At 71.1% G+C, this 55080-nt stretch carries 57 protein-coding genes, 1 tRNA gene, 3 pseudogenes and 1 riboswitch (2 of these 62 cut by a window edge); of the genes and pseudogenes, 29 read left to right on the forward strand and 32 right to left on the reverse strand.

What is annotated here, in order from left to right; genetic code table 11:
- Window positions 1-435 (forward strand): annotated as a pseudogene (locus AB0J46_RS07685) (transposase family protein) (it extends 147 nt beyond the left edge of the window).
- 37 nt (window positions 436-472) lie between these two features.
- Here AB0J46_RS07685 and AB0J46_RS07690 read toward each other — a convergent pair.
- Window positions 473-1300 (reverse strand): class I SAM-dependent methyltransferase, encoded by an 828-nt coding sequence (locus AB0J46_RS07690; protein ID WP_364327829.1) that lies wholly within the window; start codon window positions 1298-1300, stop codon window positions 473-475.
- Between the two features lie 275 nt (window positions 1301-1575).
- Window positions 1576-2388, reverse strand: a complete 813-nt coding sequence (locus AB0J46_RS07695; RefSeq protein ID WP_364327832.1) for a TetR/AcrR family transcriptional regulator — start codon at window positions 2386-2388, stop codon at window positions 1576-1578.
- Between the two features lie 70 nt (window positions 2389-2458).
- Between AB0J46_RS07695 and AB0J46_RS07700 the strand changes: the two genes are divergently transcribed.
- The 4 genes and pseudogenes from AB0J46_RS07700 to AB0J46_RS07715 form a co-directional block, all read left to right on the forward strand.
- Entirely contained in the window at window positions 2459-3169 is a 711-nt protein-coding gene (locus tag AB0J46_RS07700) for a hypothetical protein (protein ID WP_364327834.1), read from the forward strand.
- A 255-nt stretch (window positions 3170-3424) separates the two neighbouring features.
- Window positions 3425-3784, forward strand: coding sequence for an RNA polymerase sigma factor (locus AB0J46_RS07705; protein WP_364327836.1), 360 nt, complete (start codon window positions 3425-3427; stop codon window positions 3782-3784).
- Window positions 3781-4809, forward strand: a complete 1029-nt coding sequence (locus AB0J46_RS07710; protein ID WP_364327839.1) for a CU044_5270 family protein — start codon at window positions 3781-3783, stop codon at window positions 4807-4809. The genes AB0J46_RS07705 and AB0J46_RS07710 overlap by 4 nt, the downstream gene beginning before the upstream one ends.
- Before the next feature lie 97 nt (window positions 4810-4906).
- A pseudogene (locus tag AB0J46_RS07715) lies at window positions 4907-5518 on the forward strand (DedA family protein); the annotation flags it as partial.
- An 18-nt stretch (window positions 5519-5536) separates the two neighbouring features.
- Here AB0J46_RS07715 and AB0J46_RS07720 read toward each other — a convergent pair.
- From AB0J46_RS07720 to AB0J46_RS07740, 5 genes are all read right to left on the reverse strand, one after another.
- Window positions 5537-7108 carry an FAD-dependent monooxygenase gene (locus AB0J46_RS07720; protein ID WP_364327842.1) on the reverse strand — a complete coding sequence of 524 codons (1572 nt, stop codon included), beginning with the start codon at window positions 7106-7108 and terminating at the stop codon, window positions 5537-5539.
- A 110-nt stretch (window positions 7109-7218) separates the two neighbouring features.
- Window positions 7219-7413: an Rv0909 family putative TA system antitoxin gene (locus AB0J46_RS07725; protein ID WP_364327844.1), complete on the reverse strand. Its 195-nt coding sequence runs from the start codon at window positions 7411-7413 to the stop codon at window positions 7219-7221.
- A gap of 27 nt (window positions 7414-7440) precedes the next feature.
- The gene (locus AB0J46_RS07730) at window positions 7441-7824 is read right to left on the reverse strand and encodes a hypothetical protein (RefSeq protein ID WP_364327847.1); all 384 of its coding nucleotides are present in this window, start codon (window positions 7822-7824) and stop codon (window positions 7441-7443) included.
- Between the two features lie 16 nt (window positions 7825-7840).
- Window positions 7841-8542: a hypothetical protein gene (locus tag AB0J46_RS07735; protein WP_364327850.1), complete on the reverse strand. Its 702-nt coding sequence runs from the start codon at window positions 8540-8542 to the stop codon at window positions 7841-7843.
- Between the two features lie 9 nt (window positions 8543-8551).
- Entirely contained in the window at window positions 8552-9319 is a 768-nt protein-coding gene (locus AB0J46_RS07740) for a hypothetical protein (RefSeq protein ID WP_364327853.1), read from the reverse strand.
- Between the two features lie 428 nt (window positions 9320-9747).
- Here AB0J46_RS07740 and AB0J46_RS07745 point away from each other — a divergent pair, with 428 nt between their 5' ends.
- The gene (locus AB0J46_RS07745) at window positions 9748-10476 is read left to right on the forward strand and encodes a BTAD domain-containing putative transcriptional regulator (protein WP_364327856.1); all 729 of its coding nucleotides are present in this window, start codon (window positions 9748-9750) and stop codon (window positions 10474-10476) included.
- A gap of 352 nt (window positions 10477-10828) precedes the next feature.
- Window positions 10829-12067, forward strand: a pseudogene (locus AB0J46_RS07750) (BTAD domain-containing putative transcriptional regulator); the annotation flags it as partial.
- Window positions 12068-13747: 1680 nt separating this feature from the next.
- Here AB0J46_RS07750 and AB0J46_RS07755 read toward each other — a convergent pair.
- Both AB0J46_RS07755 and AB0J46_RS07760 read right to left on the reverse strand, forming a co-directional pair.
- Window positions 13748-14584 carry an ABC transporter permease gene (locus tag AB0J46_RS07755; protein WP_364327859.1) on the reverse strand — a complete coding sequence of 279 codons (837 nt, stop codon included), beginning with the start codon at window positions 14582-14584 and terminating at the stop codon, window positions 13748-13750.
- Window positions 14581-15606: an ATP-binding cassette domain-containing protein gene (locus tag AB0J46_RS07760; protein WP_364327861.1), complete on the reverse strand. Its 1026-nt coding sequence runs from the start codon at window positions 15604-15606 to the stop codon at window positions 14581-14583. Before AB0J46_RS07760 ends, AB0J46_RS07755 begins: the two co-directional genes overlap by 4 nt.
- A gap of 74 nt (window positions 15607-15680) precedes the next feature.
- Between AB0J46_RS07760 and AB0J46_RS07765 the strand changes: the two genes are divergently transcribed.
- The gene (locus AB0J46_RS07765; RefSeq protein WP_364327864.1) at window positions 15681-16259 is read left to right on the forward strand and encodes a shikimate kinase; all 579 of its coding nucleotides are present in this window, start codon (window positions 15681-15683) and stop codon (window positions 16257-16259) included.
- Here AB0J46_RS07765 and AB0J46_RS07770 read toward each other — a convergent pair.
- Window positions 16256-16693, reverse strand: a complete 438-nt coding sequence (locus AB0J46_RS07770; RefSeq protein WP_364327867.1) for a GNAT family N-acetyltransferase — start codon at window positions 16691-16693, stop codon at window positions 16256-16258. The genes AB0J46_RS07765 and AB0J46_RS07770 overlap by 4 nt on opposite strands.
- A gap of 248 nt (window positions 16694-16941) precedes the next feature.
- Between AB0J46_RS07770 and AB0J46_RS07775 the strand changes: the two genes are divergently transcribed.
- Together AB0J46_RS07775 and AB0J46_RS07780 are read left to right on the forward strand one after the other, a co-directional pair.
- Complete coding sequence (locus tag AB0J46_RS07775; RefSeq protein ID WP_364328033.1) at window positions 16942-17649, forward strand: PAS domain S-box protein; 708 nt, start codon at window positions 16942-16944, stop codon at window positions 17647-17649.
- On the forward strand, window positions 17633-18091 hold the full coding sequence (locus tag AB0J46_RS07780; protein ID WP_364327870.1) for a hypothetical protein: 459 nt from the start codon (window positions 17633-17635) through the stop codon (window positions 18089-18091). Before AB0J46_RS07775 ends, AB0J46_RS07780 begins: the two co-directional genes overlap by 17 nt.
- On the opposite strand, the gene AB0J46_RS07785 is transcribed toward AB0J46_RS07780, so the two are convergent.
- The 3 genes from AB0J46_RS07785 to AB0J46_RS07795 form a co-directional block, all read right to left on the reverse strand.
- Window positions 18088-19083 (reverse strand): LLM class flavin-dependent oxidoreductase, encoded by a 996-nt coding sequence (locus AB0J46_RS07785; protein WP_364327873.1) that lies wholly within the window; start codon window positions 19081-19083, stop codon window positions 18088-18090. The genes AB0J46_RS07780 and AB0J46_RS07785 overlap by 4 nt on opposite strands.
- 130 nt (window positions 19084-19213) lie before the next feature.
- Entirely contained in the window at window positions 19214-20548 is a 1335-nt protein-coding gene (locus AB0J46_RS07790; RefSeq protein WP_364327876.1) for a glycoside hydrolase family 6 protein, read from the reverse strand.
- Between the two features lie 144 nt (window positions 20549-20692).
- Window positions 20693-21253 (reverse strand): TetR family transcriptional regulator, encoded by a 561-nt coding sequence (locus AB0J46_RS07795; protein WP_364327879.1) that lies wholly within the window; start codon window positions 21251-21253, stop codon window positions 20693-20695.
- A 99-nt stretch (window positions 21254-21352) separates the two neighbouring features.
- On the opposite strand from AB0J46_RS07795, the gene AB0J46_RS07800 reads away from it, so the two are divergent.
- From AB0J46_RS07800 to AB0J46_RS07825, 6 genes are read left to right on the forward strand one after another with little or no spacing between them, the layout of a single operon-like run.
- A complete protein-coding gene (locus AB0J46_RS07800) occupies window positions 21353-23152 on the forward strand; it encodes an MDR family MFS transporter (RefSeq protein WP_364327882.1) in 1800 nt (599 codons plus the stop codon).
- On the forward strand, window positions 23149-23574 hold the full coding sequence (locus tag AB0J46_RS07805) for a hypothetical protein (protein ID WP_364327885.1): 426 nt from the start codon (window positions 23149-23151) through the stop codon (window positions 23572-23574). The genes AB0J46_RS07800 and AB0J46_RS07805 overlap by 4 nt, the downstream gene beginning before the upstream one ends.
- Window positions 23571-23807, forward strand: a complete 237-nt coding sequence (locus AB0J46_RS07810; RefSeq protein ID WP_358290947.1) for a hypothetical protein — start codon at window positions 23571-23573, stop codon at window positions 23805-23807. Before AB0J46_RS07805 ends, AB0J46_RS07810 begins: the two co-directional genes overlap by 4 nt.
- 13 nt (window positions 23808-23820) lie before the next feature.
- Window positions 23821-24306: a universal stress protein gene (locus AB0J46_RS07815; RefSeq protein ID WP_364327888.1), complete on the forward strand. Its 486-nt coding sequence runs from the start codon at window positions 23821-23823 to the stop codon at window positions 24304-24306.
- A 29-nt stretch (window positions 24307-24335) separates the two neighbouring features.
- Complete coding sequence (locus AB0J46_RS07820; RefSeq protein ID WP_364327891.1) at window positions 24336-25067, forward strand: M15 family metallopeptidase; 732 nt, start codon at window positions 24336-24338, stop codon at window positions 25065-25067.
- 11 nt (window positions 25068-25078) lie between these two features.
- Complete coding sequence (locus AB0J46_RS07825; protein WP_364327894.1) at window positions 25079-25924, forward strand: NUDIX domain-containing protein; 846 nt, start codon at window positions 25079-25081, stop codon at window positions 25922-25924.
- Window positions 25925-25937: 13 nt separating this feature from the next.
- Here the strand turns inward: AB0J46_RS07825 and AB0J46_RS07830 are convergent, their stop codons facing one another.
- A complete protein-coding gene (locus AB0J46_RS07830; RefSeq protein ID WP_364327897.1) occupies window positions 25938-26273 on the reverse strand; it encodes an STAS domain-containing protein in 336 nt (111 codons plus the stop codon).
- Between the two features lie 36 nt (window positions 26274-26309).
- Between AB0J46_RS07830 and AB0J46_RS07835 the strand changes: the two genes are divergently transcribed.
- Window positions 26310-26396 (forward strand) — tRNA-Ser (locus AB0J46_RS07835).
- A 1-nt stretch (window position 26397) separates the two neighbouring features.
- Here the strand turns inward: AB0J46_RS07835 and AB0J46_RS07840 are convergent.
- The gene (locus AB0J46_RS07840; RefSeq protein WP_364327900.1) at window positions 26398-28587 is read right to left on the reverse strand and encodes a MinD/ParA family protein; all 2190 of its coding nucleotides are present in this window, start codon (window positions 28585-28587) and stop codon (window positions 26398-26400) included.
- 114 nt (window positions 28588-28701) lie between these two features.
- Between AB0J46_RS07840 and AB0J46_RS07845 the strand changes: the two genes are divergently transcribed.
- Both AB0J46_RS07845 and AB0J46_RS07850 read left to right on the forward strand, forming a co-directional pair.
- Window positions 28702-29658 (forward strand): NAD(P)H-quinone oxidoreductase, encoded by a 957-nt coding sequence (locus tag AB0J46_RS07845; protein ID WP_364327903.1) that lies wholly within the window; start codon window positions 28702-28704, stop codon window positions 29656-29658.
- A gap of 5 nt (window positions 29659-29663) precedes the next feature.
- Window positions 29664-30179: a bacterial proteasome activator family protein gene (locus tag AB0J46_RS07850; RefSeq protein WP_125641062.1), complete on the forward strand. Its 516-nt coding sequence runs from the start codon at window positions 29664-29666 to the stop codon at window positions 30177-30179.
- Here the strand turns inward: AB0J46_RS07850 and AB0J46_RS07855 are convergent.
- A complete protein-coding gene (locus AB0J46_RS07855) occupies window positions 30170-30949 on the reverse strand; it encodes an HAD family hydrolase (RefSeq protein WP_364327906.1) in 780 nt (259 codons plus the stop codon). The genes AB0J46_RS07850 and AB0J46_RS07855 overlap by 10 nt on opposite strands.
- 250 nt (window positions 30950-31199) lie before the next feature.
- Here AB0J46_RS07855 and AB0J46_RS07860 point away from each other — a divergent pair, with 250 nt between their 5' ends.
- Both AB0J46_RS07860 and AB0J46_RS07865 read left to right on the forward strand, forming a co-directional pair.
- A complete protein-coding gene (locus AB0J46_RS07860; protein WP_043619750.1) occupies window positions 31200-31403 on the forward strand; it encodes a cold-shock protein in 204 nt (67 codons plus the stop codon).
- A 336-nt stretch (window positions 31404-31739) separates the two neighbouring features.
- Window positions 31740-33107 (forward strand): hypothetical protein, encoded by a 1368-nt coding sequence (locus tag AB0J46_RS07865; RefSeq protein ID WP_364327909.1) that lies wholly within the window; start codon window positions 31740-31742, stop codon window positions 33105-33107.
- Here the strand turns inward: AB0J46_RS07865 and serS are convergent.
- The 4 genes from serS to AB0J46_RS07885 form a co-directional block, all read right to left on the reverse strand.
- Window positions 33071-34333, reverse strand: a complete 1263-nt coding sequence (gene serS / locus AB0J46_RS07870; protein WP_364327912.1) for a serine--tRNA ligase — start codon at window positions 34331-34333, stop codon at window positions 33071-33073. The two genes, AB0J46_RS07865 and serS, sit on opposite strands and share 37 nt — an antisense overlap.
- 170 nt (window positions 34334-34503) lie before the next feature.
- The gene (gene pheA, locus AB0J46_RS07875) at window positions 34504-35424 is read right to left on the reverse strand and encodes a prephenate dehydratase (protein ID WP_364327915.1); all 921 of its coding nucleotides are present in this window, start codon (window positions 35422-35424) and stop codon (window positions 34504-34506) included.
- A 73-nt stretch (window positions 35425-35497) separates the two neighbouring features.
- Complete coding sequence (locus AB0J46_RS07880; protein ID WP_364327918.1) at window positions 35498-35920, reverse strand: DUF4446 family protein; 423 nt, start codon at window positions 35918-35920, stop codon at window positions 35498-35500.
- Window positions 35921-35942: 22 nt separating this feature from the next.
- Window positions 35943-37133 (reverse strand): glycosyltransferase 87 family protein, encoded by a 1191-nt coding sequence (locus AB0J46_RS07885; protein WP_364327921.1) that lies wholly within the window; start codon window positions 37131-37133, stop codon window positions 35943-35945.
- 210 nt (window positions 37134-37343) lie between these two features.
- Here AB0J46_RS07885 and AB0J46_RS07890 point away from each other — a divergent pair, with 210 nt between their 5' ends.
- Complete coding sequence (locus tag AB0J46_RS07890; RefSeq protein WP_364327924.1) at window positions 37344-39695, forward strand: hypothetical protein; 2352 nt, start codon at window positions 37344-37346, stop codon at window positions 39693-39695.
- Here AB0J46_RS07890 and mptB read toward each other — a convergent pair.
- The 3 genes from mptB to AB0J46_RS07905 all read right to left on the reverse strand — a co-directional run bounded on the left by mptB (window position 39580) and on the right by AB0J46_RS07905 (window position 42394).
- Entirely contained in the window at window positions 39580-41106 is a 1527-nt protein-coding gene (mptB, locus tag AB0J46_RS07895) for a polyprenol phosphomannose-dependent alpha 1,6 mannosyltransferase MptB (protein WP_364327927.1), read from the reverse strand. The two genes, AB0J46_RS07890 and mptB, sit on opposite strands and share 116 nt — an antisense overlap.
- 212 nt (window positions 41107-41318) lie before the next feature.
- Window positions 41319-42050 (reverse strand): glycosyltransferase, encoded by a 732-nt coding sequence (locus AB0J46_RS07900; RefSeq protein WP_364327930.1) that lies wholly within the window; start codon window positions 42048-42050, stop codon window positions 41319-41321.
- The gene (locus AB0J46_RS07905; protein WP_352318253.1) at window positions 42047-42394 is read right to left on the reverse strand and encodes an STAS domain-containing protein; all 348 of its coding nucleotides are present in this window, start codon (window positions 42392-42394) and stop codon (window positions 42047-42049) included. Before AB0J46_RS07905 ends, AB0J46_RS07900 begins: the two co-directional genes overlap by 4 nt.
- 160 nt (window positions 42395-42554) lie before the next feature.
- Between AB0J46_RS07905 and AB0J46_RS07910 the strand changes: the two genes are divergently transcribed.
- A complete protein-coding gene (locus AB0J46_RS07910) occupies window positions 42555-42980 on the forward strand; it encodes a hypothetical protein (protein WP_352318255.1) in 426 nt (141 codons plus the stop codon).
- An 83-nt stretch (window positions 42981-43063) separates the two neighbouring features.
- Here AB0J46_RS07910 and AB0J46_RS07915 read toward each other — a convergent pair whose 3' ends face one another.
- Together AB0J46_RS07915 and AB0J46_RS07920 are read right to left on the reverse strand one after the other, a co-directional pair.
- The gene (locus AB0J46_RS07915; RefSeq protein ID WP_364327934.1) at window positions 43064-44188 is read right to left on the reverse strand and encodes a HAMP domain-containing sensor histidine kinase; all 1125 of its coding nucleotides are present in this window, start codon (window positions 44186-44188) and stop codon (window positions 43064-43066) included.
- Complete coding sequence (locus AB0J46_RS07920; protein ID WP_364327937.1) at window positions 44185-44883, reverse strand: response regulator transcription factor; 699 nt, start codon at window positions 44881-44883, stop codon at window positions 44185-44187. Before AB0J46_RS07920 ends, AB0J46_RS07915 begins: the two co-directional genes overlap by 4 nt.
- Window positions 44884-44989: 106 nt before the next feature.
- Between AB0J46_RS07920 and AB0J46_RS07925 the strand changes: the two genes are divergently transcribed.
- The 3 genes from AB0J46_RS07925 (at window position 44990) to AB0J46_RS07935 (ending at window position 46077) form a co-directional block, all read left to right on the forward strand.
- Window positions 44990-45163 (forward strand): hypothetical protein, encoded by a 174-nt coding sequence (locus AB0J46_RS07925; protein WP_352363275.1) that lies wholly within the window; start codon window positions 44990-44992, stop codon window positions 45161-45163.
- Entirely contained in the window at window positions 45160-45360 is a 201-nt protein-coding gene (locus tag AB0J46_RS07930; protein ID WP_352318263.1) for a DUF6412 domain-containing protein, read from the forward strand. The genes AB0J46_RS07925 and AB0J46_RS07930 overlap by 4 nt, the downstream gene beginning before the upstream one ends.
- 75 nt (window positions 45361-45435) lie before the next feature.
- Window positions 45436-46077 carry a YidC/Oxa1 family membrane protein insertase gene (locus tag AB0J46_RS07935; protein WP_364327941.1) on the forward strand — a complete coding sequence of 214 codons (642 nt, stop codon included), beginning with the start codon at window positions 45436-45438 and terminating at the stop codon, window positions 46075-46077.
- Here the strand turns inward: AB0J46_RS07935 and AB0J46_RS07940 are convergent.
- Window positions 46074-46499: an ATP-binding protein gene (locus AB0J46_RS07940; protein ID WP_352363279.1), complete on the reverse strand. Its 426-nt coding sequence runs from the start codon at window positions 46497-46499 to the stop codon at window positions 46074-46076. The two genes, AB0J46_RS07935 and AB0J46_RS07940, sit on opposite strands and share 4 nt — an antisense overlap.
- A gap of 151 nt (window positions 46500-46650) precedes the next feature.
- Entirely contained in the window at window positions 46651-48519 is a 1869-nt protein-coding gene (locus AB0J46_RS07945) for a PAS domain-containing sensor histidine kinase (RefSeq protein ID WP_364327946.1), read from the reverse strand.
- Window positions 48520-48614: 95 nt separating this feature from the next.
- Here AB0J46_RS07945 and AB0J46_RS07950 point away from each other — a divergent pair, with 95 nt between their 5' ends.
- Window positions 48615-49187, forward strand: coding sequence for a methylated-DNA--[protein]-cysteine S-methyltransferase (locus AB0J46_RS07950; RefSeq protein ID WP_364327949.1), 573 nt, complete (start codon window positions 48615-48617; stop codon window positions 49185-49187).
- Here the strand turns inward: AB0J46_RS07950 and AB0J46_RS07955 are convergent.
- From AB0J46_RS07955 to AB0J46_RS07970, 4 genes are all read right to left on the reverse strand, one after another.
- Window positions 49173-50510: a cytosine permease gene (locus tag AB0J46_RS07955; protein WP_364327952.1), complete on the reverse strand. Its 1338-nt coding sequence runs from the start codon at window positions 50508-50510 to the stop codon at window positions 49173-49175. The genes AB0J46_RS07950 and AB0J46_RS07955 overlap by 15 nt on opposite strands.
- Window positions 50501-50614: riboswitch (TPP riboswitch) on the reverse strand. (Overlaps the previous gene by 10 nt.)
- A 51-nt stretch (window positions 50615-50665) precedes the next feature.
- Window positions 50666-50989, reverse strand: coding sequence for a rhodanese-like domain-containing protein (locus AB0J46_RS07960; RefSeq protein ID WP_352318274.1), 324 nt, complete (start codon window positions 50987-50989; stop codon window positions 50666-50668).
- 26 nt (window positions 50990-51015) lie between these two features.
- Complete coding sequence (locus AB0J46_RS07965; protein ID WP_364327956.1) at window positions 51016-51894, reverse strand: DNA-formamidopyrimidine glycosylase family protein; 879 nt, start codon at window positions 51892-51894, stop codon at window positions 51016-51018.
- 37 nt (window positions 51895-51931) lie between these two features.
- Window positions 51932-52537 carry a TenA family protein gene (locus AB0J46_RS07970; RefSeq protein WP_364327959.1) on the reverse strand — a complete coding sequence of 202 codons (606 nt, stop codon included), beginning with the start codon at window positions 52535-52537 and terminating at the stop codon, window positions 51932-51934.
- Window positions 52538-52560: 23 nt separating this feature from the next.
- Between AB0J46_RS07970 and AB0J46_RS07975 the strand changes: the two genes are divergently transcribed.
- Complete coding sequence (locus tag AB0J46_RS07975; protein WP_364327962.1) at window positions 52561-53211, forward strand: GPP34 family phosphoprotein; 651 nt, start codon at window positions 52561-52563, stop codon at window positions 53209-53211.
- A 39-nt stretch (window positions 53212-53250) separates the two neighbouring features.
- Here the strand turns inward: AB0J46_RS07975 and AB0J46_RS07980 are convergent, their stop codons facing one another.
- The gene (locus AB0J46_RS07980; protein WP_364327965.1) at window positions 53251-54513 is read right to left on the reverse strand and encodes an LCP family protein; all 1263 of its coding nucleotides are present in this window, start codon (window positions 54511-54513) and stop codon (window positions 53251-53253) included.
- A 244-nt stretch (window positions 54514-54757) separates the two neighbouring features.
- On the opposite strand from AB0J46_RS07980, the gene AB0J46_RS07985 reads away from it, so the two are divergent.
- Window positions 54758-55080, forward strand: the start of a protein-coding gene (locus AB0J46_RS07985; protein ID WP_358290998.1) for a hemolysin family protein. It continues 1024 nt past the right edge of the window; only the first 323 of its 1347 coding nucleotides appear in the window; it begins with the start codon at window positions 54758-54760; the stop codon falls past the right edge of the window.

Consider the following 55080-nt stretch of genomic DNA (forward strand, 5'->3'; position numbering starts at 1 on the left):
CGCAACGGCGACACCTACGCCCGTTTGGCCGCCGGATTCGCCATCGGCACCACCACAGCCTGGCGCTACGTCCGCGAAAGCGTGGACCTGCCGGCCGCGCCGGCCGACGACGTGCACGCCGCTGCGAGACGCGCTGCGCGGCTGACCTACGCCATCGTGGACGGCACCCTCATCCCGATCGACCGCCTGGCCGACGAACGCCCGTACTACAGCGGCAAACACAGGCGGCATTGTCATCGGCGCCGGCTGTCACATGGCCAGCGGGACGTCAACCGCGCCCACGCCCGTATCCGGGCCATCGGCGAACGCGCCGTTGCGCCCATGAAGAGCTGGAAAGCGCTGACCAAGCTGCGCTGTTGTCCGCGTCGTGCGACCGCGCCCGTGCAAGCAATCCTCGTGCTGCAACTCGTCGAGGAGGGCCGCTACTCAGGATGAAAGAGGCTCACACAGCTGGAACATTCGCAGGTCGCGGTCACCCCTGCCCCCAGACACCCGCGCCTTCCGAGGATGCCGGGCAGTACTGCCAGACGAATTCCAGCCACGGCGGGGCCACCCCCGTGAAGTGCGCCCAACTGCCCGGTTCCGCACCCGGGTCGTCACCTCGGACCTCAGAAAGGAGCCTCAGCATGAAGCCTTCCCGGATCAGGCTGTTGACGATCCGGCTCAGTGTCTGCCTGTACTCCAGGGGTTCGCGAATGTGGCGGCCGGACGGCTTGCGGTCGTAGACCCAGTCCTGGTCGGGATAGCAGGTCGCGGCCTCGTCCGTGTAGGGGTGCTTCAGCGTGTAGCCCTCCCCGTTCCACGAGTGGTGAGTGAGCCCGGAGAAGAACGGGTTGGCGCACATCAGGTAGTAGTAGCCGCCTTCGTCGACGACTCTCGCGACCTCGCGGAAAACGATCCGGGAGTCCGGGACGAAGGTCAGCGAGTACGGATGCCAGACCAGATCGAACGAGGAGTCGTCAAGGGCCGACAGGTCCCGCATGTCTCCCTGGATCGTGCGGATGCCGACGCTGTAGTGCTCAGCGGCCAGGCGGTCCCGCTCCAGCTGCCCGGACGAGATGTCGAGAACCGTCACGTCGGCTCCGAGCAGAGCGAAGGCCGCAGACTGCTGCCCGCCCCCTCCCGCCAGGCAGAGCACCTTCCGGCCCGCCAGGTCGCCGGGGATGCCCAGCCTCTCCAGGCCCAGATAGGCCTGAGCCTTCTCCGCGTCCAGGTCGAGCATAGGACGGGTGAACAACGCCTCCGCCCCCACAAGGGCTTCCCAGCGTTCCTTGTTGTAGTGGTAGACCTCGTCCTGCATGGCGGGCACCCTAGCTGTCGTCCAACGGCCGGGACGAACCATATTCGGTCGGGCCTTGCTCCTCCATCAGTCCACCCGCCAGAACTGCCACTTCAGGATGAAAAGCCTCACTGTCCGTACGTGATAGTGCCGCAGTCGTCCGCAGCGGGGGCGCTGGACCAGACGTCGGAACGCAGGGCTGATAATTCATGCACATATACCGGCCCACCCGAGAGCCTGCCGACGAAGGCGCAATTGCCCGACGGGAATTCGGCGGGCAGGCTGCTGCGGCGTTCCTACTGCTGGACGTATGCCTCGATGCCGTCGAGGATTCTGGCGAGGCCGAATTCGAAGCCGTCGAGCGGAGGTTCGTCGGCGAGGAACATCGGGTCCTGGATCGCGTCCGCGACGGCGTTCAGGTTGCGGGAGCGGAGCTGGCCGTCGAGGAACACGCGGACCGCGCGGACCGCCCGCTGCTGGTCGGGGTTCGCGCGGCGCAACGCGGCCGGTGTCGGAGTGTTGCGTCGCAGGTTGGCGCCGTACCGGGCGTGGCTGTCGAGGAGGTACGCGCAGTTCAGCATCAGCTGCGCCTCCATTCCGGTCGATCCGAGTGCGGTGATCAGGGCGTCCAGCCAGGCCGCGTTGTGCGGGGTCAGGGAGACGGTGGTCGGCACGTCCAGCAACCACGGACGGGAGAGGAAACGCTCGAACAGCCGGCGTGACCACAGCGCGGCCGCCTCTCGCCAGTCGCCGTCGGGCAGCTCGGGCGGGTCGCCCCAGGCGCGATCGGCCAGGAGCACGATGAGCTCTTCCTTGGAGCTGACGTAGCGATACAGCGCGTTGGCGGTCACGCCGATCCGGGCGGCCACCTTGGGCAGGGAGGCGGCGGCGATGCCCTCCTCGTCGGCCAGTTCGGTCGCGACCGCGATGATCTTCTCGACGCTGTGCGCCGGCTTGGGGCCGCGCCGCCCACCGGTGTCGACGACGCCCCAGGCCGCGGCCAGGCCCGGCGGCAGCGCATCGAGGTCTGTGTCGGCGGCGGGCCCGGGATCCGGCGCGGGCTCGCGGTCTCGCGTGAGGTCGCGTCCGGAGCTCTTGCGTGGGGTCATGGCCGGCATCCTCTCGAAGATCCGAAGGAAATAGTAGACGGCTTACACAGTTGTTGCTACTGTGCATGCCATGAACACTTCATTACTTACACAGATTCAGCTCCCGCCCACGGCTCGCCGCTGGATCGGCGTGGCCGGGATCCTCGGCGCCGTCTTCGCGATGGCCGAGCTCCCCCTTTACTTCGTCGTGCCCGCGTGTGACCCTCCGGCCTGCGGTGTCGAGACCGGCGCCCTCATGCCGGACTGGCTGATCCTCACCCGTACGCTCTTCAACTTCTGCGCGCTGACGCTGTTCCTGGTGTTCATGAGCGGCGTCCGGTCGCTCATCACGCGGGCCGACGCCCGCTACGAATGGTTCGGGGCGGTCGCCGGCACCGCCGGCGTGGCGTGGACGATCGTCGACATGGTCGCCAAGGGGATCGAGGGCAGCAGCGCCATCAAGGCCGTCGAGGAGATCGACCCGACCCGCACCGTGCCCACCTACCTGCTCTACGGCTCGATGAGCCACCTGATGCTGGTCGTCTTCGGCGTCGCCTTCGGGTACGCGGTGCTGCGCACCGGCGCCCTTTCCCGGTGGGTCGGCTGGTCGTCGTTCGGCATCGCCGCACTGCACCTGGCCGGGGTGCCGTCGATGTTCTTCGGCTTCAACTCGTCGGAGTTCTACGCCTCGAACGGCTGGGGCGCGGTCGCGATGTTCAACGGCATCGCCGCCATCTGGGTGGCGGCCGTCGGCGTCGCGGCGCTGAGGAAGAGGGTCATCCCGGCGCCGCGGTTCGCCTGACGGCGACCACGCTCGGGCACGTACGCGTGGCGAGTTCGGCGGGCCGGATCACGCTGAAGCTGAAGCGGGTCGGATCACGCTGAAGCAGGTCGAATTCCGCTCCAGCAGGCTGAAGCGGGTCGGATCCCGTTGAACTCCCACGCGCCGAACTCCCCCAAGGAGCGATGGAACCGAAAGGCCGGTGCGGGTGAGTCTGTGGTGAAGGGTGCGAACGCGCCCTGTGGAAGGACTTCCCCCCATGAGAGGACTCACCCGGTGGCGGCCATCCCGGACGCCGCGCCCTGGTTGTACGGCATCGCCGCCAACCTGATCGCCAAACACCGCCGTACCGAGGTGCGCAGGCTGCGCGCCCTGGCCAGGATGCCGGGTCACGACGACAACCCCTTCGAGCAGCGCAGCATCGACCGGATCGACGCCCAGCGGCTCGGTCCCCGCCTGACCGACGCGCTGACCAGGCTCTCTTCGGCGGAACGCGAGCTGCTCTTCCTGGTCACCTGGGCCGAACTGTCCTACGAGCAGGTGGCTCAGGCGTTCGACATCCCGGTGGGCACCGTCCGTTCCCGTCTGTCCCGGATCCGGGCCAAGATTCGCAACGTCCTGGAGGACCCCCGATGAACGAGTTCGACCTGATCAACGAGGTCCGGCCGGAAGTGGCGCCCTACGACCCCGGCACCAAGGCCATGGCCAGGGATCGGCTGCTCAGGGCGGGACGGTCCCGGTCGGCCTGGCGCAGGCCGTACGGCTTCGCCCTCGCCGGAGGGCTGGCGCTGGCCGTCGGCCTGGTGGTGGTGAAGGTGCCGCCGGCCCCCTCCCCGCCGCAGGAGATGAAGCTGCTGTCGGCCGCCGACGTGCTCCACCGCGCGGCGAGGGCCGCCGTCGACGAGATCGAGCCGCGCGACGACCAGTACATCGTGGTGAAGACCCTGCAGATCACCGACCACTCCCTGGTGCCGTTCGACAAGTCCGACGAGCACTACTACCGGCGTTCCAAGACCACTGTCTGGCTGCGGGCGGGCGAGCGACGGCGGGGGCAGTACGCCGACGGCGTGTTCGAGCACTCGCCCATCGAGCCCCTGGCCTACGCCGGCGAACCGATCCCGAAGTCCGCCTACAAGGACATGGGCACCAGAACCGACCCCATCGTCTACTGCAAGGACTTCAGGAGCGACTATCCGACGATCAAGAACCTGCCGACCGACGCGGACGGCATGCGCGCCCACCTCGACGCGATGTGGAAGCCCAAGGCGAAGAGCCTGACACCGTTCCTCGCCTACCTCGCCGCACGTCAGCTGCTGTGGCACACCTACCTCCCGGCCGCGCAACGCAGCGCGTTGTACCAGGCCCTGAGCACGTTCCCCGGCATCACCGTCGACGAGGGGGTGCAGGACGCGGCGGGCCGCACGGGCATCGGCGTGGGCTTCACGAGCCCGGACGGGGTGCGCTGGGATCTGATCTTCGACAGCGACACCTACGCGCTGCTCGGCGACCGGCAGCTGGTGGTGGACGCCGAGGCGGCCAAGTCGCCGGCCGGCACCCTGGTGGCCGCCACGGCGCAACTCGACATCGCGGTCGCCGACTCGGCGCCCGAGGTCGAGGTCGAGGAGCGGTTCAAGAGCGGCAGGTGGTGCACCGGCAGCTAGCGCCGACGACGGCGGCGGGGGGGTGTGGTTTCCCGCACCCCTGAACGGCCACCTGCCTCATGGCAGCCCCACCTTGGTCGTTCCTAGTCTCTGACGCATGACGGAATGGCTGATCGACCTGATGGAACTGCTGGGCGCACCTGGAGCGGGGATCGCGATCGCGCTGGAGAACCTGTTCCCGCCCCTGCCCAGCGAGGTGATCCTGCCGCTGGCCGGTTTCACCGCCTCCCAGGGGGCGATGAACCTGGTCGCCGTGCTGCTGTGGACCACGGCCGGCTCGGTGATCGGGGCATTGGCGCTGTACTGGGTGGGCGCGGTGCTCGGCCGCGAGCGCACGCTGGCCCTGGCCGCCCGGCTCCCGCTGCTGAAGGTCTCCGACATCGCGCGGACCGAGGCGTGGTTCCACAAGCACGGCCGCAAGACGGTGTTCTTCGGCCGGATGATCCCGATCTTCCGCAGTCTGATCTCCGTTCCCGCCGGGGTGGAACGTATGCCGCTGGGCGTCTTCACGCTCCTGACCACGGCCGGGAGCCTGCTCTGGAACACCGCGTTCGTGCTGGCCGGCTGGGCGCTCGGCGAGAACTGGTCGCTGGTGGAGTCCTACGTCGGCATGGGCACCAACGCGGTCATCGCCGTGGTGCTGCTGGCCGTGCTGGTCTTCGTGGGCGTCCGGCTGGGCGAGCGGCGCAAGGGCCGGCATGCGGCACAGGCCGGATGACGGCGGTCGTCACGGAGGCGACGCGCGACGGACGGCTCGGGCGTCCTGCCCGGTCAACGTGGCGAGGGCGTCGAGAAGGATGGAGGCGCCCGGGGGCGGGCCGGACCAGCGGGCGGCGACGTGCCCGTCAGGACGGACGAGTAGCGCTCCCTGCGCGGTGATCCCGCAGAACGCCGCGTGTTCCACGGGAAGGGACTCGACGCGCACCGGCCACGGCGTCGTCGGCCCGGCCCAGACGGCAGGGTCCGGGGTGAGCACGGTGAACCATTCGCCGAACGTGTCCAGGGTCGAGCGGTCGCGGGCGAGCCAGAGGTGCGGCATCCGGCGACCTGGCTCCGCGCTGGGCACGTAGTCCGCGCCCGGCGGCTCCGGCGCGGGTCCCTCGCCCGCGAGGACGGCGCCGGAGCGGTACGTGCCGCCGAGCACCAGGCCGAGCTGCGCGAAGTACCGCTCCGACCAGGGCAGCTCGACGTGGTCCGGCGCTGCCCGGCCGGGCTGGAGCTGGGCGCGACGCCGGTTCTGGACGTCGAGCATGAGTTCGGTGTTGGCCACCGTCTGGCGCAGTGTCCGGCAGGCGACGGGCCGCCGCTCCTCCTCGTACGTCTCCAGCAGGCCGGGAGCGGCCCACCCCCGCAGGACGCCCGCCAGTTTCCAGCACAGGTTGTGCACATCGGCGATGCCGGTGTTCATGCCCAGCCCGCCGACGATGGGCATCGCGTGCGCGGCGTCGCCGGCCAGCAGGATCCGGCCGTGGCGGAAACGTTCGGCGACGAACGCGTCGGTCTCCCAGTGCTGGATCCGTACGACGTCGGCCGGCACGCCGCCGAGGGCGCGCGCGAGGAGGGCGGGCCAGTCGGCGTGCGGGCCGTCGTCCGGGGTGGGGACGAACCAGGCCCAGCCTCCTTCCGGATACAGCGGCGCGAACAGGCCGTGCGCGGTGAAGTAGACCCCGGCGGGCTGGTCGGCGCACCAGCGGCGCAGGTCGGCGTCGAACACGACGGTGGTGAAGCCGCCCATGCTCCCGGGCCCGGCGACGCCGATGCCCAGCAGGCGCCGGACGCTGGAGTTCGCGCCGTCGGCGGCCAGGACGTGACGGGCGCGGAGCCGGGTGCGCTCGCCGCGCCGAGGTCCGCCGAGCAGGACGGCCACGACGCCGTCCGCCTCCTCGGTCAGCTCCGCGAGCTCGACGCCGAAGCGGGCCGGCGACCTCGCCCCGGCGAGCAGGACGGGTTCCAGGCGGTCCTGCGAGGTGACCACGCCGGTCACGGGGCTCTCGGGCACCGGCGCGTCGATGCCGGTCATCGCCGCCGTGGCGAAGTCGCGGCCGCACAGGGTGTCGCGGAAGCGGACGCGGCCGTACTCGGGGGCGAACGCGTGGGCGGTGATCCCGGCGGCGAGCCCGAGCCCGCGGTAGATCTCCATCGAACGCACGTTGACCAGCCGGGCCCGCGGGAAGGGCGACGGCTCGCGGTGCCGTTCGACCAGCAGGGCCCGCACGCCCCAGCGGTCCAGCAGGGCCCGTGCGGTGAGCCCGACCGGCCCGCCGCCGACGATCAGCACCTCCACCTCGCCGTCCGCCATGGGGACGCTCCGCAGCCGATCCACGCCTCATCGTAAGCAGACCAGGTCACGCGAGCTTCCCTGCGGATGAAGGGGCCGGCCACCCGCGGTGGCCGGCCCGTCGTGCAGGTTTATGGCTGGTTCTCCTCGCCCTCGCCGCCGAAGGCCTCCTCGACCGCCTCCAGGCCCTTCTTGATCTGCTGGTCGTACTGGTGGCCGGTGTCGTCCTCGACGAACTCCTCAGCCCGCCGCAGGACCTCCGCCGTCTCGGCGGGGTGCTCCTTGGCCAGGTCCTCGGCCTTCTTCAGCCAGTCGCTGATTCCCATGATCGGGTCCTCCTTGCTCGATGCGGTTCACTGCTGGACGGCCCACGCGCCGGTCCTGTCGACGCGGTAGTTGCCACCTCCCTCGGCCACGACGGCTTGGGCGTTGGGGAAGTTCTGGGCGCAGTAGTCGCGGAATCGCTGGCGGTCGTTCGACGACGCCGACTGGACGGTGAAGAAGCCGATGATCCGCGTGCCGGCGACGTTCGGGACGCCGGCGAACAGCGACGGCAGGTTGATCGCCTGGAATCCGCCGGACCCGTGATAGCCGCGTACGTTCTGGTACGCGCCCGCGACCTGGTTCCAGAGCACGACCACGGACACGCAGTCGCCCATGGGCCCGGTGATCATCACGTTCTGGTTGGCCGGAAGGTCCTCGGCGGGTGCGGGCGTGGATTGCTGGGTGAGAATCACTGCTCTCTCCTTGGTGTCAGGTGTGCAGCGGGACGACGGCTGTCGGGCGCAGCGGCGCGACCTTGGCCGCCAGCGCCCCGCTGAAGGCGGTGGTGAACACCATCCGGTTCATCGCGGCGGAGCCGCTGAACTGGGCCAGCGTGCCCGGCTCGGTCACCGCGGACCACGGGTAGCCCGTGGCGTCCGTGCCGGGCGTGAGCTGGTTGTAGTTGTAGGCGAGCATCGGAACGCCGCCGGTGAGCGTGGCGACGAACAGCAGGCAGCTCGGCGGGCCGGTCCGGCTCGCCGGGGCCCATGCCTGGCGGACCTGCGGGCCGGCCGTCTGCAGGGCGGAGACCCCGGCCACCACCTGGTCGGCGAGATCGCTGGTCAGCTGCCTGGCGAGCGCCTGGCCGATGATGGTCAGAGGCACGCATTCCGGGCTTCCGGAGGTGCCGCCGGTCTTGCCGGCCTTCCAGAACCTCCCGGTCTTGTCGGGCTGGTCGCCGCAGTCCAGCTGGGTGCTGTCGCGGGTGAGGTCCGTGGTGGTCCAGCCGATGTTGCCGAGCGCCTGACGCAGCTCGGCGGCGTACCCCGTCGCGTCGGGCGCGGCGGCCTGCGCGGCCACGTGCCCGGCCAGCAGGACCGAGTTGACGACGTCCTCGCCCTGCTGGGCCGTGAACCCGCCGTCCAGCAGCAGGAAGGCGCCTTCGACGAGCATCGCGGTTGTGGCGTCCATCGAGCCCTCCTACAGCGACGGCAGGTTGTCGATGTAGTTGCTCGCATGGCTGGACATCTTCTGCGCCACGGTCGCCCTGACCGCGCCGTAGACGGAGTCGTTGAGAACCATGGTCGTCTGGCCCTGCTTGATGTCCACGGACGTCGCCGAGTAGGACATCCACAGGAACTTGGTCGCGGTCTCGGTGCCGGCGAAGTGGAAGGCGGACAACTTGACGGCGACGTTGTTGTTCGTCTCGGTGGCCAGGCCGATCGAGAAGCTTCCGTTGGTGTCCGACGTGGACTGGCTGTTGTAGATCTGCCACGGCGCCCCGTTGCTGTCGGCGGACGACTTCAGCGCCGTCACTGCCGCCTTGACGATCTCCAGCTCAGGCTCGGTGACCAGGGTCGCCATGATCTCCAGCACCACCTTGTCGATCTCGACGGTGGCGGTCTTGGTCTCGTAGCCGGCGAAGTTGACCGACTGCCCGGTGTAGCCGATGTTCGTCAGCACCTCGATGACCTTGTGGTAATAGCCGAGCGGGTCAGTCTCGGGGCTGATGCCCTGGGCGACGGTCGAGAGCTGCGCCAGCCCGAAGGAGTTGAGCAGGTCGTCCTTGTGCTGCGCGGACACGTTGGCGGTGAAGGCCACCATCGAGTTCCCGACGACCGAGGCGCTCTCGCCCTCGCTCTGCTGCGGCGGTTCTGCCGCCGCCATCGCGGCCTGTGGCCTGGGCGGCGTGGGTGGCATCTTCAGCGAGCCGGCGAACGCGGCGGCGGGTGCTGATGGGGTGCTCACGGTTCCTCCTGGTGGTCGGAGCGGACTGATGACCAACAGTGAACAATTGGGGCCATTTCCGTGACAGCACCGGAATCTGACATCCGCGCGGTCCGCCGCGCATGCGGACGTGGCGATCCCGTGGCCCCCGAGAGACGCCGGGCACAACGCCCCGGCACGGCCGCGCAACACCGCCGTGTTCCTCCACCGGAAGGCACACCGTCCGAGCCCCGAAAGCCGCCGTTCTCCCGCGATCGGCGTGACCGGCGCGTCTCACCCCGGGCACCGACGCGACCCCGCCCGCGGGACGCCGGCCGTACGCGGGCACCGCGCGAGCGCCACCGCCGGGAGTCGTCCGCGGCACGTGGACGCGGCCGTGACTTTGAGCCCGGCGTTCCGTATATGCCTGGCTACGCTCTGACAGTCGGAGGCGTGGGAAGGATGAATGAGTGGCCAAGTCAGACCTGGAACTGCGACTTCTGGGACCGTTCCGGCTGCGTCGCGGCGGCTCCACGCTGGCCCTGCCCTACGGGGTGGCCAGACTGATCGCGTCGTTGGCGATCATGGGGCCGATGTCCCGCTCGCAGACGGCCGGACTGCTCTGGCCGGACGGGACCGAGCAGCAGGCCCTGGCCAACCTCCGTACCACCCTGTCCAGGCTCGCGCGCAGAACCCGCGAGCTCGTCGAGACCGACGGCGACATCCTGAACCTGTTCGAGACCACGAGAGTGGACGTCGACGCGCTGACCCGCTGGATCAACGACACCATCTACGGCGGCGGCCCGGCCGGGGAGCTGACCGGCCCGCCCGCCGACGTCGAGCGCCCGCTGCTGGCCGGCTGGCCCGACGACTGGGTCGTCGACCGCCGTGACTGGCTGCGCACCCTCACCGCGCAGGCCCTGCAGAGCGCCGCCGCCCGGCTGCTGGCCCTCGGCCGGCCCGCCGAGGCGCTGCCGTACGGGCTGGCCGCAGTGCAGACCGAGCCGTGGTCGGAGAGCGCGAACCGCATCCTGCTGGAGATCCACGCGCGCCGCGGCGATCCCAGCAGCGCGCTGCGCCAGTACGAGAAGTTCAGCGGGATCCTGCTGCGGGAGCTGGGGGTGCCCCCGGCGCCGGACATCGTCGCGGTGATCCAGCAGCTCTACCCTTTCGGCACCGGCCGGGTGAAGGCGGTCTGAGCGCCCCCGGCCGAGGCGTTCCGGCCCGGGCGGTCCGGCCGGGGAAGGCCGACCGGCCGGGTCGTCGCGGCGGGGCGGGCGCGGGAGGCGGCGCGGGCCGGTGAATCGTCCGTAAGCTGAGGATGTGTCTCCCGCACTGGTCCTCCTTGACGGCGTCCGCTGGCACGGCGCGCGCGTCGTGGGCGACCGCGCGCACACCCTGCTGGCCGTGCTCGCCCTGCACGGGCGCGCGGGCGTCGGCGACGAGCGGCTGGTCGAGGAGCTGTGGCCCGACGGCGCGCCGGCCAACCCGACCAAGGCGCTGCAGGTGGTCGTCTCCCGGACCAGGGCGGCGACCGGCCCCGACGTCGTCGTGCGCGTCCCGCGCGGTTACCGGCTCGGGCTGTCCGCGGGCCAGGTCGACGTCCTGCTGCTGGGGACGCTGGTGGAGCAGGCGCGGGCCGCGCTGGGCCAGGACGACGCGGCGCTCGCGCGCCGCCGTGCCGAGGAGGCCCTGGACCTGATCGTGGCCGGCGGCCCCGACGGCGCCACGGGCGCGCTGGCCGACCTGCGCGCCTTCGCGGCGCGGCAGGCGGCCGAGGCCCGGCGGATGGCGGCGATCGCGGCCGCCCGCGGCGGCGCGCACGAGGCCGCGCTGCCGCTGCTGGAGGAGGCCGCGGCCGAACGGCCGCAGGACGAGGAGCTGCTGGCCTGCCTGCTGCGCAGCGAGGCCGCCGTCCGCGGCGCCGCCGCCGCGCTGGAGCGCTACGAACGCCACCGCTCGGGCCTGATCGCCCGGCTCGGCACCGAACCCGGCCCCGAGCTGGCCCGCGTGTACGCCGAACTCCTCGCCGCGGACCGGCCGGTGCGCGTCGGTCTCCAGTTCGACGGCTCCTCGCTGCTCGGCCGCGAGGACGACATCCGCGCCGTCCACGCCCTGTTGCAGACCAACCGGGTGGTCTCCGTCGTCGGCCCCGGCGGCCTGGGCAAGACGCGGCTGGCCCATGTGGCGGGCCGGAACGCCGCGCAGCCCGTCGTGCACTTCATCGAGCTGGTCGGCGTCTCCTCGCCGGAGGGCGTGGTGGGCGAGGTGGGGTCGGCGCTCGGGGTCCGCGACTCGGTCAGCGGGCGCCGGATCCTGACCGCCGGGCAGCGCGCCGACGTGCGCGCCCGCATCGCCCAGCATCTCGACCAGGCTCCGGCGCTGCTCGTCCTGGACAACTGCGAGCACGTGATCGAGGCCGTCGCCGACCTGGTCGCGTTCCTGACCGTGACGACCCGCGACCTGCGGGTGCTGACCACCTCGCGCGCCCCGCTGTCGATCCCCGCCGAGCGCGTCTATCTGCTCGGCGAGCTGCTCGCCGAGGACGCGGCGGAGCTGTTCCGGCAGCGCGCCACGGCCGCCCGCCCCGGGGTGCGGATCGGCGAGGACGCGCTCGCCGAGGTCGTCGCCCGCCTCGACGGGCTGCCGCTCGCGATCGAGCTGGCCGCGGCCAAGGTACGGGCGATGTCGGTGGAGGAGATCGCGCGGCGGCTGGCGGACCGGTTCGCCCTGCTGCGCGGCGGCAACCGGACGGCCCCCGACCGCCACCAGACGCTGCTCGCGGTGATCGACTGGTCGTGGAACCTGCTGGACGAGCCCGAACGGCGGGCCTGGCGCTGGTTGTCGCTGTTCGGCGACGGGTTCACGCTGACCGCCGCCGAGCACGTACTCGGCCCGGACGCCCTGTCCGTCGTGGACGCGCTCACCGAGCAGTCCATCCTCGGCGTCCGCGAGACGGCGTACGGCCTGCGCTACCGGATGCTGGAGACCGTCAGGGAGTTCGGGCGGCTGCGGCTGAAGGAGGCCGGCGAGGAGGCGGCGGCACGCGCGGCGCAGCGGAAGTGGGCCACGGCGTACGCCCTCGCACACGCCTACACGCTGTTCGGCCCGGGGCAGTACGAGTCGGTCGACGCGCTGCGCGCGGAGGAGGGCAACCTCGCCGACCTGCTCCGGCAGGCGCTCGGCGAGCCCGACCCGGCCGCGACGGTCCAGTTGCTGGCCGGTGTGGGCTCGCTGTGGTCGATCCGCGGCGACCACACCCGGATCTTCGTCCACCGGGAGGCGATCGGCCAGGCGCTCAAGGGCTGGACGCCGCCACCGCCGCTCGTCGAGGTGACCAGGGCCGCCCTGCTGATCACGCTGATGAACACCATCGCCGTCACCGACCGCGCCCACGATCCCCTGCGCCTGCTCCTCGAGGAGCTGCCGGAGACCGGCGAGACCGATGCCCGCCTGGGGGCCATGACCACGGTGGCGCTCGCATGGGACCGGGACGACGCCCACCGCCAGCTCCTGGAGCTGCGCCGCAGCCCCGACCGCGACGTGGCGCTGGCCGCGGCGCAGGCGAGCATCCACGTCCTGGAGAACGTCGGGGAGGTGCACCAGGCGATCGAGGCCGCCGAGCAGGCCCTGTCGCTGCTCCGCGACAGTGAGGGCCCGTGGATCGGCGCGGTCGCGCACGCCGTGCTGGCCCAGCTGTTCATGCAGCTCGGCGACCGCGGGCGGGCGGTCGGTCACGCCCGGACCGCCCTGCCGGTCCTGCGCCGGCTCGGCGCCGTCGACGACGAGGCCCAGCTCCGCTCGGTCCTGCTGATCTCGGCGCTGGCCGACGGCGATCTCGACGCCGCCGAGGCCGAGCTGGCCGGCATCAACGGGATCAGCGAGGGGGACACCGTGCTCGGCGGCGCGGCGATCGACTCGCTGTGCGCGGCCGAGATCGCCCTCGCCCGCGGGGAGACGTCCGCGGCGCTGGTGCACTACCGCAGGGCGGTCGAGCGGGCGCGCGACCTGCGTCCGCCGGGGGTGCCGTACGAGGGGGCCACGTCCTGGTCGGTCGTCGCGGAGTCGATCGCGCTGACGGCGTACGCCCACCACGCCGGGCCGCGGGAGGTCCGGTACGGCGCGGAGCTGTTCGCCGCCGCGCAGGGCTACGACCTGCTGATCGTGACGAACCCGGTCCTCGACTTCCCGGTGTGCGGCTCGATGTTGTTCGCGCTCGGGACGTGGGGGCTGCTGCGGCAGGCCGTGGCGGCGCGCGACGCGATCAGGCTGCTGGTGCTGGCCGAACGGTTCTCCTACAACAGCACGATGCCGAGCATGCACTTCGCGCTGGTCGAGCCGCACGCGGAACGGGCCGCGCCGGGCACGCTCGCGGCCGTCCGGGCCGAGTACGGCCACCGGCGCGGCCCTGACCTGCTCGACGAGGCCCGGCGGCACGTCGATCAGGTCTTCGGCCATGACCGGCGGCGCTCACATGTGCCGCTTGTAGCTGCGCACCGACAGGGGCGCGAAGATCGCCATGACGACCGCGCACGCCAGCAGGGTCCAGGCCACCTCGCCGCTGACGAGGGCGTTGTTGGCGAGGTCCCGGGTGGCCGTGACCAGGTGTGACACCGGATTGACCCGGACGAACGCGGCCAGCCACCCCGGCAGGGTCTCCACGGGGACGAACGCGTTGGACAGGAACGTCAGCGGGAACAGGATCATCATCGAGATGCCCTGCACGGCCTGGGCGCTGCGGGCGATCGTGCCGACCCAGGTGAAGATCCACGCCAGCGACCAGCCCGTGAAGATCGCCAGCAGGATCGCGGCCAGCACGCCGCCCACGCCGCCGCCCGGCCGGTAGCCCATCACCATGCCCATGCCGAAGGTCAGCGTGGCCGCGATCGTGTAACGCAGCAGGTCGGCCACCATCGGGCCGGCGAGCGGCGCGATCCGGGCGATCGGCAACGACTTGAACCGGTCGAAGACCCCCTTCTCCATGTCCTCGCGCAGCTGCGTGCCCGTCGCCATGCACGTCGTCAGCACCGTCTGGGCGAGGATGCCGGGGATCATCAGCGGGAGGTAGCTCTGCACGTCGCCGGCGATGGCGCCGCCGAAGATGAAGGCGAACATCGCGGTGAACAGCAGGGGTTGCAGCGCCACGTCGAAGAACTGCTCCGGGTTGCGGCGCATCTTCTTCAGCGCCCGCCAGGCCATCGACAGGGTCTGGCCGACGGTCTCCGCCAGGGTCACGCGCCGCCGGGCAGCCTCCACGCGGTCGGCGGCCCGTACCGTCTCGCGGGTGGGGGCGATCATGGTGCTCATCGGTTCTCCTCCGTGCCGGTCTCGGCGTCGCCGTCCGTCCCGTGGCCGGTCAGGACGAGGAACACCTCGTCCAGGCTGGGCTTGGCCACGCTCACCGACGAGATCGACACCCCGGCGGTGCGCAGGGCGATCAGCACCTCGGCGGCCAGGTCCGCCTGGTCGAGCGCGACGTTGAGGCGGCCCTGCTCCGGACTGAGCACCGGGTCGGAGCCGAGCACGCGCCGCACGACCTCCACGGCGGCGGGCACCTCGTCCGGATCGGCGAGCAGCAACTGCAGGGTCGAGTTGCCGACCGCGCTCTTCAGCTGGTCGGGCGTGCCCTCGGCGACCTTGCGGCCGTGGTCGATGACGGCGATGCGGTCGGCGAGCTGGTCGGCCTCGTCCAGGTACTGGGTGGTCAGCAGCACGGTGCAGCCGTCGGAGACCAGGTCGCGGATGGCGTCCCACATCTGGCCGCGGGTGCGGGGGTCGAGGCCGGTGGTGGGCTCGTCCAGGAAGATCAGCGGCGGCCTGGTGATCAGGCTGACCGCCAGGTCCAGGCGCCTGCGCATGCCGCCGGAGAACTGCGAGATCGGCTTGTCGGCCGCGTCCTCCAGGCCGAACTGGCCCAGCAGCTCGGTGGCGATGCGCCGGGCGCGCGGCTTGGCGATGCCCTGGAGGCGGCTGAACAGCCAGAGGTTCTCGCGGGCGGTCAGGTTCTCGTCGACCGAGGCGTACTGGCCGGTGACGCCGACGAGCTGGCGGATCACGTGCGGGTTGGCGGCCACGTCGACCCCGAAGATCTCGGCGCGGCCGGCGTCGATCTTCAGGAGGGTGGCCAGCATGCGGAGGGTGGTGGTCTTGCCGGCGCCGTTGGGGCCGAGGACGCCGAAGATCTCGCCGGTGCGTACGTCCAGGTCGACCCCGTCCACGGCCCGGTGTGCGCCGAACGTCTTCACCAGCCCTTCGGCGCGTACGGCCTGCTCGGTGGCTGCTCTGGGGGGCGGGCCGACCCCGGTGTGCCCGAGTTCTGTGATGCTCATGGCCCCAGTGTCGGGGACGCCGGTTTCATCGCGCCCTCGACAAGGTTTCACCGGTTGCCGAGGAGAATGTACGGATGCGTGAATCGCCGTGGATGATCCTCATCGGCCCCGCCGCGGCGGGCAAGAGCACCCTGGGTGAGGGCATGGCCGCGGCGACGGGCCGGCGCTTCGTCGACATCGACGCGATCGGCGCCGGCTACTACGCCGAGGTCGGCTGGGACATGGACCGGCTGCGCTCCCGGATCCGGGCTGTGGGCCGGGTCGCGGCCGAACGGGAGTGGGAGCCGGCCCGCGCCCATGCCGTGGAACGCGCGGTGGCCGACCATCCGGACGCGGTCGTCGCCCTCGGGGCCGGCCACAGCCACTACACGCAGCCGGAGCTGTTCCGGCGCGTCCGGGCCGCTCTCGCCGCCGTCGCGCACGTGGTGCTGGTGCTGCCCTGTCCGGACGAGGAACGATCCGTCCAGGTCCTGCGGCGGCGCAGCCTGGCCACGAAGCAGACCGACTGGATCAGCGCCGACGGCCACGACTTCCTCGCGGAGTGGGTGCGCGACCCGGGCAACCGCACCCTGGCCACAACCGTCCTGCACACCGACGGGCAGACCCCCGACGAAACCCTCGCCCGCCTCCTGACCACGTGCGGAACCAGCTAGCGCTCGGACCCGAAGCGGTAGACGGTCGAGTTCCTGGCCCGGAACCCGAGGCGCTCATACAGGCGGTTGGCGGCCTCGCGGTCAGGGCGGGAGGTGAGGTCGACGGTACGGGCGCCCGCCTGTTCCGCCAGGCGCAGGGCGTGCCGGGTCAGCTCGGCGGCGACCCCGCGCCCTCGCGCCGAGGCGTCGACCACCACGTCCTCGACGCGGGCGCGCATGCCGGTCGCCACCGGGAACAGGACCAGCGTCAACGTGCCGACGATCCGCCCGTCCAGGCGGGCGGTCAGCACGGTGTTCGCCTCACTGCGCACGACGCGTTCGAGCGCCGCCCGGTCCGGCGGCTCGGCGGACGCGGAGAGCTGCGGCAGCAGCACCCCGAACGCGTCCACGAGCTCCTGGTCCACCTCGCGGACGGCGTCCACCTCGACCTCCATGCGCCCGACCCTACCCACACGGACCGGCGGCGGCGGGACAGGACCAGGAAGGGCATGCAGCCGGTCACGGTGTTTCCCGTACGGCCGCCACGCCGGGCGAACCAGCACGGTAATCTCATCGGACGATAACTAAATGCATTAATCTGACGACTGTGAGTAATGGACACGTTGTCGGTACGCCGCCGCTTCGCCGTACCCTCACCCGCGTCCTCCGCCGCGTCGGGAGGCGGGGCGCCTCCTTGACGTTCGTGGGCCTGCTGAGCCTGGCCATCGCGGCCTCGCTGGCGTTCGTGCCGGGCAACCAGCGCGGCACGCCCGGCTACGCGTCGCTGGCCGTCATCGCGCCGTTGCCCGCCTGGGCGGCGGTCTGGTGCGCGCTCGGCATGCTCTGTCTGGCGCAGGCGTTCATGCGGTCCGACCGGGTGGCCTTCGCCGCCGCGACCGCGCTGCTCCTCACGTACGGGCTGATCTATCTGATCTCGACCTTCACCGGCGACAACCCGCGCGGCTGGGTCGGCGGGGCGGTCTGGCTGGCCTTCGGCGGCTGGATCGCGCTGATCGCCACCTGGCCCGAGGCGGTCGTGCTGGGCCGCCTGCCGGGCGGCCGCGCGGCGTCCTCGACGGCCGTCATCGTGGCCGACGCCTCGGGCACGATCCAGTCGTGGAACCCGCAGGCCGAGGCCCTGTTCGGCTGGGACACCGGCGAGGCGGTCGGCAGGTCGCTGACGATCCTGATGCCGCCGCGCTTCCGCGACCCGCACACCGACGGGCTCGCCAGGGTGCTCTCCGACGGCCACTCCGACCTGGCCGGCCGGATCATCCCGCTGGTCGGCCTCCACCGCGACGGCAGCGAGTTCCCGATCGCGCTGACGGTCAACGCCTGGCACAGCGACGAGGGCGTCACCTACACAGGGGTGATCCGTCCATTGGGGGGCCGCCATGTCCGCTCTGAGTGACATCCTGGTCCAGCTCGGCGTCGGCGTCGTGCCGCTCGGCGTGGCCTACCTCGCCTTCCGCTCGGCGACGGACGCCAGCAAGAAGTCCCAGCAGAGCGCGTTGCTCCAGGTCGAGCACCAGGCCGAGATCGAACGCTCGAAGGTCGACGCCGAGGCCTTCATCCGCGCCAAGACGATCTACGAGGACGCCCTGGCGCAGATGGAGAAGCAGATGACCCGGATGCAGGGCCAGGCCAGCCAGCTCGGCGCGGAGCTGGTCAACGAGCAGAGCAGCTCGGTGGCGATGCGCGACCAGATCCGCCGGTTGCAGGCCCAGATCCGGGCACTGGAACGCACAATCCTCGCGTTGCGCTCCCAGCTCGTGGACGCGGGGTTGTCACCGGCGCCGCCGTCCGACCTGACCGGGCCGCATCTGCTGCGGCCGCAGCGCTCGGCCGACTAGGAGGCGTCGCGGGCCAGGCCGTGGGCGGCGGCCAGCAGCTCGACGGAGCGCAGCCACGCCTTCCTGTCGGGCGCCGAGGAGACGACGATCAGCTCGTCGGCCTGCGCGTGCGCGGCGAAGCGGGTGAGGTAGTCCTCGACCTCGCCGGGCGTGCCGACGGCCGAGTACTGCATCATCCGCAGGATCTGCTGCCCGCCCGGCGATTCGAGCACCATGTCGGCCTCCTCCGGCGTGAACGTGCGCCCGCGCCCGAGGAACCGGCTCACCCGGTACCGCTTGGCCGTCAGCAGCTGCTCCTGCGCCTCCTCGCGGGTGTCGGCGGCGATCACGTTCACCCCGGCGATCACGTACGGCTCGGCGAGCTGCTCGGACGGCTTGAACTCGCGCCGGTAGAGCGCCACGGCCTCCTCCAGCGCGTCGGGCGCGAAGTGCGAGGCGAACGCGTACGGCAGCCCGAGCGCGGCGGCCAGCTGGGCGCCGAACAACGACGAGCCGAGGATGTACAGCGGCACGTTCGTGCCCTTGCCGGGCGTGGCGTCCACACCGGGGATGCGTGACTCGCCGGTGAGGAATCCCTGCAGTTCGAGGACGTCCTGGGGGAAGGTGTCGGCGGCGCCGGGGGTGCGCCTCAGGGCGCGCATGGTGGGCTGGTCGCTGCCGGGGGCGCGGCCGAGGCCGAGGTCGATGCGTCCGGGGTGGAGGGTCTCCAGGGTGCCGAACTGCTCGGCGATGGTCAGCGGGGAGTGGTTGGGCAGCATGATGCCGCCCGCTCCGAGGCGGATCGTCCTGGTGTGAGCGGCTACGTGGGCGATGAGCACGCTGGTGGCCGAGGAGGCGATGCTCGGCATGTTGTGGTGCTCGGCGTACCAGATGCGGTGGTATCCCAGTTCTTCGGCCCGCTGGGCCAGGCCCACGCTCGCGGCCAGACTCTCGCTCGCCGTCTCTCCGTCGCCGATGTGCGCCAGATCAAGGATGGAGAGTGGAACAGTCATGGGGAACGAGCCCTTTCGCCTGGACGGTGGCCATCGGGCAGTGCAACCGTAATGGCTCTCCGCTTATTTCCCGGGCTGGTTTCTCGGGCTGGTTTCTCGGGCGCCCCCGCGCGGGGGCGCCCGGGAGGCGTCAGGACGCGGTGCAGGTGAGGGCGGGCGGGGTGCTGGTCGCGGCGTCGCCGTTGGCGAGGAAGCCGAACGTGGTCGTCGCGCCGCCGGCCAGGGCGCCGTTCCAGCTCAGGTTCGTCACGGTGGCGTTGCCGGACAGGGTGCCGTTCCAGAGCTGGCTGATCGTCTGGCCGCCGGGGAACGTCCACTGGACCTTCCAGCCGGTGGTCGGCGCCGAGCCGGTGTTCTTCACGGTGACCTCGCCCTGGAAGCCGCCCTGCCACTGGCTGGTCACCTTGTAGGCGGCCGAGCAGCCGGCCGGGCCGGTGGTCGGGGTGACGGTGGGCGTGACCGTCGGGGTCACGGTCGGGGTCACGGTCGGGCTCGCGGTGGGTGAGGGCGCGGCCATGGCCAGGTCGTACGCCCGCTGCGGCACGAACTGCCCGGCCCCCGCGATGCAGCCGTCGGCCTCGCCCGGCGGCTTGACCCACAGGTAGGCGTCAATCGCCGCGTCACCCGTGTTCGTGGTGCTCCAGATGCCCGTGGCCCGGCCGGCCGGGTCGCACCACTCGCTGCCCGCCGGGCCGTTGCCGTTGCGGCTGGTGTCGATGACCGCCTTCAACCTGGACACGCCGGTCGCCGCGATGACGCTCTTGGCGTACGACACCAGTCCCGGCGTCGCGCGGTAGTTGGAGGTGTTGAGCGCGATGCCGTCGGCGCTGCCCCCGACGTCGGCGCCGTTGAGCCTGGACGCGGCCTCCGACGCCGGCAACCAGGCGTCGTGACCGATGTCGAAGTACACCTTGACCTGCGACGACGTCGCCTTGAACTTCTTGCCCGCGTACGCCATGGACGCCTTCACCTCGGCCTGCTGCGCGGCGTTCATGCAGTTCGTCATGATGGCCAGCGCGTCCGGTTCGAGGACGACGGTCGCCGCCCGCCCGCCCAGACCGGCCGCGATCTGGTCGATCCACGCCCGGTAGGACGCGTGGTCGGGCGCGCCGCCCGCGCTCGCGCCGCCGCAGTCGCGGTTGGGCATGTCGTACACGACGACGATCGGGATCTTGCCCGCCGCGGCGGCGGCCCCCACGTAGGAGTCCACCTGGCCGCGCACGGTCGCGGGGTTGTAGCTGGCGAACCACCGGCCCTGCGGCACGGCGGCGATCCGGTCCCTGATGACCGGCGTACGGCTGTCGCCCGGATTGGCGGCGACCCATTTGGCGGCGTTCGTCTGGGGATCGACGTAGAAAGCGGAGTCGGCGGCCTGGGCGGTGGACGAGGCGAGGACGACCGCCCCCGCCGCGGCCACGGCGGTGGCGGCGATGAGCGCCGCGAGCACGGGCCTTCTGCGAGACATGAGGTTACTCCGTCCGTAGAGTGGGAGTGGGAGCGCTCCCACGGCTCTCTCCGGATCGTAGGGAGCCTGCCCGGCCGCAGAAAGACATCCGACCGTTGCGGACCGGCTTTCCCCAGGCCAGGGCCGGTCAGGGCGATGAAAGTTTCACTCCGCCAGGCACGCCTCGAACACCGCGGTCAGCCGGTCGACGTCGGCCGCCGTGGGCTGCTCCGGGCCCAGCCGGCGGCGCATCGCGCCGATGCCCAGGAAGACCGCCGTCGCCATCCTGGCCCGCGCCTGGACGTCGGGCCCGTCGAGCTGCGCGGCCAGCGGATCGAGGATGGACGTGCGCAGGCGCTCGCGCACGACGTCCTGGATCTCCGGATGGGCGGCCGAACGTTCGAGGGTGCGCAACACCGGGCTCTCTGGGTCGTGGTGCATGCGCTCGGCCGCGTATTCGGCCAGGCGCCGCGGCAGGCTCCCGTGATCGCCGGCCAGCAGGGCGACGAACGTGGGCTCGCCTTCGAGCACCGCGCCGAAGAGCCCGGCCTTGGAGCCGAAATAGCGGCCGACCAGGGCGATGTTGGCCTCCGCGGCCGCGGAGATCATGCGGACGGTGACCTGCTCGTATCCGTGCTCGCCGAACAGCACACGGGCCGCGTCAAGGATGCGCTGCCGGGTGGCCTCGCGTCCGCGGGGCCGGGCGTCCGTCGTCGGGGCGTCCATGTTCCGAACTCTACTCAGGAATAGAGTCACTTGCCGCGCGGCTAGTAAACATGCGTATACTCAACATTGGACAAGTGCGCACGAAGGGGATGTGGTGTCTTGGTAGCCCAGGCACAGGCCGCGCCCCCCGCCCGAAGGCAGTACACCCACCGCGAGATCCTCGAAGTCATGTCCGGGCTCATGCTCGCCATGCTGACGTCGATGATCTCCACTTCCGTGGTGGGCACCGCGTTGCCGACGATCGTGGGGGAACTCGGCGGTCAGGACCAGTACTCATGGGTGGCCAGCGCCACCATGCTGACGATGACGGTCTCGACACCGTTGTGGGGCAAGCTGTCCGACCTGTTCGGACGGAAACTGCTCTTCCAGACCGCTCTCGGTCTGTTCGTGGCGGCTTCACTGGTGGCCGGTCTGTCGCAGAACATGGGACAGCTGATCGCGGCACGTGCCGTGCAGGGCCTGGGCGTGGGTGGTTTGTCGGCACTTGCGCAGGTGATCCTGGGAGACATCGTCTCGCCGCGCGAGCGCGGCCGGTACTCCGGTTACATGGGGGCCGTCTTCGGGATCTCCACCGTCGCCGGGCCGCTGCTCGGCGGGTTCATCGTGGACACCGACTGGCTCGGCTGGCGCTGGTGCTTCTACGTCGTGGTGCCGTTCGCCATCGTCGCGTTCGCGGTGGTGCAGAAGGTGCTGCGGCTGCCCAAGGTCAAGCGGAACACCTCGATCGACATCTGGGGCGCGACCACCATCACGGCCAGCGCGGCCTCGTTGATGCTGCTGCTGACGCTGGGCGGCAACGAGTTCGAGTGGAACTCGTTCTGGACCTACTTCCTGGCCGCGTTCGCCCTGCTCATGCTGGCCCTGGCGGTGCTGGCCGAGCGTACGGCCCGCAACCCGATCCTGCCCCCGCGGCTGTTCAGGAACCGCACGTTCGTGCTCACCAGCGCGGCCTCGCTGTTCGTCGGCATGGCCATGTTCGGCGCGATGATCTACCTGCCGCAGTACCTGCAGATCGTCAAGGGCCTGAGCCCGACGAACTCGGGCCTGATGACGCTGCCCATGGTGGTGGCGCTGTTCCTGGCAGGCGTGATCTCCGGCAAGATCGTCACGAACACCGGCAAGTGGAAGATCTTCCCGGTCGCCGGTCTGGTGATCGTGGCCGTCGGCCTGTTCCTGCTCTCCCGGCTGCACGTCGACTCCAGCGAATGGCTCATCGGCTTCGACGTGGGCGTCCTGGGCATCGGCCTCGGCCTGTCCATGCAGATGCTCATCCTGGCCGCCCAGAACGGCTCCGAGCTGCGTGACATGGCCTCGACCACGGCCGGCGTCTCGTTCTTCCGCTCGCTCGGCGGCGCGATGGGCGTCGCGGGCTTCGGCGCGATCCTGACCAACCGGCAGGCCAGCGAGTTCGCCGACCTCGTGGCCCAGGCCCGCCTCCACCTGCCCAGCACCGGGCAGAAGCTGGGCAGCCCCGCCGCCATCCAGCACCTGCCCGAGCCGATCAAGGGCATCATCCTGGAGTCCTTCACCCGGGCCCTGGAGACAGTGTTCATGGTCGGCGTGCCGATCGCCCTGCTCGGGTTCGTCGCGGCGCTGTTCCTGAAAGAGCTGCCGCTGCGCGGCACCACGATGCCGGCCGGCCCCAAGCCCCTCGGCAAGGACGACCTCGTCCTGGCCGGGCTGCTCCTGGAGCTCATCGCCCAGCGCGTCGAGCGGTCGAACGGCCAGCCGTCCGCGCTGCTCTCCGCGGTCGCCAGGATGGCGCCGCCCGACGGCCGCCCCGAGCGCGAACGCGCCTGGGCAGTCGCACAGAACGTGCTCCGGCCCACCTCGCGCGCCCTCATCGCGCAGGCCACGCCGGCGCAGCAAGACCTCGTATCCGGAGGAGTCTCACAATGATTCGCAAGTTCGTGGGCGCCGTAGCGGCGGCCCTGGCGGTCATGGCCGGCCTGTGGCTGATGATCGCCCCCTTCGCCCTCGGCACGCAGCCCGAGAACGCCGACTGGACCGACCCCACCACGACCGAGTTCTTCTCGGGCCTGGGCGTGACCGTCTTCGGTCTCGTGGGCGTCATCGGCTTCGTCCTGGCCATCTACGAAGAGCTCGTGATCCGCGGGCTGGTGACCGTCAAGCAGCGCGTGAAGCCGGAGCCGGAGCCCGAGCCCGTGCCCGCCGCGCCGCAGGCGTCCTCGGCCGAGCTGGCGAGCCTGCTCGCCCCGCTCGTGGAGGCGCTGCGCGAGGACATGCACAACCCGAGCCGCGGCGGTGAGCACCGTCAGAACGGCAAGACCACCCTGGTGGGTCTGGAGGAGTCCCGATGAAGGCCAAGCTGGGCATTGCCGCCCTCGTCCTGCTGTTCCTGACCGGGCTGTGGCTGGTCGCCGCGCCGTTCGCGGTCGGCTACCAGCCCCGGGGCGCCGTGTACGCGGACGCGACCGTCAACGACCTGTGGGTCGGCGGCGGGCTCGCCGCGGTCTCGTTCGTCGCCCTGGTGATCTACGCCGCCGACTCTCTGCGCGAGCTGGCCCGCCGCGGCAAGCACGCGGACGCCTGACGCGAGTCGTGCCGTGTTCGGCGGTAGCAAAGACCCCGGCTGGGAGCCACTGGAGGGCCGGCTCCCGGCTGGGCAGTTCGAGATCGGCAAGGACGGCGCCGGGCTGCTGGTCGTCGGCTTCGACGGGTCGGACCCCAGCCGCAACGCGCTCGCGTACGCGGCCGGCCTGGCCCGGCGGGACGCCGCCGCGCTGCTCGTCGTCTTCGTGGAGCCGATCAACAGCACCACGTTGTGGTTCTTCGCCGGCTCCCCGGTCATCCCGGACAGCGCGGCCGACCTCACCGACGACCTCCGGGAGGAGCTGAGGGGCGCCGGCGTGCCCTGGCAGTTCGTCAGCGTCCGCGGGGACACCGCCCGGGAGCTGGAGGCGCTCGCCGGCTCCTACCGGGCCGACGCCATCGTGGTCGGCAGGTCGCGCTCCTCCTGGCACGCACTGGGCGGCTCGGTGGCCGTCGGCCTGGCGAAACGGGCTCGCCGTACCGTGCTGATAGTCCCCTGACCTGGCATGACGTCGCATATGGTGGCCAGATGAAACGTACCGCCGCCATCGCGTTCGTGGTGCTCACGTCCGTTTCGTGCGCAGGGCAGGAGCCCGTCGCCTCGTCCGGCGCCACGCCCCCGCCCTCCGCGCCCGCATCCGGGACGACGTCGCCCACGACGTCGCCCACGAGCGAGCCGAGCCCGACGGCTCCGCCGCCGTTCACCTCGAAGGTCACGAAGGTGTCGCGCGAGCGGCTGCCGTACTCGTGGCGGCCCGGTTGCCCGGTGTCCTACCAGGACCTGCGGCTGGTCACCATGTCGTTCTGGGGCTTCGACGACAAGCCGCACACCGGCGAACTCGTCGTCCGCAAGACGGTCACCGACGACATCGAGACCGTCTTCCGCAAGCTGTACGACTGGCGCTGGCCCATCCGGCAGATGAAGCTGGTCGACGTCTACAAAGGCGACGACTTCGCCTCCATCGAGGCCGACAACACCTCGGCATTCAACTGCCGTCGCGCGACCGGCTCCAGCAATTGGTCGAACCACGCGTACGGCCAAGCCATTGACATCAATCCACGCGAGAACCCATATGTCACTGCAAGCGGTGGCACAGCGCACCACAATGCCAAGAGGTACACCGAGCGCCCAATGAAGGGTAAAGGTGTGGTAAACCCTGGAGACAAGGTCGTAAGGGCCTTCGCCGACGTCGGATGGGAGTGGGGCGGCTACTGGACGGGCGCCAAGGACCTGCAGCATTTCAGTAAGGGCGGAGGCTGAGACAATCCCTCATGGCGGCTAAGGACGGCGACGGCTGGGCCGAATGCGGGCTCGGACACAGACATTGGGGCATCCACGGAGCGTCGGGCCTGCTGCTCGTCCACCATGACCCGCTCGGCGTGCCCCACGTGCTCATGCAGGAACGCTCCTTGTGGAGCCACCACGGCGGCACCTGGGGGCTGCTCGGCGGCGCCCGCGACAGCCACGAGGACGCCGTCACCAGCGCGCTGCGCGAGGCCCACGAGGAGGCCGCCCTCGGCGGCGACGGGTTCCGCGTCCAGGGCGTCTACCTCGACGACCACGGCGGCTGGACCTTCGAGACGGTGATCGCCGAGTCCGTGGAGCTGGTGCCGGCCAAGCCCGCCAACAGCGAGAGCACCGACCTGCGCTGGCTGCCGCTGCCCGAGGTGGCCGGCCGCAAGCTGCATCCCGGCTTCGCCGCGACCTGGGACCGCGTCCAGGCCGCCATCCGTCCCGAGACGATCGTGCTCGACGTCGCCAACATCATCGGCGCGCGGGCCGAGCGCGGCTGGTGGAACGACCGGCTGGGCGCGGCCACCCGCCTGCTCACCGACGTGGCGGAGCTCAGGCTGTTCCACCCGGTGTTGTCGCAGTGGTTCCCGCGGGTGGTCGCGGTGGTGGAGGGCGCGGCCAGGAGCACCCCCGAGATCTCCGGGCTGCAGGTCGTCGCGGCCACGGGCAGCGGCGACGACGCGATCGTCGACGTCGTGGCCCGGGCCAAGCCGTGGGAGCGGGTGCTCGTCGTCACGGCCGACCGCGGGCTGCGGGAACGGGTCGCCGAACTGGGCGCCGAGACCGAGGGCCCCCGCTGGCTCCTGTCACAACTGGGCCGCTGAACGAGCGGCACTGCTAAACAGGAAGCACCTCGTCGAAGACGGCCGTCAGCCCGGTCACGTCGAGCACCCGTCGCAGCACACCGTGCACGCCGAACAGGCGTAACGAGCCGCCGTGCCCGGCGACCGCGCGCTGGTGCTCCACCAGCGTCCACAGGCCGCTGGAGTCGCAGAAGTCGAGGTGGTGGGCGTCGATCGCGAGGTGCACGAGCCCTTCGGCGGTCAGCTCGGCCAGCCGCTGCCTCAGCAGGGGCGCCGTGACCTTGTCGAGGTCTCCGGACAGGCGCACCGTCGTGTCGCCAGGACCACGCTCCACCTCGACGCCGAGATCCGCCACCTCCTGAACGTACACCCCTGCCACCACAGCCGCTATCGTGGTGTCCGCACAGGAGGGTTCGCATAGTGGACGAGTGCAGCCGCCTTGAAAGCGGCCAGGTCAGCGATGGCCTCGTGGGTTCGAATCCCACACCCTCCGCTCACTCGCGCACACCCGCGAACCCGTCGCCCACGCTGGCGGCGAGCTGCAGGTAGGCCTCCCTGGTCGCCTCCTGGAGCCGGTCGAGGTCGATCTCCGCGCCCTCCTCCAGGTGCGGGTCGTACGGCACCCTGATCACCGCGCGGCACCTGGCCGCGAAATGGGCCTCCAGCTTTCTGATGTCCACCGCCGACTTCGACCGCGGCCGGACGCTGCACAGCACCACGGTCGCGTTCTTCACCAGGTCGGCGTAGTGGTGGGCCTCCAGCCAGTCGAGGGTGGCCGAGGCGGCCCTGGCGCCGTCCACGGAGGGGCTGCTGACCAGCACGATCTGGTCGGCGAGCCCGAGCACGCCGCCCATGGCGGAGTGAAGCAGGCCGGTGCCGCAGTCGGTGATGCAGATGGAGTAGAAGTTCTCCAGCACCTGGGAGACGGCCTGGTAGTCGGCGCCGCTGAACGCCTCCGACACCGACGGGTCGCGGTCGGAGGCCAGCACCTCCAGCCGCGAGGGCGCCTGCGAGGTGAACGCCCTGATGTCGACGTACCGCTTGACCTGGTCGCGCTCGTTGAGCAGGTCGCGCACGGTGGCGGAGGTCTCCAGCACCAGCTTGTCGGACAGCGTGCCCCGGTCGGGGTTGGCGTCCACGGCGATGACGCGGTCGCCGCGCATCTGCGCGAGCGTCGCGCCGAGCCCGACCGTGGTCGTGGTCTTGCCCACGCCGCCCTTCAGGCTCAGTACGGCCACCCGGTGGTGGCCGGTGGTCACGGGGGTGCGCGCCCTGGTCACCAGCTCGCGGCGGCGGCGCACCTCCGGCGCCTCGCCCGGCTTGATCCAGCCGCCGGACGCCTTGTAGACCAGACGCCGCCAGCCCTTCGAGGGCGCGTTGCGCCTGCCGCGCAGCAACGACTCCGGGTCGAGGCTGTCGGCGGTCGGCCTGCCGGTGAGCGGCGGGCGCTGCGGCGCGGTGAACACGGGAATGGGCGCCGGACGCCGCCGGCGCTCGTGCGGCGGCGGGATCTCCCGCTCGGCCGGCCGCCATTCCTGACGGTCGCTCCACTGCGGGCGCTCGTCCCGCGCGGCCTCCTGGGGGGCGGGCGCCTCGCCGTGCGCGAGGTCGGGCCGCTGCGGGCGGCCCTCGCGGAAGGAGGTGTCGGACCACTGCGGCCGCTCGTCCCAGCGGGGCCGCTCATCGGCCGCCGCCTCCTCAACCGCCTCCCTGCGTACGGGCTCCCTGCGTACGGACTCCTCCGCGCGGACCGGCTCCTCCGCGCGGATGGGCTCCTCTCCGCGGACGGGCTCCTCGAACCCCCGCGGCGGCTCGACGCGGGCGGACTCGGCGGCCTCGATCCGCGCGGGCTCGTCGAACGCCCCGGCCGACTCGGTACGGGACGGCACGTCGAACGCCCCGGCCGACTCGGTACGGGACGGCACGTCGAACGCCTCGGGCAGCTCGGTGCGGGACGGCAGGTCGAACGCCTCGGGCAGCTCGGTGATCAGCGGCTGCGTCTCGTTCGACTGCTCGGCGGGCCGCGACCAGTCGCCGAGCGACGGCCAGCCCGGCTCCTCGCTCTCGCGCGCCTGCTCCTCGCCCTGCTGCCGGCCCTGCTGCCGCCCTTGCTCCCGGACCGGCTCCTCGCCCTGCTCCTGGCTCGGCCTCTCGCCCTGCTCCCGGCCCTGCTCGGTGTCCTTCTCCCCGCTTCCCGCCCGCTCGGGCGGCGTGAACGTCAAGGAGTAGCTGTCGGTGTCGTCAGGACGCGGCAACGGCTTGAGCGGCGCCAGGAAAGGGTCCTCCGACCGGCCGAGGCTCACCGGCGGCGCGGCCGGCTCGCCCGCCGCGCTCTCCTGCCCCCTGCCGCCTTCTTGGCCCCTGCCGCTCTCCTGCGCCCTGCCGCTCTCCTGCGTGGCGGCCCTGTCCAGCCACTCCCCGGCCTCGCTCTCGGCCTCGGGCAGATCCTCGGCCGCCGCGTGGCCGTAAACGGAGTCGACGGCGGCGCGGAACAGCGGCGGCGTCGGCGTTTCGTGCGGCGTGGGCACGAGCAGCCACGGGTCCTTGGGGTACGGCGAAGCGACCGGCTCGTCCGCCGACGCGGACGAGGCTCCGACGGAGACGGGCGTCTCCTCCGTCTCCTTGATCGCGTCCAGCCAGGCCAGCTGTTCCTCGAGAGATTCTTCTCGATCGTGTCTTGCCACCGTGTTCCCCCTCGGGTGGGTCTAAAGGGGCAGCAAATACTTTGCAGGTTAACGCCACGCGTTCCCGCGCAGCCCGGCAACCCACAACTTCTTTGCCCGGCTACCGTGGATCGCATGCGAGCCATTGAGATCACCGAGCCGGGCGGACCAGAGGTCCTGGAATGGCGTGAGGTGCCCGATCCGGCCGTCGGACGCGGCGACGTGCTCATCGACGTGGTGGCCTCGGCGGTGAACCGCGCCGACGTCCACCAGCGGAAGGGCTTCTACGACCCGCCGCCCGGCGCGCCCCTGTACCCCGGGCTGGAGGTGTCGGGCGTGGTGGCCGCGGTGGGGGCGGACGTCGAGCAGTTCAAGGCCGGCGACGAGGTGTGCGCGCTGCTGGCGGGGGGTGGTTACGCCGAGCGCGTGGCGGTGCCCTGGCAGCAGGTCATGCCGGCGCCGCAGGGCGTGCCGCTGGCGGAGGCGGCGGGGCTGCCCGAGGTGGCGTGCACGGTGTGGTCGAACGTGTTCATGGTCGGCCGGCTGCGGCGCGGCGAGACCCTGCTGGTGCACGGCGGGGCCAGCGGCATCGGCACGTTCGCGGTGCAGCTCGCCAAGGCGCTCGGCTCGCGGGTGGCGGCCACGGTCGGGTCCAAGGCGAAGGCCGAGCAGGTCAGGAAGCTGGGCGCGGACGAGGTCGTCAACTACCGCGAGGAGGACTTCGCCGACCGGGTGCAGGCCGACGTCATCCTCGACATCATGGGCGCCAAGTACCTGGCGGCCAACGTCCGGGCGCTGCGCACCGGCGGACGGCTGGTGATCATCGGCCTCCAGGGCGGCGGAAGGGCCGAGCTCGACCTGGGCGCGCTGCTGACCAAGCGGGCCTCCGTCCACGGCACCACGTTGCGCGCCCGTCCGGTCGACGAGAAGGGCGTCATCGTCCGCAGCGTCGTGGACAACGTCTGGCCGCTGGTGGAGGCGGGGGCCGTACGTCCTGTGGTCTACGCGAGCGTGCCCATGGCAGAGGCAGCCGATGCACACCGAATGTTGGATTCGGGAGAGCACGTCGGCAAGATCCTGCTAGTACGGTGAGTGTTATGAATGCTGAGGACAACAACACCCCTCACATCGTGGTGGTGGGCCCCGACTTCCAAGGTCAGGGCGATAGCGGTGATGAAGAGCGCTCGGTCACCAACCTGGTCGAGCAGCCCGCCAAGGTGATGCGCATCGGCAGCATGATCAGGCAGCTCCTGGAGGAGGTGCGCGCCGCTCCCCTCGACGAGGCCAGCCGCAAGCGGTTGAAGGAGATCCACGAGTCCTCCATCAAGGAGCTTGAGGACGGTTTGGCGCCGGAGCTGGTCGACGAGCTGGAACGGCTGTCGCTCCCGTTCACCGACGACAACGGCACGCCCCCCAGCGAGGCCGAGCTGCGCATCGCGCACGCCCAGCTCGTGGGCTGGTTGGAGGGTTTGTTCCACGGTATCCAGACCACCCTGTTCGCCCAGCAGATGGCGGCCAGGGCCCAGTTGGAGCAGATGCGCAGGGCACTGCCCGGCGTGCCGCAGGGTGACGAGGGCCACCGGCCGCCGAGCGGGTCGGGCCCCTACCTGTAGAGCCGCTCCAGCACCTGAGCGACGCCGTCCTCGTCGTTGGACGCGGTCACGTGATCGACCGCCGCCAGCACGTCGGGGTGGGCGTTCGCGACGGCGTACGACGTACCTGCCCAGCTCAGCATGGGCAGGTCGTTCGGCATGTCACCGAAGGCGACCACCTCGGCCGGCTTGATCTCGTGCCGCCCGGCGAGCGTGGCCAGCGCCGTGGCCTTCGTCACGCCCTGGGCGCTCATCTCGACCAGGCCGCCGTGGCTGGAGTGGGTCGCGGTCACCAGGTGGCCCACCAGGTCGTGCACGGTCGCGTGCAGCTCGTCGGCGCCCATGTCGGGATGGAGGGCGAGCAACTTGGCGCAGGGCCGGTCGGTCAGCGCATCGCGGTCAATCCGGACAACTCCGACACCCTTGCGATCCAGACCACCGAGCCGGAAATCGGACTCGTGCGCAAAACCACCTTCATACTCGACCGAAAATACGAGACCGGACACGTTCGCTCGTAGCTGAGCGACGACTTCCCCGAGTACGTGGGCGTCGATGAGGTGAGATTCCACTATCCGTTCGGTATGGAGATCGTAGATCAGTGCGCCGTTGGCGCATATGGCCAGGCCACGGTGCCGTACGGCGCCCGCGACCTCCCTCATCCACCTGGGCGGCCGTCCGGTCACGAAGACGAGCGCGGCCCCGGATTCCTCGACTTTCGCGAAGGCCGCAGCCGTCCGGGGAGACACGGTTCCGTCGGCGCGCAGGGCGGTGCCGTCGAGGTCGGTGGCCACTAGGCGCGGCGGTGCAAGGCTTCGCATAACAGGTTCCAGTTTGCCCGGTGATGCCGCCTGACAGAAATCTTCGTAGGGACGGGAACACCAACGCGCCAGAATGGTGTTAGATGTGATGGCGTTGTATTAGCTGATCCCGTAGTGAAAACCAGCATGACTTTGTCTGAGCCACCCCGGGTGCCTGCTGTACGACACACCGGGATCCACGAGGTGTGGGTCCCATAGATTCACATCCTGAGGGAGAGCTTTTATGGCTCAGGGAACCGTCAAGTGGTTCAACGCTGAGAAGGGCTTCGGCTTCATCGCCCCGGACGGCGGTGCGCCGGACGTGTTCGTGCACTTCTCCGAGATCGTCGGCAACGGCTACCGCAGCCTTGAAGACGGCCAGCGGGTCGAGTTCGAGATCACGCAGGGACAGAAGGGGCCGCAGGCCTCCCAGGTCCGTGCTATCTGACCTGTAGTTCGTAGTTCGCAAGTAAGGCCGGGGTCCGCATTCCAGCGGACTCCGGCCTTTTTGCTTCTCGGACCCAACGCCTCCATCACCTCTCGCCAAAGCCTGAGGACGCCGTGGCGGCCCCGAGAGGCGTCGTGCGGCCCCTCCCCATGTCCGGACATGTACTCGCGCGTCAGCGGCCGTCTGAAGCGCCTGCCGAACTTCTGTCCACAGGTGGATGTCGCCCTGTGGACAAAGGGGAGTTTCACAAATCAGTCACGGCCTCGGGCACGGCCCAACTTCCCGCCGTCTCCCGCCATCCACCCGTATATGAGGTACGCGTGGTTATGTCACCCCGTGACCATCACCGGGGTCATCCTGCTCCTGCTCAACGACCACCTCTTCAAGCCGCTCTGGCCCGGCCTCCTCACCGGCAAGCTCAGTGACCTGGCCGGACTCGTGGTCGCCCCCGCCGTGCTGGCACTGCTCCTCGGACGCCGCGCCGACCTGGCGGCCACCGTCCTGACCGGTCTGCTGTTCACGTTCATGAAGACCACCGAGACGGGCGCCGATCTCGCCTCCCATGCCTGGAGCCTCCTGGCCGGGCCATCGCGCGTCCTGGCCGACCCCACGGACCTGATCGCCCTGCCGGCCCTCGCCCTGGCGTGGTGGGTACGGCAGCGCAGCGCCGGCACCGACTCCCCGCGCTGGCGGATCATGGTCACCGTGCCGCTGGCCGTCCTGGCCGTGACCGCGACGGCCGGGCCCGTCCCGGCATCGGCGGCCCTGTCCGTCGACGTGACCGGGTCGGGCAAGATCGTCGTTGGGACGACCGGCACGGAACACAGCCCCCGCCTCTCCGACGACGGCGGCACGACCTGGACCGACGGAACCGCCCCCGCCTCGTCCCGGACGTCGATCAGCGCCCAGTGCGTGCCCGGCCAGGCGACCCGCTGCTACCGCGTCCGCCAGAACCACCTCGGCGTGGACCAGTCGGACGACGGCGGCCGGACCTGGCGGCCCTCCTGGGAACCGTCCCCCGACGCCCGCCTCCGGCTGACCAGGAAGTACGGCGCGGACGAGAGCATGCTCATGTCCTACGACCTGGCGGTCCAGGCCAGGCCCGGAGGACACGTCGTGGTCGTCGCCAACGGCGTGGACGGCATCCTGGTCAGGGACGTCTCAGGCGCCTGGCGTCGCCTCGGCTGGTCCTACACGCTCGACGACGTGCAGGCCGACGAGGTGGACCTCAGCCCCGAGCGGAACGTCGCGCTCTTCCTGGCGGTGTGCATGCTGCTGGGCGGCGTCGGCGCCAGGATGCGCAGGTATCAGGGCGCGTTCGCGGCATCAGGGGCGATCGGGGCGCTGGCCATGTTCGTCGCGCTGGACAGCGGGAGCGGCGAGGCGGTGTTCGTCAACCCGACCGCCGTGTTCAGCTCGGCAGTGGCGCTGGCGGCCGGGCTGGCGTGCCTCGTGCTGGCCTGGGACGGCAAGCCGCAGCCGGTGAGCGCGCTGACCGGCGTGGTGGCCGCGCCGCTGGTCTACGCGGCCGTCTACCTGCCCTTCCACGGCTGGGCAGGCGGCACGCCCGAGACCCACGGGACCGCCGTCACGCTCGCGGCCCTGCTGACCGGCCTGATCGTGGTCGCGGGCGTCGCCGTCATCGCGATCGACGCCCGCCGCCACTCCTACTTGGACGGCTCCAGCACGTCGAGCCCCACGTAGGGACGCAGCGCCTTGGGAACCACCACCGAGCCGTCGGCCTGCTGGTGGTTCTCCAGGATCGCCACGATCCACCGGGTGGTGGCCAGCGTGCCGTTGAGCGTGGCCAGATGCTGCGGCTTGCCGTCTTTGTCCCGATAACGGACGGCGAGCCTGCGCGACTGGAACTCGGTGCAGTTGGAGGTCGAGGTCAGCTCGCGGTAGCGCCCCTGGGTCGGGATCCACGCCTCGCAGTCGAACTTGCGCGCCGCCGACATGCCGAGATCGCCCGCCGCCGTGTCGATGATCCGGTACGGGACCTCGATCTTGGCCAGCATGTCCTTCTCCCAGGCCAGCAGCCGCTGGTGCTCCTCGTGCGCCTCCTCGGGACGGACGTAGGAGAACATCTCCACCTTGTCGAACTGGTGGACCCTGATGATGCCCCGGGTGTCCTTGCCGTACGAGCCGGCCTCGCGGCGGAAGCACGACGACCAGCCCGCGTAGCGCAGCGGCAGCTCGTCGCCGCTCACGATCTCGTTGGCGTGGTAGCCGGCCAGCGCCACCTCGGAGGTGCCGACGAGGTAGAGGTCGTCTTCCGGCAGGCGGTAGATCTCCTTGTCGTGGGCCACGTGGAAGCCGGTGCCCTGCATGGTCTCCGGCTTGACCAGCACCGGAGTGATCATCGGCGTGAAACCGGCCTCGATCGCCTGCTGCATCGCCATGTTGAGCAGGCCCAACTGCAGGCGCGCGCCGACGCCCTTGAGGAAGAAGAACCGCGAGCCGGACACCTTGGCGCCGCGCTCCATGTCGATCGCGCCGAGCGCCTCGCCGAGCTCCAGGTGGTCCTTCGGCTCGAAGTCGAACTGGCGCGGCTCCCCGCACGTCTCCAGGACGACGTAGTCGTCCTCGCCGCCCGGAGGGGCGCCTTCCTCGACGATGTTCGGCACCGTCTGCATGAGCTGGTCGAGCTCGGCGGCCAGCTTCTCCGCCTCGGCCTCGGCGGCCTTGACCTGGCTCGCGAGGTCTTTGGCCCGCTGGAGCAGCGCGGCCTTCTCCTCGCCCTGCGCCTTGGAGACCGACTTGCCCATGCTCTTTTGCTCAGCGCGCATCGACTCGAACGAGGTCAGCGCGGATCGGTGACGCTCGTCGAGGTCGAGCAGCGTTGCGACGACGGAGTCGTCCTCACCGCGGGCACGCTGCGACGCCCGTAGCCGGTCGGGATCCTCACGAAGGGTACGCAGGTCAATCACAAGGAAAGGCTACCGGCGCCCGCCCCCACCCCGCCCCCGGATTCCCCGGCACACCACTCGGGGCGCACCCGCGGACCCCCGAAGGCACCGCGACCTGTGTGAACCCTCGGGAACGGTCGGACCCGCGTCAACACCTCAGAGCGGTCAGGCCCGCGTGCACGCCCCAGGGGTCAGAGCCGGCCGGATCTGATGCGGGCCAGCCAGTCGGCGGCCTCGGCGAACTGGGTGTCTGCCGTGCCCCTCTTGATCTGCGGCGCGACCCCGTCGGCGCGGGGATAGCTGCCGAGGAAGCGCACTTCGCCGCAGATGCGGTGGAGCCCGGCGACGGCCTCGCCCACCCGCGCGTCGGCGATGTGCCCCTCGAAGTCGAAGTGGAAGAAATAGCGCCCGATGCCGTCGCCCGTCGGCCGGGACTCGATGCGGGTCAGGTTGACCCCGCGCACGGAGAACTCGGTCAGCATCTCCAGCAGTGCGCCCGGGTGGTCGTCGGCCAGGAAGACGACCAGCGTGGTGCGGTCGGAGCCGGTCGCCTCCGGCAGCGGCCCCGGACGGCTCACCTTGACGAACCTGGTCACCGTGTCGGACCGGTCGCCGATGTCGCCGGCCAGCGCGACCAGCCCGTAGTGCTCGCCGGCGATGCGCGCGGCGATGGCCGCGTCGTACGGCGAGCCGGGCAGCGAGACCTCCTGGGCCGCGGCGGCCGTGGAAGGCGCGGCGACCACCACGGCGTCGGGCAGCTCGCGGGCGATGAAGGCGCGGCACTGCGTGATGGCCGCGGGATGGGTGTAGACCCGCTTGATGTGCGCGATCTCGGCGTCAGGCCTGGCCAGCAGCGAGAACTGGACCGGCAGCAGCAGCTCGGCCGTGATCGTCAACGGCTCGCCCCAGGCGAACTCGTCGAGCGTCGTGGTGATCGCACCCTCGATGGAGTTCTCCAGCGGCACGACGGCGCCGTCGGCGTCACCGGAACGGGCGGCGTTGAGCGCCGCGCTCACCGTGGCGCAGGGCAGGCGCTCGGCGGCGGGGTCAAGGAGCCTCAGGGCCTCTTCGGTGAAGGTCCCTTCCGGTCCGAGATAGGCGAGTCTGGGCATGCATCCAGAGTATCCGCAGGTGGTCGCAGCACGCCGCCCTTTCGCCGACCGCGTACGGCACCCTTACGGACACTCAGCGTGATCCCTTGAGGGCCCGCGGCGGGACCAGCGGCCCCAGCCCGAGCCGGGCCGCCCGCACCGCCTGCTCCTCCTCCGGCGACAGCGGCTGCTGCCCCTTCCCGCCCACCACCGGACGCACGTACGTGCGCGTCTCGCTGGTGCCGTTGATCGAGGTCAGCACGATGCCGTCGCCGAGCCCGTTGATCATGGCGACCGAGAACGAGAGCCTGCCGCTCATCTCGGCGAGCGCGTCGTAACGGCACACGGCCACGTCCCTGATCGCCTTGAGGTCGCCGGCGCCCTCGCTGGTCTGCCTGGCCACCCTGCGCAGACAGTCGTCGACGGCGGCCCTGGCCTGTCTGAGGCCCATGTAGCCGATGAACACGCCACTCACCCCGGCCACGAGGCCCACGACTACCCAAGCGGTAACGAGCACGCCACAGAGGGTAATACTTCGGTCAAGCCAGTTGCCGCCGTTTGGGCAACCAGGACGCCAGCAGCCAGACCAGAACCAGCGCCCCGAGCCCGAACCCGTCCTGCACGATCTTCCCGAGCACCAGGCTCACCCCCGGGATCCCGGCGGCGATCAGCGAGACCCCCCACCAGGGCACGGGCACCACGTAGAACAGCCAGACCCCCGCGGCCACCCGCAGCCTGACCGGATCGCGCCCGTCGCCGACGATCGCCCCGAGCGCCACGACCACCCAGGCCAGATGGTGGATCCAGGCGACCGGCGAGAGCAGCACCGCCATCAGCGACGTCAGCGCCACCGCCGTCAGCTCGTCCTTCGCCTGGTACGCCGCCCGCGCCGCACGGAACCCGTACCAGGCCACGGCCGCCACGATCACGGCCCAGATCGCGAACGTCAGCGACTCCGGCATGTACAGCCGCAGCAACATGCCCCGGATGGACTGGTTCGTCGTGGCGGTGTTCGCCCCCAGCCGCTCCGGATCGAGCAGCGCCGAGAACCAGAAGGCGGACGCGTCCTGCGGGATCACCACGAACGGCAGCACCGTCAGCACGGCCGCCACGAACGCCGCCATGAAGAACGTCCGCCACTGCCTGGTGACCAGGAAGTAGATCAGGAAGACGCCGGGAGTCAGCTTGACGGCCGTGGCCAGCCCGACCAGGAACCCCCGGGGCAGCCAGGGCCGCCGCGCCAGGCAGTCCACCAGGCACAGGGCGACCAGCAGGATGTCCACCTGCCCGAACCGCACCTGGTCCCGGATCGGCATCAGGTACGTGCAGGCCACCATGAGCAGCCCGAACACCCACGGCACGTAGGCCCGCAGCGCCTGGCGGAAGGCGAACCAGACGGTGACGGCCAGCGCCGCGAAGATGCCGGCCGTCCACACCCATTGGGCGGTGCCCCAGGACATCTCGGCCAGTGCCACGGCCAGCATCGCCGCGATGGGCGGATAGGTGAACGGCAGCAGCTGCGGCGCCGGGGTGAAAAAGTCGTACACCGGACGGCCGTCGAGCAGCATCTGGCCGCCGGTACGGTAGACGTCGAGGTCGACGAGCCGCTGGTCGTCCGGGTTGGTCAGCCACGTGTGCACGAGAGGCGCGGCCGCCGCCGCGACGACGAGCGCCACCACCACCCACGCCCACCACTGCCGCCGGATCACTCGCACCTCGCCTCTTGTCACGATGTGGCACGTTACCGTGGCTGTTGATCGAGGGCGCAGACACTGGGGGTTCCGTACATGCCTTACGCCACGCTCGGGGGCGAGCACCAAGCGCCTCGCACACGCCCCGCGGCGAGCCCCCACCCCAAGCCCCTGCGGCGCCTCGGCGTCTCCATGCCCGTGCGGCATCTCCGTACAGCGGCGCCTCGGGCGCGGCGCCATCTCGTCACGGTGCTCCTCGGCCTCCTGCTCGCCACCCTCCTCCTCCCCGGCACAGCCGCCGCCGCCCAGGGGAGCGCCGCGGTGGCCTCGGGCAACGGCGTCCCGGGGCAAGGCGGGCCGGCAGGGCGGCGGGTCGTCGTGGTCGGCGTCCCCGGTCTCCAGTGGAGTGACTTCAGCGAGTCGGGCACGCCCACCCTGTGGAAGCTCGTCGCCCAGGGCAGCTCGGCGTCACTGTCCACCCGCGCCGTCCCGCCCAAGGACCGTGGCGTCACCTGCCCCATGGCGGGCTGGCTGACTGTCTCCGCCGGTCAGCGCGCCGGCACCCCCGGACAGGGCTGCCCCGCCGCGACGCCTCCTCAGCCCGCCGGAGAGGGCGCCACCGTCCCCGGGTGGCGGGAGCTGGTGGCCTTCCAGGCCGACACCGGCTACGCGGCCCAGATCGGCACGCTCGGCCAGTTGGTGGCGGACGGCGGGGGCAAGGTGGCGGCGATCGGCCCCGGCGCCGCACTCGCCGCCGCCGACAAGACCGGAAAAATCACCAAATACGCCCCCACCCTCGACGCCCTGAACGACCTGACCCCCTACAACCTGATCGTCTTCGAAGCCGCCGACCTCACCACCGCCTGGGCCCGCGGCCCCCTCGACGATCACGGAATCCCGGTCTCGCTCCCGGCCGCCGAACGGCAAGCCGCCGCAACCAGGGCAGACCAGCAGATCGCCGCCCTGATCGGCAAAGTGCCCCAGAACACCACCGTCCTGCTCGCCGGCATCTCCGACCTCAGCCCGAACGCCCACCTGCACGCGGCCATCGCCACGGGACCGTCACCGACCGGGCAGCCGTATCCGCAGGGTGGCTCTCTCACCGCCTCCTCCACCCGCCAGGACGGCCTGGTCACCATCACCGACCTCACCGCCACCGCCATCCAGCTCCTGGGCCTGACCGCCCCTCGCGACGTGGTCGGCCGCGCCTGGCAGCCCGACGGCAACGCCCCCGCGCCGGCCGCCGCCACGGTGACCCGACTGGCCGACGGCGACCTGGCCAGCCAGGTGCTCCGGGACGTACGCGGGCCCTTCTTCACCGTCCTGGTGAGCGTCCAGCTGCTCTTCTACGCCCTGGCCGCCCTGGCGCTGCGCCGCCGCCGCTCCTCCCGCGCCCGGCAGACCCTGCCCGCGCCCGACGCCGCCGGCCCGTCGGCCGCCGACCGCACGCCCCCGGCGACCGCCGCCGTGACGGGCGCTCCCGAGGCGAACGGCCACCCCACCCCCGCTGCGGGCGGCGACCCGGCCGACGCCTCGAAGCTGCTGGCCGCCATCCAGGTGGTGGCGACCGTCAGCGGCGCCATCGCCGTGTCCACGTTCCTGGCCCAGCTCGTGCCGTGGTGGAGCCTGCCGATGCCGATGGTCTCGGTGATCGTGACGATCCTGGCCATCGCCGCCCTGATCACCGGCCTCGCGTTCGCCGGTCCGTGGCGTGCGCACGTGCTCGGCCCGCTCACCGTGGTCGCGGCCGTCACCTCGCTCGCCCTCCTCATCGACGTGATGACCGGCTCGGCCCTCCAGGTCAACGCCGTGACCGGCTACGAACCCGTCACCGGAGGACGTTTCTACGGCTTCAGCAACATCGCCTTCGCCGTCTACGCGACCGGCACGGTTCTCGGCCTGGCCGGGGTGGCGCATTGGCTGCTCGGCAGGGGCGTCGCCAGGACGGTGGTCGTGGCGCTGTGCGGCCTGTACGGCGCCTTCGCCGTCTTCGCGGACGGTTCGCCCTCGTGGGGCGCGGACTTCGGCGGTGTCCCGGCGTTCGTGATCGGGGTGGCGGTCTTCCTCATCCTGCTGTCCGGCAGGCGGGTGTCGGTGGTGAAACTCCTGCTCGTGGGGGTGGGTGCGGTCGCGCTGATCGCCGCCATCTCGGTCTTCGACTGGATGCGACCGGCCGACAGGCGCACGCACCTCGGCGCGTTCGTGCAGCAGATCATCGACGGCCAGGCCTGGACCGTCGTCGGACGCAAGTTCGGGGCCATGATCGGGGTGAGCGTGGGCAACTGGCCGCTGACCCTGCTCTCGGTGGTCGCGCTGGCGTTCCTGTTCCTGGTGCTGGCCCGTCCGTCGCGATGGGGGGCCTCGGCGCTGGGTCAGGCGTACGCGCTGGCCCCGCCGCTCAGGGCCGGCCTGTTCGGGACGCTCACCTGCGCCTTCATCGGCTTCCTGATGAACGACTCGGGCATCGCCATCCCGGCCATGGCGCTCACGGTGGCGGTGCCGCTGACGCTCGCGGCCTGCGTACGGGCCCTCCAGCTCGCCACGCCCACACCACCAGCAGAACGGTCAGCGCCAGCAGCGCCCACGCGATCTGAGGCCTGAGGACGCCACTGAGCCATTCGACGCCCGACGGCTGCCCGTCGACCCGGGCGGGCAGGTAGGCCAGGGACAGGACCAGCAGGTGGGCGACCATGAACCCGTCGACGGCCGAGGCTCCGACCAGGGCGAGCATGCCGAACGCCAGCCCGTCGTACCAGGGCAGGATGTACGGCGTGGCGAACAGGTAGGCCACGACGAGCGCCGCCGCCACGACCGGCGCCTCCAGCCCTCCGGAGGCCCCCTCGCGGAAGGCGGACCGCCGGGACGCCAGCCGCAGCAACGACCAGGCGACGAGCGCGAGCACCACCAGCGCGCCCACCTGGATCTCGCCCCGGTACGCGCGCCCGGTGCCCACCAGGGCCCAGAGCCACCCCTGCACCAGCTTCCAGAACGAGGCGTGCGAGATCGCCTTGCTGGTGGTCGTCACCGGTGTGATCGCCTCGGGCCCGACGACCGCGTAGCCGACGACCACCACGGCCAGCGCGCCGGCCGCCATGACGGCGAGCCGCCCCGGACGACGGCGCAGCTCCCACGCGGGCCCCAGCGCCACCAGCCCCGCGTTGAGCTTCGTCGCCACCCCGAGCCCGAGCAGCACCCCGGACGCGGCCGGACGTGCCCTGGCCAGCAGCGCGGCCACCATGCAGGCGATGGCCAGGGTGTCGGCGTGCATGCCCGCGACCAGGTGGTAGAGCAGGAGCGGGTTGACCGCCCACAACAGCGCGGCCCGCAGCCGCCGGGCGGGGTCGTCCCTGGTGAAGCGGTCGATCAGCAGGGCCGTGACGACGAAGGCGGCGGCGTTGAACACCGCCAGCACGAAGATGGTCAACCGGAGCGAGTCGCCGCCGATCCAGCTCGCCAGCGCCTGCAGAGCGGTGGCGACGGGCCCGTAGACGCTGGGCTCCTCGCGCCACGGCCGCTCGACCGCGTCGGCGATGGGATCGCCCGGCAGGTCGACGGCACCGTGCGTGTAGGGGTTGAGCCCCAGCGTGACCATCCGGCCGTACACGGCGTAGTTGAGATGGTCGCCGGAGCCCGAGGGAGGCAGGAACGCGAGCACCCCCGCGGCGAGACAACCGAGCAGCACCAACGGCCGGACCCGCAGCCCGGGACGCGGCCCGGCGGCCAGCGCCGCCAGCAGCCCGGCCCCGCCGATGAGCAGAGCCGCCGCGGCCAGGACGAGCACCGCATAAGGATCAGGACGGGCATCCAGCCAGTACGGCGGCTGCCACGCCGGCCCGCCCAGCGCGGGAACCATGGGAGAGGGCCCGAGCAGCCCGATCGTGATCGTCAGGAGCACCGAGACCGCGATCATCACCAGCCCGGGAACCGCGAGCCGCGCTCGAACGGCGTCGACGAGCCGCTCCGGCCGAGGCGCCGCGGCTCGCCCACCGGCCGCGGAGGCCCGGGCGAACACCGGCCGCCCACCCCACGCGACGACCCCGCCCCCGCCCGCCGGGAACCGGCGCCGGTCGGCGGCAGACCACGGAAGCCGCAGCGATGCCACCCGGAAGGGTGGGGCTTGTGCCTGTTTGCGGCGTCTCTCCGAAGTCACCCGCAAATTCCAGCACACTCGTCACGGCCCCAGCCCCAGATCATCCACGCCTGTGGATAACCCGGAGCACGAAATCACCGCTTAGGAAGGAGTTTGCCGAGATTTTCGACGACCACCGGCTCCCGGCTCGCCAGAGCCAGGGCGACGTCCCGCAACTGCCGGGCGCGGTGCAGCTGGGCCCGCCAGTCGTTGCCGGTGGCCCGGTGGGACATCTCCACCTCGACCTCGACCACCCTGAACCCCTTGCGCAGCAGGTCGATGGTGAGCGCCGTCTCCACGCCGAACCCGTGCGCCAGCGGCCGGGCGGCCTCGAAGGCGGCTCGGGTCAGGCAACGCTGGCCGTTGAGCGGCTGGGCGGCCTCGAAGCCGGTGGCGCGGCGGATGCCGTCTTTGGACACGCGCACGACTAACCCATGGCCGCCGAGCTTCACCCGCGTGCCGAACAGCGCGATCGTCATGTCGGCCTTGCCCTCGCGCACGGGCTCCACCAGCGGCGCCGCGGCGCTCGCCGTGTCACCCAGGTCGGCGTCGAGGAAGAGCAGGTGGCGAGGGGTACGGTCCTCGTCGAGGAGGCGTACGGCCTCCGCGCCCGTCTCCATGGCCGCGGCCTTGCCGCGGTTGCGGCTGTGGCGGACCACCCGCGCGCCCGCCGCCCGCGCCACCTTGCCGGTGCGGTCGCGCGAGCCGTCGTCGACGACCACGACGAGATCGACGCCCGGCAGGCCGGCCGCCGCGGCGACGGTGGCGGCGATGCGGTCGCCCTCGTTCACCGCGGGAATGACGACGGCCGTGTCAGCCTGCGTCATGATCCCTCGGTGATGAGGAACTCCTGCGGCAGCTCGTCATGCACGGTGAACACCGAGACGAGCCCCGTCACCTGCAGGATCTTGCGGACGGCCGGACGCGGCGCGGCCACCTCCAGCACACCTCCCCGCTCTTTCATGCGCTTGAGCGCCGAGAGCAGCACGTTCATCCCCGTGGAGTCGCAGAAATCCACGGCGGACATGTCGATGACCACCCGGCTGGGCTCGTCCTGCAGCAGCCGAGTGAACTCGGCCTGCAGGTGAGGCGCCGTATAGAGGTCGATTTCTCCGGTGATGGCAACGAGTGCGCACCCGGCATGTGATCGAGTCGAGACCTTGAGCTCCACATGGGCAGGCTAGCGGCGCGGAGGCTTCCGGTCACGTTGTCACGCCGAGAGGGGAACGACAGGTTTTTGTCCTCCGTTTGGGCTCCATCAAAACGGAGAGTACGCGAAGCTTGACAGCGTGACACCGGAACCGGCAACGCTTCACGGAGAAGGAGGGGCTGTGGCCCGCCCCATGGGCCTCGTATCGATGAATGCAGAGAAACCTGAAGATCCACAGCGTCAGGGGCTCCGGGAACGTCTGGAGACCATCCTCATCCGCACAGAAAAGGCCACGTCATGGCATGACGAAGCAGCGCGCCTGCGCGGTCTGCTGAACCACGAGGGCTACGTCCCGATCCGCACCAGGCTGGCGAGCGAAGACCTCGACTTCCTGGCCGGCTCCCGCGCCGACCTGCTCAGGTTCGCCGAGCTCGGGCTGCGGCTGCTCGACCTGCACCAGCCGCGCGACGCGGGTGGCATCACGAGCGACACCGCCAACCCGATCCTGCGGTGCCGGAGCTGCATGTGGCGCTGGCCCTGCCCGACGTTCCGGGCGATGTCGGAGTCGTTCGGGCAACGCGACACCGCGCTCCCCGAACCCGCCTGACCCGGGCGCCCTGACCCGGGCGACCCACGATCGAGGAAGCGAGACCACAGCGGAAGATCGAGGCAGGACACCGTGCGGGAACGTCAACTTCCGGACACCAGGGGCAACCGGATCTCGAACCGGCACCCCGGTCCTTCGTTGACCACCCCGATCATCCCATCATGCGCCTCGACGATCCCCTGGGCGATCGCCAGCCCGAGCCCGGCGCCGCCGTCGGCGGTGGGCGTACGCGCGGCCTCCCCCCGGAACGCCACCTCGAACACCCGAGGCAGATCCTCCTCGGGAATCCCCCCGCAACCGTCGGCCACCGAGAGGCAGGCCATCCCCTGCTCGTCCACCCCGGCCCGCAGCACCACCGCCCGTTCCGAGGGCGTGTGCCGGATGGCGTTGACGACCAGGTTCCGCAGGGCCCGGCCCAGCGCCGCCGCGTCGGCCTCCACGGGCACGGCCCCCGCCGCCTCCGCCGTGAGCACCACCCCTTTGGCCCTGGCCAGCGGCTCGACCCCGGCCAGCGTGTCCGCGACGAGGTCGGCGAGCCCGATCCTGGCCCGCGAGAGCCGCAACGCGCCCGCGTGGATGCGCGACAGCTCGAACAGGTCGTCCACCATGGCCGAGAGCCGTTCGACCTCCAGCTTGATCTGGCCGTGGTAGCGCGCGACCGTCTCGTGGTCGGCCACCACCCCGTCCTCCAGGGCCTCGGCCATGGCCCGCAGGCCGGCGAGCGGCGTGCGCAGGTCGTGGCTCACCCAGGCGACCAGTTCCCGGCGCGCGCCTTCGAGCGCGCGTTCCCGCGCGTACGCCTCCTCAAGGGTGCTCGCGATCTCCTGGAGCTCGGCCGGCAAGCCCAGCGGCGCCCTGAACGGCACGTCGCGCACGGCCGCCACCAGCCGCCTGCTCTCCCCCACCACCCGCCTGGCCAGCACGAACGCGACCCCGAGCCCCACCAGGCCGCCCACCGCGACCACGCTGAGCACGAAGTCCTTGACCGCCCCCTCGATGATCATCTTCATCGTGATGGCGACCACGCCCGCCAGCGTCGCCGCCACGGCGACCACCACCACGACGGCCAGCATCACGCCGATCGACCTGGTCCGCAGCCGTCCCATGGCCCATACGCCGGCGGCGGCGACCAGCAGCCCCAGCCCCGCCGAGACGGCCACGACCATGGGCAGCTCGCTCACCGACACCATGGGATCGGGAGGCGTCACCCCGCGCTCTCCATCGGCTCGTACCGGTAGCCGACACCCCAGACCGTGACGATCCGCCGCGGCTCGGTCGGGTCCGCCTCGACCTTCTCCCGCAGCCGCCGCACGTGCACGGTCACGGTCGAGGAGTCGCCGAACGACCACCCCCACACCTGGTCGAGCAGCGCCGACCGGCTGAACGCCTGCCGCGGGTTGCGCATGAGGTAGGCCAGCAGGTCGAACTCCCTGGCCGTCAGCATCACCTGCGCGCCGCCGAGCCGCACCTCGTGGGCGCCGACGTCCACGACGAGGTCGCCGTCGCGCAGGACCCCGGTGCCGGCCGTGACGGACGCCCCCCGCGCCCGGCGCAGCACCGACTGCACGCGCAACGCCAGCTCCCGGGGGCTGAACGGCTTCGTCACGTAGTCGTCGGCCCCGGTCTCCAGGCCCACCACCCGGTCGATCTCCTCGCCGAGCGCGGTCAGCATGATCACCGGGACCGGCCACCGCTCCCTGAGCTTCCTGCACACCTGGAGCCCGTCGATCCTGGGCAGCATCAGGTCGAGCACCATGAGGTCGGGCGGGTCGGCCAGGGCCCTGCGCAGCGCCTCGGCGCCGTCGCCCACGCACTCCACCTCGTGCCCGTCGCGCTCCAGATAGCGCGCCACGACCTCGGACACGGTCGGATCGTCGTCGACCACCAGGATGCGGGTGTTCACCGTCTCACCGTACGGCTGAGCCCCACGTGGCGGACATGGTGGCGGACATGGACGTCACAGGTTCGTAAGCCTCGCGGATCATGCTCGGAGGACGTACGGTGGCCTCATGAGTAGAGTCGTGATGCTCGTTTTAGGGACCCTTCTCGGTCTCTTCGTGCTGTTCAACTTCCTCCTGCCGTTGCTGGCAGGTCTGTTCAAGCTCGTCCTGATCGTCGGGGTCGTCGCCCTGATCGTCTTCATCGCGGTCACCGTCGTCGGTAAGTCCCGTTCGTCGCAGTGACGTCGCTTCTGTTCGATCCGTGGCTGGTGGGGATCACCATGATGGCGATCCTCCTGCTGGCCACGTGGGCGGCCACGTTGCCGCCCGTCCTCGGCGGTGAGTCTCCCGGCTTCCCGCTGACCTACGCGCGCCGCACGGCCTTCCAGCGGCTGCGTGATCCCGACGCGGCCGGACGCCCGCGTCCACGAGCGCCTTAGGCGAGCCCCGCTTCCGTCAAAGCGGGGCTCATCGTCATGTGTGAGCCCTGATCCGTCGTCATGTCTGAAGGGCTCATGATCGATTCACTTGTCACGTTCGTCATCGGCGTGTCCGGCGGCCACGCCGCGCTCGCCATCGTGCTGTTCACCCTCGCCGTACGCCTGGTCCTGCTGCCGCTCAACGTCCGGCAGGCGCGGGCCGGCCAGGTCCGGCAGCGGCTCGCGCCGAAGCTGCAGGAGCTGCGCGAGCGCCACGGGCGCGATCCGGAGCGGCTGTCCAAGGAGCTGACCGCTCTGTACGCCCGGGAGGGCACGTCGCCGTTCGCGGGGATCTTGCCGATGCTGGCGCAATTGCCGTTCCTGTGGCTGATGTTCAGGGTGGCCACGCACCCGACGGCACTGGCCGGTCACACTCTGTTCGGGGCGCCGCTGGGCCAGCAGCTCGCGGGTGTGGTGGCCAATTTCGGTCTGATCAGTTGGCCGGTTTCGGTCTTTGTCATCGTGATCGCGGGGCTCGTGCTGCTGGCATGGCTGTCGGCCCGCTCGATCAAGGTGTCGGAGGAGCAGCCGGAGTTGCTGCGCAAGGTCATGCCGCTGTTGCCGTACGGCTCCGCGCTGGCCGTGCTCGTGCTCCCCCTGGCGGCCGGCCTGTACCTTCTGGTCTCCACGGCGTGGGCCGTCACCGAACGGGCCGTACTGGCGGCCAGGACCGCCTAACCGGCCTCCTTCAGGGCCGCGACCTGCCCGTTCACCGCCGCCCCGTTGGGTGCGGGCAGGATGGCCCACACCGTCGTCGTGTCACCGTCGTGACGTACCCCCCAGCTCTCAGCCACGTATTCGACGATCCCCAGCCCCCGGCCCCCGAGCGAAGACAGGGTCGGGCGGCCCGCCCGCGGCTCCGTCGCCGCACCCCCGTCGCTGACCGCCACCTCTATGTGATCGTCGCTACGCATCCAGGCGACCCTCACCATGCCTGAAGGCAGCGGATGCGCGTGCCGCAGCGCGTTGCTCAGCAACTCGCTCACCACCAGCACCGCATCGTCGATCGCGGCGGTGTAGACCCCACAATCCTGCAGGTCAGTGCTCAGACGCTGGCGGGCGACGGCGACGCTGGACGGCGCGTACGGCAGCAGCACCACGCTTGACACACCCACCTCCCCGTTCCCTGTGCCCCCCGCGGGAACACTCCCCGGTACGACCGAAATGCCCCGTTAGCCAATCGCAGAAACCGCATCTCGATCACAGCTTGTACACATTGGACGATAGATCAGCTCAACTGTGACCACCTCGTTACCGCATCGGTGTGTCGGATCGGATAGGGGAAGCGCGCCTCAGGATCAACCGCATCCTCGTACCCCCTCCGGGCCTCGGTTGAGCACTCACTTCTCCCCCCTGTGCCCTGGCCAGACTGCGCACGATGTAGAGGCCCAGCCCCACTCCACCAAAGCGTCTCCGGTCCCCGCTGTCCACCTGGACGAAGCGCTCAAAGATCCGTTCGCGGTCAGGCGGTGGGATTCCGACCCCCTCGTCATCCACCACTACGACCACGCCGTCGTCTTCGGGCCAGGCTTCAACACAGATCAATCCACCCATTGGGGAATATTTAAACGCGTTCTCCAGCAATTGCCCCAAAACGATGTCGGTTGCCAGGGCGTCACCCAGCACCTTCGGCAATTCGTCCGGGATGCGCACTTCGACGCGGTGGCGGTCGGACAACACGGGGAGGCCGAGCGTGGCCGCGTGGATCCGGGCCGCGAGGTCGAACGCCTCGATCCGCACGGCCAGCTCGTCCGCGCCCGCCCTGGCCCCCAGCAGCAGGTGGTCCATGAGCTGGCCCAGCGATCCGGCCCGCTCGGCGATCGTGTGCACGGCCGAGCGGCGTTCCGCGTCGCTCATCTTGTCCCAGCGCGCGTCGAGCGTGCCGGCGAACCCGCGCACGATCGTGATCGGCGTGCGCAGCTCGTGGCTGGTGGTGGCCAGGAAGAGGTCCTTGGCCTCCTCCAGCTCCTTGGCCTGGGTGACGTCGCGGAAGTCGATGACGATCTCGCCGGTCTCCTCGATGCGCGCGCTCACCACGTCCAGCCAGCGCCCGTTCTCCATCTGGAACGTGAGCTTCTCGCCGGGGCTGGGCAGCGGGAACGGCGGCGGGCCGCCGATCACCGCGTCGGCCGGGAAGGCGGTCAGCTCGGCCGCGGCGGGGTTCCAGCGCACGACCCGGCCGGCGTCGTCCAGCACGGCGATGCCGTCGGCGCTGGCGTCGAACACGGCCCGCTCGTGCGCCCGCTGCCGCACCGCCTCCTGGTAGGCCACCGCGTTGCCGACCGCGATGCCGGCGTGCCCGGCCAGCAGTTCGAGCAGCTCCAGCTCCAGGTGGCCGGGGGCGGGCCCGGCGAACAGCGCGTAAAGGGCCCCGTAGGGGCGGCCGCCGACCGCGGCCAGGCCGAGCGCGATCGTGTGCAGCCCGTTGAGCCTGGCCCACACCAGGTCGCCGAGCCCCTGGGACTCCAGCATGACGGTCTTGCCCGTCCGTAAGAGCTTGTCCACCAGGCTCGTCCGCAGGCCGGTGGTGGTGCCCCTGAGCGTCTCCGGCAGCCGGTACGTGCTGACCAGCCGCAGCCGCTCGCCCTCGATCAGCACGAACCCGCCCGCGTCCGCGCCCGTCAGCTCGGTGAGGCTGGCCGAGATGCGGTCGAGCACGGCCGGCAGCTCCCGCTCGGAGTTGATGTCGCCGACCACGTCGGTGAGCCGGCGCACCAGCCTGGCCCGGCGTTCCATGCGCAGCCCGGCGACCTCGTCGGCCCGCGCGGGATGGTGGGCCAGGACGTAGCCGACCACGGAGTTGCCCATGCGCAGGGCGTTGATGTCCACCCGCAGGTCGAGCGGCCTGCCGTCCTTGTGGACGCGCTTGGTGCGCAGCGACACCTGGCCCCCGGTGCGGACGCGCTCCAGCACCGCGTTGTGCTCGGCGGCCAGCTCGTCGGGGACGATCGGCGCCCGGCGACCCAGCATCTCGGCCGCCGTCCAGCCGAACAAGTGCTCGGCCGCCGCGTTCCAGACCAGCACGCTCTGGTCGCGGTCGAGCGCCACCACGGCGTTGGGGGACCCGGCGAGCACGGCGCGAGCGATCTCCTCGTCACTGCCGACCCATGCGTATCCCACACCTCCATAGTGCACGTGGCGTGGTGGGTCTGACGGGCGATCCGTCCGATACGCTGCGCTCACGAAGATTCCGGTGGCTGAAACGGGTGAGAGGCATGTCGAGCAGCGACCTCGATGCCCTGCTGAGAGTGACCTCCAGCACCTACAAGGGAGAGGGGCCCCCGGGCATCGCGTTCGGCACCTACGACGGCGCGGTGGGCAGGCTGGTGCTCGCGGTGACCGGCAAGGGCATCGCGGCCTGCAGTTTCGAGGCCGAGAACACCGTGTTCGAGCGGGTGGCCAAGGAGGTCGGCACGTTCATCGGGCCCGACGCCCGCCGCCTCGACCCGGTGCGCCGGGAGCTCGACGCGTACTTCTCCGGCCGGCTGCGCACCTTCGCCACGCCGGTCGACCTCGCGCTGGCCACGCCGTTCGCCCGTACCGTGCTGCAGAAGACCATGGCGGTGCCGTACGGCACGACCACGACGTACGAGGAGATCGGCGCGAGCATCGGACGGCCGCGCGCCCTTCGCGCGGTCGGCAACGCGATCGGCGCCAACCCGGTGTGCGTGATCGTGCCCTGCCATCGGGTGGTCCGTGAGGACGGCGAGCTCGGCGACTACGCCGGAGGCGTGGCCGCCAAGCAGCACCTGCTCAACGTCGAACGCCGGGTCTCAGCGGGCCGCTGAGCGGCGCCGGCCGAGCACGCCGATGAGCAGCGTCACCAGGGCCGCGACCAGCGCGCCGCCGAGCGCGCCGTTCATCCACGGCTCCCGCGTGAAGCCGACGGCGTCGCGGGCGGACGCCCAGAAGTCGTCCCAGCCGGCGACCGTGGGCGTCGAGGTGGTGAACCAGTAGGCGGCGAAGCCCAGCGCCCACGGCAGCAGCATCAGCCAGCGCGAGGGCGCGTCCTCGGCGGTGTTCCAGCGGGCGGCGCCGCCGAGCACGAAGTAGTCGACGGCCAGCACCGCGAACATCGGCACGAACACCGCGCCGATCACCCCGAGGAACGCGCCGTAGGAGGTGACGTCCACGACCAGGGCGATCGCGGTGGTGAGCACGCCGATCGCGGTCGAGACGACCCGCCGGTCCACCTTCGGCATCAGGTTCTGCAGCGAGACGGTGGTGGAGTAGACGTTGGCGAAGGACTGGTCGGTCTCGCGCAGCACCAGGATGCCGAAGAACAGCGCGCCCAGCGGCGCCGCGACGAACGGCTGGAACACGACCATGCCGTCGGCCTGGACCGCCTGGGCGCCCGCGATGGCCACCGCGTACACGCCGAGGGCCAGGCAGGCCACCTGGGCGACGGTGTAGCCGCCGACGACGCCGGTGAAGGCGGCCCGGCTGGAACGCGAGTGCCTGGCGAAGTCGGCGGCCATCGGCACCCACGACACCGACAGGGCGATGACGTAGTCGACGGCCGGGGCGAAGGCCGTCCACGACCCGCCCGTGTACGTCGGCGCCTCGCCCAGGAACGACACGGTGAACCAGATCAGCGACACGATCACGCCGGCGGTCACGTACCGGCGCAGCAGCCTGATCGATCCGAGCGGCCAGACGGCGAGCGCGGTGGTCAGCACCCCCGCCACCACCACCCACACCTGGTACGGGACGCTCCCGAAGATCGCGTTCGCGGCCTTGGCGATCACCCAGAGCTCGAAGGCCCCCCAGCCGAGCATCTGCACGATGTTCAGCACGGACGGGACGTACGACATCTTCGCCCCGAACAGCCCGCGCAGCAGCACCATCGCCGGCCGCCCGGTCTGCGTGCCGGGGATGGCCGACAGGCCGACCATGGCCGTGCCGATGAGGCTGCCGACCACGGCGGCCGTGAGCGCGGCCACGAGGCTGAGCGGCGCGTTGGTCAGAGGATCGATCAGGACGAGCGCGCCGGAGAAGCCGAGGAGGCTGACACCGAGGTTGGCCCAGAGCGCGCCCTGGTCGAGGACGCCGAGGGTCTTGGGGGGCGCGCCGTCAAGGGTCAGCGGAACTTCGTCGACGACATGCGTCATCGCACACTCCCTACGCCGGCATTACCCGGACAGGTTCAGGCGGTCGGCAGCGGCTGTGTTGCTGCCCTCTCAGCCCGGCACCCCGAGCTCCCGCGACTATGCAGTTGGCGCCCTCATCATGCCTCAATGGCGGCGGAACCGCCACAGTGGGGCATTCAGGCCACGAAAGGATCCTGCCCGGTCTCGCTGACCATGGGACGGCGGGCGAACTCCCACGACTGCATGCCGCCGCCCACGTTGACGGCGTCGCGCCCGAGCTGGTTGAGCCACGCCGTGACCTGCATCGACCGGCCGCCGACCCGGCACACCACGTAGACGGTGCGGTCGGCGGGCACCTCCTCGACCCGGCCCTGGATCTGCGACATGGGGATGTGCACGGCCTCGGGGGCGTGGCCGGCCAGCCACTCGTCCTGCTCGCGGACGTCGAGCAGGTAGGCGTCGTCGGGAACGGCGGTCACGTCGATCTCTGGAACGGTCATGCCTCCATCATCCCGCGCCCGGGACCCTACTTGAGCAGGCGCGACATCCGCCGGTCGGCCAGCGGTTTGCCGCCCGTCTGGCAGGTCGGGCAGTACTGGAGCGCGGAGTCGGCGAAGGACACCTCGCGGATCGTGTCGCCGCACACGTCGCACGGCTGGCCGGCCCGGTTGTGCACGCGCAGCCCGGACTTCTTCTCCGCCTTGAGGTCCTTGGCGGCCAGCCCGTGCGCCCGTTCGACGGCGTCGCGCAACGTCGTCACGATGGCCTCGTGCAGGTCGGCGATCTGCGCGTCGGTCAGCGTCGCGGCGATCTTGAACGGCGACATCTTCGCCGCGTGCAGCACCTCGTCGGAGTAGGCGTTGCCGATGCCCGCGATCACCTTCTGGTCGCGCAGCAGCCCCTTGATCTGGGTGCGGTTGCCGCCCACGATGCGCTTGAGCGCCTCGACGGTGAAGGCGTCGTCGAGCGGGTCGGGGCCCAGGGCGGCGACGCCCGGCACGTCCTCCGGCTTGTCGGTGACGTAGACGGCGAGCCGTTTCTGCGTGCCGGCCTCGGTCAGCTCGAAGCCGGGGGCCAGGCCGTCGTCGTCCGGGGCCAGCCGTACGCGTACGGCCAGCGGCCCCTTGCCCGGCCGCACCGGCCGCGCGCCGGTCAGGTCGTCGCGCCAGCGCAGCCAGCCGGCGCGGGCCAGATGGATGATCAGGTGCAGGCCGTCGCAGTCGAGGTCGAGGAACTTGCCGTGCCTCGACACGTTCGTGACGGTGAGCCCGCCGAGCGCGGTGACCGGCGGGTCGAACGTCTTGAGCGCCTGGAAGCCGACGACGTCGACGCCGGCGATCGAACGGCCGACCGCCCGCTCGCGCAGGAAGTTGGTGAGCGACTCCACCTCGGGAAGTTCCGGCATGCCCCCAGGGTATGGCGCGCGCCGGGCCGGCACGCGACTACGGCACGTCCCAGAAGGCGAGCTCGTGTGCCATGCCCTCGGCGAACAGCGCCTCCGCCCGTACGGGGTCGGGGTCGGCCTCGTCGATCATCTGCCCGATCCGTACGGTCAGCGCCGCGAACGCCGGGTCGGCGTAGGTGTCCACCCAGGCCCGGTACCGCGGCTCGGCGGGCGGGTTCTCGGCAAGAATCTTCCCAAGACTCGAATATCCCCACATACACGGATAAAGCGCGGCCAACCCCTCCCCGTACGACCCCGCCGCCTCCAGCAGGAACGCCGTGTACGCCACACACGCCGGCCCCTTCACCGCATTGTCCAGATCGGCCCCGAACTCCGCCGACAACGACCGATGCAGCCGCAGTTCGTCGTGGTACGTCGCGTACGCCAGATTCACCAGGTCTCCCAGATGCCCGTCCGGCGCCTGCCAGGCCAGCCTGGAGAACACCCGCACATAGTCGAGCAGGTACAGGTAGTCCTGCTCCAGCCAGGACCGGAAGACCGGCTCCGGCAGGTCGCCGCGCCCGATGCCGGCCACCGTGGGATGGTCCAGCTGCGCCTGGAGCAAGGGCCGGCCGATCGCGTGAAGTCTTTCCGAAATGCTCATGCCTGGGAGGTTAGTGTCGGGACATGACCGTGACGATTGCCGAAGAACTCCTCCTCCTCGCCCACGACGAGGAAGCAGGCAAGCAGCTCATCGGGGGCGTCCAGCTCGACCCCGCGCTCGGCGGCGCGATCCTCGCCGAGCTGGCCGCCGCGGGCCGCGTCGAGCTGGCCGACGACAAGGTGACGGTGACGGACCCCACCCCGCTGGGCGACGCCGAGCTCGACGCCGCCCTCGCCCGCATGGCCGAGGACGGCAAGGCCAGGAAGCCCGCGTGGTGGGTGCAGCGGCTGCAGTCGGACAAGCTGCGCAGGCGCCTGCTCGCCAGGCTCGCCGAGGCGGGCGTGCTGGCCGAGGAGCGCGGCCGGGTCCTGGGCATCTTCCCGACCACGCGCTGGCCGGAGTCGGACCCCCAGGTGGAGGCCGACGTGCGCGAACGCGTCACGGCCGTCCTCGCGGGCGCCGACCCCGACGAGCGCACCGCCACGCTGATCGCGATCATGCACGCGGCGAAGCTCGACCGCAAAGCCTTCCCGGGCGCCGACCGCGAGCGCGTCAAGGAGATCGCCGAGGGCGAGTGGGCCGGCCAGGCGGTCGCCAAGACGATCACCGCCATCACCGCGGCCATCGCCGCCACCGCCTCCACCGCCGCGGTCGTCGCCGCCACCACGACCTGAGCCCGGGCCCTCCCGCGAGGCGCGCCTCGCGGGAGGGGGTCAACCGGCGTCCACGATCTCCTTCGGCACCGGCTTGTCGGCCTTCAGCGCGTCGAAGAGGGCCAGCGCCTTGAGCCGGTCCCACTTGACCGCCGCGCCGCCGCCGGCGACGATCTCGTTCCCGCCGAACGGCACCACCGTCGTGACCGGGCTGTCGCCCATCGCCAGCCCCAGCGAGAGCATGTCGAACGCGCCGGTGCCGGAGTCGACCTCGACCGCGTCCGTGGCGCTCATGGCCAGCGGGATCGAGGTGAACGGGTTGATCAGCACACCCGGGCTGGCGGCCTTCTTCACCACCGCGCCGAGGAACTGCCGCTGCCGCTTGGTGCGCTCGAAGTCCGGCAGCGCGCCGCCCTTGCGGGTGCGTACGTAGCCGAGGGCCTGGGCGCCGTTGAGCACCTGCTTGCCCTTCTTGAGCTTGAGCCCGGCCTTGGGGTCGTCGACGTCGGCCCGGACGTTGATCTCGACGCCGCCGATCGCGTCCACGATGTCCACGAAGCCGGCGAAGCCGATCTCCATGTAGTTGTCGACGTGCACGCCGGTGACCGTCTCGATCGTGCGGACCAGCAGCTTCGGCCCGCCGGACGCGTACGCCGCGTTGAGCTTGTCGCGCCCGCGCCCCGGAATCGTCACCGCCGAGTCGCGCGGAAGGCTGACCAGGGTGGGCTTGTCGCCGTTGTCGGAGATGTGCAGCAGCATCATCGAGTCGGTGCGCTGCCCGACCGCGCGCCCGGTGGCCAGCTTCTTGCGCTCGGCAGCGGTCAGGCCCTTGCGGCTGTCGGAGCCGACCAGCAGCCAGTTGGTGCCGGGCGTGTCGGCGGGCCGGCCCGGGTACTCGTCGAGCACCCCGTCGATGCCCGCCAGCCGGGAGTTGATCCAGAAGAACAGGCCCACGGACGCCACCAGGAGCAGCGCCACCAGGCCCGCGACGATCTTCAGGACGGTCCTGCCGCGCACCCGCGGCCCCCTGGGCCCGCGCGGCTCCTTCGGCGCGGGATCGCCCGCCGCCCTGAGCGGTTTGACCGGGCTGTTCCCGGCACGCTCGCGTCCGTAGACCTTGCCCGATCGGGGAGGCGGCGGAGGCGGCGGCGACTGCTGCTCGTCGGAGTAGGCGGGCAGCTTGGACGTGGCCGCGTTCGGCACGCCCGGCGGGACCCGGTGGGCGGGTGCGCCACCGGAGCGCTGCCCGTCGCCGGGCCTCGGTGGCAGCGGGCGGCCGTCGCCCGGCGAGCGCATGGCCCGCGTACGGTCGTCCTCAGACACTTCGCCTTCTTCCCTTCGGTATGCCATAGACGCTACGTCCAACCCCCTGGCAGTGAAGACATCTCACCAAGTTTCTCCCACGGACAAGTACACACAACTAGCGGAGAGTCACTGCGGAAACATAGACGCGGACTGCGTCGTTAGCGTTATGGACGACCTCTATCGAAGGGATGATCGTGTCCGCTCCGGACTCGTGGAGTCTTGGCCCGTGCCTCGGCACGGGTTCCTCTGAGGGCTCACCCCGGTGAGCGCCTATCTCGGCCTACTGGCCCTTTTCCTCCTCACCGCCGCCACCGGGTACTTCGTCGCCCAGGAGTTCGCCTTCGTCGCCGCCGACCGGGGCCTCCTGCGCGAGCAGGCCGCCGCCGGTGACACCCAGGCCGAAAAGGCGCTCCAGGTGACCTCCCGGCTCTCGTTCATGCTCTCGGGCGCCCAGCTCGGCATCACCGTCACGGCTCTGCTCGTCGGCTTCCTGGCCGAGCCGGCCATCTCCGTCCTGGTACGGCCCTGGCTCGACGGCACGGGCCTGCCCGACGCGGCGATCACGGGGCTGTCCGTGGCCGCCGG

The sequence above is a fragment of the Nonomuraea sp. NPDC049758 genome, from assembly GCF_040674635.1.
GTDB lineage: Bacteria > Actinomycetota > Actinomycetes > Streptosporangiales > Streptosporangiaceae > Nonomuraea.

Coding starts and splice junctions, on each gene's coding strand:
- AB0J46_RS07850 (WP_125641062.1), top strand. CDS start 29,664: ATGAATGCTGAGGACAACAACACCCCTCACATCGTGGTGGTGGGCCCC.
- AB0J46_RS07900 (WP_364327930.1), bottom strand. CDS start 42,050: ATGACGCAGGCTGACACGGCCGTCGTCATTCCCGCGGTGAACGAGGGC.
- AB0J46_RS07820 (WP_364327891.1), top strand. CDS start 24,336: ATGAAACGTACCGCCGCCATCGCGTTCGTGGTGCTCACGTCCGTTTCG.
- AB0J46_RS07780 (WP_364327870.1), top strand. CDS start 17,633: ATGTCCGCTCTGAGTGACATCCTGGTCCAGCTCGGCGTCGGCGTCGTG.
- AB0J46_RS07710 (WP_364327839.1), top strand. CDS start 3,781: ATGAACGAGTTCGACCTGATCAACGAGGTCCGGCCGGAAGTGGCGCCC.
- AB0J46_RS07950 (WP_364327949.1), top strand. CDS start 48,615: ATGTCGAGCAGCGACCTCGATGCCCTGCTGAGAGTGACCTCCAGCACC.
- AB0J46_RS07965 (WP_364327956.1), bottom strand. CDS start 51,894: ATGCCGGAACTTCCCGAGGTGGAGTCGCTCACCAACTTCCTGCGCGAG.
- AB0J46_RS07760 (WP_364327861.1), bottom strand. CDS start 15,606: ATGAGCATCACAGAACTCGGGCACACCGGGGTCGGCCCGCCCCCCAGA.
- AB0J46_RS07795 (WP_364327879.1), bottom strand. CDS start 21,253: ATGGACGCCCCGACGACGGACGCCCGGCCCCGCGGACGCGAGGCCACC.
- AB0J46_RS07695 (WP_364327832.1), bottom strand. CDS start 2,388: ATGACCCCACGCAAGAGCTCCGGACGCGACCTCACGCGAGACCGCGAG.
- AB0J46_RS07790 (WP_364327876.1), bottom strand. CDS start 20,548: ATGTCTCGCAGAAGGCCCGTGCTCGCGGCGCTCATCGCCGCCACCGCC.
- AB0J46_RS07935 (WP_364327941.1), top strand. CDS start 45,436: ATGATCGATTCACTTGTCACGTTCGTCATCGGCGTGTCCGGCGGCCAC.
- AB0J46_RS07810 (WP_358290947.1), top strand. CDS start 23,571: ATGAAGGCCAAGCTGGGCATTGCCGCCCTCGTCCTGCTGTTCCTGACC.
- pheA (WP_364327915.1), bottom strand. CDS start 35,424: ATGCCCAGACTCGCCTATCTCGGACCGGAAGGGACCTTCACCGAAGAG.
- AB0J46_RS07690 (WP_364327829.1), bottom strand. CDS start 1,300: ATGCAGGACGAGGTCTACCACTACAACAAGGAACGCTGGGAAGCCCTT.
- AB0J46_RS07785 (WP_364327873.1), bottom strand. CDS start 19,083: ATGACTGTTCCACTCTCCATCCTTGATCTGGCGCACATCGGCGACGGA.
- AB0J46_RS07970 (WP_364327959.1), bottom strand. CDS start 52,537: ATGAGCATTTCGGAAAGACTTCACGCGATCGGCCGGCCCTTGCTCCAG.
- AB0J46_RS07925 (WP_352363275.1), top strand. CDS start 44,990: ATGAGTAGAGTCGTGATGCTCGTTTTAGGGACCCTTCTCGGTCTCTTC.
- AB0J46_RS07975 (WP_364327962.1), top strand. CDS start 52,561: ATGACCGTGACGATTGCCGAAGAACTCCTCCTCCTCGCCCACGACGAG.
- AB0J46_RS07825 (WP_364327894.1), top strand. CDS start 25,079: ATGGCGGCTAAGGACGGCGACGGCTGGGCCGAATGCGGGCTCGGACAC.
- AB0J46_RS07720 (WP_364327842.1), bottom strand. CDS start 7,108: ATGGCGGACGGCGAGGTGGAGGTGCTGATCGTCGGCGGCGGGCCGGTC.
- AB0J46_RS07860 (WP_043619750.1), top strand. CDS start 31,200: ATGGCTCAGGGAACCGTCAAGTGGTTCAACGCTGAGAAGGGCTTCGGC.
- AB0J46_RS07960 (WP_352318274.1), bottom strand. CDS start 50,989: ATGACCGTTCCAGAGATCGACGTGACCGCCGTTCCCGACGACGCCTAC.
- AB0J46_RS07845 (WP_364327903.1), top strand. CDS start 28,702: ATGCGAGCCATTGAGATCACCGAGCCGGGCGGACCAGAGGTCCTGGAA.
- AB0J46_RS07700 (WP_364327834.1), top strand. CDS start 2,459: ATGAACACTTCATTACTTACACAGATTCAGCTCCCGCCCACGGCTCGC.
- AB0J46_RS07755 (WP_364327859.1), bottom strand. CDS start 14,584: ATGAGCACCATGATCGCCCCCACCCGCGAGACGGTACGGGCCGCCGAC.
- AB0J46_RS07955 (WP_364327952.1), bottom strand. CDS start 50,510: ATGACGCATGTCGTCGACGAAGTTCCGCTGACCCTTGACGGCGCGCCC.
- AB0J46_RS07805 (WP_364327885.1), top strand. CDS start 23,149: ATGATTCGCAAGTTCGTGGGCGCCGTAGCGGCGGCCCTGGCGGTCATG.
- AB0J46_RS07735 (WP_364327850.1), bottom strand. CDS start 8,542: ATGGACGCCACAACCGCGATGCTCGTCGAAGGCGCCTTCCTGCTGCTG.
- AB0J46_RS07770 (WP_364327867.1), bottom strand. CDS start 16,693: ATGGAGGTCGAGGTGGACGCCGTCCGCGAGGTGGACCAGGAGCTCGTG.
- AB0J46_RS07725 (WP_364327844.1), bottom strand. CDS start 7,413: ATGGGAATCAGCGACTGGCTGAAGAAGGCCGAGGACCTGGCCAAGGAG.
- AB0J46_RS07765 (WP_364327864.1), top strand. CDS start 15,681: ATGCGTGAATCGCCGTGGATGATCCTCATCGGCCCCGCCGCGGCGGGC.